The following is a 57,189-nucleotide window of genomic DNA, read 5'->3' on the forward strand; positions in this document are numbered from 1 at the left end:
CTACGACAAACGCGCCCTCCACTACAAAGCCATGGTCACCATCGCCTGCCTACGACTCTGGCTGCCATGACTTTGCGGACACGACCTAGGGCCTGCCGTTCGGATCAGGCCCTAACGCCCCGCCCGCCCCGTGCTCTCCCGCAGCACGAGCCGCGTCGGCACGAGCGTCGTCCCGTGCTCCGTCTCGCTCTCGCGCACCTGGCGCAGTGCGCTCTCCACACAGCGGCGGCCGACCTCGGCGAAGTCCTGGTGGACCGTGGTGAGCGGGGGCTGGAAGGAGCCCGAGTCGGGGATGTCGTCGAAGCCGATGACCGAGACGTCGTCCGGGACCTTGCGGCCTCGCTCGTCCAGGGCCCGCAGCAGCCCGAGCGCCATCTGGTCGTTCGCCGCGAACACCGCGGTGCAGTCGGCCTGTTCGGCCAGGCGCAGGCCCGCCCGGTAGCCGGACTCCGCCGACCAGTCGCCCCGTACGAGCGGCGGGACCGTGCGGCCCGCGTCCTCAAGTGTCGTGCGCCACGCGTCCGTTCGGCGCTGCGCCGCGAACGACTCGGAGGGCCCGGCCAGGTGCCACACCGTGCGGTGGCCCAGGTCGAGGAGGTGGTGCACCGCGTCGCGGGTGCCGCCCGCCTGGTCCGTGTCCACCACCGCGTACCGGTCGCCGGCGTCGGAGTCGGCGACCACCACCTTCACGTGCGGCGGCAGCGAGAGCCGCGCCGAGTCGAGCAGGTGGACCTCCATGATGACGATGACCGCATCGACGGCCAGCTCACCGAGGCGGGAGAACGCGCCGCGCACCTCGTCCTGCGTGGGCACCGCGACCGGGAGCAGCGTCACCGCGTAGCCCTCCTGTGCGGCCGAGGTGGCGATGGCCTCCAGTGTGCGCATGTTGCCCGTCGTGGACAGCGTGAACGTGATGACGCCGATGGTGCGGAAGTCGCCCCGCTTGAGGGCCCGCGCCGCGCTGTTGGGCCGGTAGCCGAGCTCCTTCATCGCGGCGCGGACCCGCTCGCGGGTCTCCTCGTTGACGCCGGGGAAGCCGTTCGAGACGCGGGAGACCGTCTGGGACGAGACGCCCGCGACCCGGGCGACATCGGCCATCGACGCGTTCTGTGTACGACGCCTGCCGCGCTGCGGGGCGCTCTCCTGGGTTGTCACCGTGTCCCTCACCGACTCTTGACCGTCCTCCTCGGGGCAGTGTAGACATGCCGCCACCGAATGTTTACGCAAACATAACAGCTGTGGGGTCCTTGGCACCCAAGGATGTTTACGCAAACATCTCGACCTGTGACGCACGGACGAGTGAGGGACGCGAGATGACCACGCTGCAACCGCCGGTCGCCGTGAGGCGGCGCCGCTCGTGGACGGGGTGGGGATTCATCGGCCCCTTCGTGCTCGTCTTCGCCCTGGTCTTCCTGGCGCCGCTCGCCTACTCGGTCTACCTGAGCCTGTTCCGTACACAACTCATCGGCGGCACCACCTTCGTGGGCCTCGACAACTATCAACAGGCGCTCCAGGACGGCCAGTTCTGGGCCGGCGTCGGCCGCGTCGGCCTGTTCCTGCTGATCCAGGTGCCGTTCATGCTGGGCATCGCCCTGCTCGTCGCCCTCGCGATCGACAGCGGCCGCCTCTACGGCAAGGACTTCTTCCGGATCACGGTCTTCCTGCCGTACGCGGTCCCCGCCGTCGTCGCGACCCTCATGTGGGGCTTCATGTACGGCACCCGCTACGGCCTGGTCGGCGACCTCGGCGACGCGTTCGGCGCGAAACTGCCCGACCCGCTCTCCGCCGACCTGGTGCTCGCCTCCCTCGGCAACATCGTGACGTGGGAGTTCGTCGGCTACAACATGCTGATCTTCTTCGCCGCGCTGCGCGTCGTACCGCACTCCCTGTACGAGGCTGCCGAGATCGACGGCGCCGGACAGTGGCGCGTCATCGGCGCCATCAAGCTCCCGGCGATCCGCGGCGCCCTCGTCATCGCCACGATCTTCTCGATCATCGGCAGCTTCCAGCTCTTCAACGAGCCGGCCATCCTCCAGAAGCTCGCGCCGAACACGATCACCACGGACTACACCCCGAACTTCTACACGTACTCGCTGTCCTTCGCGGGCCAGCAGCAGAACTACTCCGCGACGGTCGCCATCGTCATGGGCGTGCTCACGATGGTCGTGGCCTACGTGGTCCAGCTGCGCGGCATGCGCAAGGGAGCCTGAGCGCGATGACCACCACCACCTCTGTGCCCTCCGCGACGTCGCTGAAGTCCACGGCCCCGCGCCTGCGTTCGCCCCGCCGCCCATCGACAGCACGCCGCCCGCGACGCAGCGTCCTGCTGACCGTGCTCACCGGCGTCGTCCTCGTCTACAGCCTGCTGCCGCTGGTGTGGCTCCTGATCAGCGCGACCAAGTCGCCGCAGGGGCTTGCCCGTTCGTTCGGCCTCTGGTTCGACTCGGACTTCGACCTCTGGCACAACATCGCCGAGACCTTCACGTACCAGGACGGCGTCTTCGGCCGCTGGCTGCTCAACACCCTGCTGTACGTGGTGGTGGGCGCGGGCGGTGCCACCTTCCTGGCCGTCCTCGGCGGGTACGCGCTCGCCAAGTTCGCCTTTCCGGGCAAGCGCGCCGTGTTCGCCGTCGTCATCGGAGCGGTCGCGGTGCCGGGCACGGCGCTCGCCGTCCCCACCTTCCTGATGTTCAGCAAGATGGGGCTCACCGACACTCCGTGGGCCGTCATCGTCCCGTCGCTGATCTCGCCGTTCGGGCTCTATCTCATGTGGGTGTTCGCCACCGAGGCGATCCCCACCGAACTGATGGAGGCCGCCCGCATCGACGGCGCGAGCGAACTGCGCACCTTCTTCCAGGTCGCGCTGCCGCTGCTCGCCCCCGGCACCGTCACCGTCCTGCTCTTCACCACGGTCGCGACGTGGAACAACTACTTCTTGCCGCTGATCATGCTGAAGGACCCCGACTGGTACCCGCTCACGCTCGGCCTCGACTCCTGGAACAAGCAGGCGCAGACCGCCGGCGGCGAGGCCATTCCCCATCTCGTGCTCACCGGTTCGCTGCTCACCATCGTGCCGCTGATCGCAGCCTTCCTGCTGCTCCAGAAGTACTGGCAGTCGGGTCTCTCCGCCGGAAGCGTCAAGGAGTAGACCCCGCCCCGCCCCACCCTCCGTAGGACCACGAAGAAGTGGAAGCATGCCCATGCCCAAGAACTCCCGCCGTGCGCTGCGCGGCCTCGGTCTCCTCTGCGCCCTCGCCCTCGGCGCCACCGCCTGCGGCGGCTCCGGCGACGACTCCGCCGACAAGAAGGTCGGCTCGTCCGACATCACGTCGGCCCTGAAGAAGGGCGGCTCCGTCACGGTCTGGGCGTGGGAGCCCACTCTGAAGCAGGTCGCCGCCGACTTCGAGAAGAAGTACCCGAAGGTCGATGTCAAGCTGGTCAACGCGGGCACCAACAACGACCAGTACAAGGCCCTCTCGAACGCGATCTCCGCGAAGAAGGGCGTCCCGGACGTCGCCCAGATCGAGTACTACGCCCTCGGCCAGTACGCCCTGACCAAGCAGATCACCGACCTCAAGGCGTACGGCGCCGAGAAGCTGGCGGACTCGTACTCGCCCGGTCCGTGGAACTCCGTGAAGTCCGGCGACGGCGTCTACGGCCTGCCCATGGACTCGGGGCCGATGGCGCTCTTCTACAACAAGAAGGTCTTCGACAAGTACAAGATCGCCGTCCCGACGACCTGGGACGAGTACGTCGAGGCCGCCCGCAAGCTGCACAAGGCGAGCCCGAAGGCGTACATCACGAGCGACGTCGGCGACGCGGGCCTGACCACCAGCCTCCTGTGGCAGGCCGGTTCGCACCCGTACAAGGTCGACGGCACCAAGGTCGGCATCGACTTCACCGACGCGGGCGCCAAGAAGTACACCGACACCTGGCAGAAGTTGATCGACGACAAGCTCGTCTCGCCCGTCACCGGCTGGACCGACGACTGGTACAAGGGCCTCGGCGACGGCACCATCGCCACGCTGCCCATCGGCGCCTGGATGCCCGCCAACTTCGTCTCCGGTGTGAAGGGCGCCTCCGGTGACTGGCGCGTCGCCCCCATGCCGCAGTGGGAGAAGGGCGCGAACACCAGCTCCGAGAACGGCGGCAGCTCGCTCGCGCTGCCCGCGCTCGGCAAGAACAAGGAACTCGCCTACGCCTTCGTCGAGTACGCCAACTCCGGAGCGGGCGTGCAGACCCGCATCAAGAACGGCGCGTTCCCCGCGACGACGAAGGACCTGAACTCCTCGTCGTTCCAGAACACCGCGTTCCCGTACTTCGGCGGCCAGAAGGCCAACAAGATCTTCGCCGAGTCCGCGAAGAGCGTGCCCACCGACTGGAAGTACCTGCCGTTCCAGGTGTACGCCAACTCGGTCTTCAACGACACCGTCGGCAAGGCCTACGTCTCCTCGACGAAGCTGACCGCCGGCCTCAAGTCGTGGCAGGACGCGTCCGTCAAGTACGGCACCGACCAGGGCTTCACCGTCGACAAGTAGCCCGCCCCCGCTCTGTGACCGCATCCCCGGAAGGACGTGCATGACCGCCCCCCTCACCTCCCGTTTCCCGTACGCGAAGGGCTCGGACGGTACCCGGCGCCTCGGCTACGGAGCCGACTACAACCCCGAGCAGTGGTCACGGGAGGTGTGGGCGGACGACATCCGGCTGATGCGCGAGGCCGGGGTGAACGTCGTATCCCTCGCCATCTTCTCCTGGGCGCGGCTCCAACCCACCTCCGACACCTGGGACTTCGGCTGGCTCGATGAGATCATGGACCTGCTGCACGCGGGCGGCATCGGTGTCGACCTGGCCACGGCCACCGCGTCGCCGCCGCCCTGGCTGACCGCCGCGCACCCGGAGATCCTGCCGGTGACCGCGAGCGGCGAGACGCTGTGGCCGGGCGCCCGCCAGCACTGGCGGCCCACCTCGCCCGTCTTCCGTGAGCACGCCCTCACCCTGGTCCGCCGGCTCGCGTCCCGGTACGCCGACCATCCGGCCCTGGTCGCCTGGCACGTCAACAACGAGCTGGGCTGCCACAACGTCTACGACCACTCCGACGACGCGGCCCGCGCCTTCCGCCACTGGCTGCGCCGCCGCTACACGACGCTCGACGCCCTCAACGACGCCTGGGGAACGGCCTTTTGGTCGCAGCGCTACAGCGACTGGGAGCAGCTCCTTCCGCCGCGGCTCGCGGCCTCGCACCCCAACCCGACGCAGCAGCTCGACTTCAAGCGGTTCTCCTCGGACGCGCTCAAGGACCATCTGCTGGCCGAGCGGGAGATCCTGCGCGAGCTGACCCCGGACACGCCCGTCACCACCAACTTCATGGTGATGCCCGGCACCAAGGGCATGGACTACGCGGACTGGGCCGACGAGGTGGACTTCGTCGCCAACGACCACTACGTCATCCCCGGCCCGCAGGACCGCGACGAGCTGTCCTTCTCCGCCAACCTCACCAGCGGCATCGCGGGCCATCGGCCCTGGTTCCTGATGGAGCACTCCACCAGCGCGGTGAACTGGCAGCCCGTCAACCTGCCCAAGAAGCCGGGGGAGTTGGCGCGCGACTCGCTGCTGCACGTCGCGCACGGCGCCGACGCCGTCTGCTTCTTCCAGTGGCGGCAGTCGGCCGCGGGCGCCGAGAAGTACCACTCCGCGATGCTCCCGCACGCCGGGGCGGGCAGTGAACTCTTCCGTTCCGTCGTCGAGTTGGGCGCGACCCTCGACGCTCTCGCCCCCATCGCGGGCAGTGGGCGCGAGCCCGCCCGCGTGGCGATCCTCTTCGACTGGGACTCGTGGTGGACCAGCGAGCAGGACTCCCACCCGACCTCACGCCTCGACTACCACCGCGAGGCCCTCGACTGGTACTCGGCGCTCCTGCGCCTCGGCGTCCGCGCCGACGTGGTGCCCGCGCACGGCACCGACCTGTCCGCGTACGACGTCGTCATCGCGTCCGTCCTGCACGTCGTGCCGCAGCCGCTCGCCAAGGAGCTCACGCGGTACGTCGAGGGCGGCGGCCACCTCGTCACCACGTACTTCTCCGCGATCGTCGACGAGAACGACCACGTGTGGCTCGGCGGCTACCCGGGCGCGCTGCGCGACGTCCTCGGCATCCGCATCGAGGAGTTCGGGCCGCTCCTCGCCGGCGACACCGTCGACCTGGACAACGGCGCCACCGGCAGCCTGTGGACGGACCGGATCTCCGTCACCAACACGGACGTCGAGGTCCTCGCGGGCTACCGCACGGGCACGTACGCCTCCCGCCCGGCCGTCACCCGGCGCGGTACAGGGCGGGGCTCGGCCGCGTACGTCTCCACCCGCCTCGGTGTCGACGGCCTGACCGTGCTGCTGCCCGAACTGCTCGCCCCCGCCGGGGTGCGCAGTGAACTCCCGCAGCAGGCACGGGGGTTGGTCGAGCAGGTCGTCCGGCGCGACGACGAACACCGCTATGTCTTCCTGGTCAACCGGAGCGAGGAGCAGGTGGCGCTGCCGGGGATCACCGGGGAGGCCCTCGTCGGCCCGTCCGGAGGCGACCTCGTCCTGGCGCCCCGTCAGGTCGCCGTCCTGAAACAGCCGCTCGCCTCCTAGAGCCCCTCCGTCCCAGCACCACCGACACCCCACTCACACCGGGAGCACACGATGGCGCGCTTGACCCGCAGACGGTTCATCGGCATCGCCGCTGCCACGGCCGCGGCGGCCGGAACCCAGATCTCCGCCGCACAGCTCGTCGCCGCGGCAGGCACCGCGGCGACGGTCACGGTCACCCCCGACCCCTCGTACCGGCACGACCGGTTCGAGGGATGGGGCACCAGCCTGGTCTGGTTCGCGAACGCCACGGGGCGCTACCCGGACGAGATCCGGGAGCGGATCGCCGACCTCGTCTTCGGCCGGGACGGTCTCGCCCTGAACATCGCCCGCTACAACATCGGCGGCGGCAACGCCCCCGACGTGCCCGACCACCTGCGGGCGGGCGGCGCCGTCGAGGGCTGGTGGCAGGCCCCCGAGGGCATCACCCGAACCGACACCGACTGGTGGGACCCGCAGGACGCGGACCACTGGAACGAGGACGCCGACGCGACCCAGCGCTGGTGGGTGGACCGGATCAAGAAGGACATCACGCACTGGGAGACGTTCTCCAACTCACCGCCCTGGTTCATGACGGTCAGCGGCTATGTCTCCGGAGGCTTCGACGCGTCGAAGGAGCAGCTCAAGGAGGCGTCCGTCGACGACTTCGCCGCCTATCTGGCCGGTGCGACCCGGCGCCTGGAACGGGCGCACGGCATCAGGGTGAAGACCGTCGACCCGTGCAACGAGCCCAACACCGACTACTGGGGTACGAAGTTGGGCGCCGACGGCAATCCGACCGGTGGCCGTCAGGAGGGCTGTCACATCGGGCCCGCGCTCCAGCAGAAGATCGTGACCGCGCTCGACTCCGCGCTGAAGAAGGCCCGGACGACGGCCGTCGTCTCGGCGATGGACGAGACGAACCCGACGACCTTCGTCACGAACTGGACGAGCTACCCGTCCGCCGTGAAGAGCCGCGTCGCCCAGATGAACGTCCACACGTACGGCACCGGCGGCCGCACCTCCGTCCGCGACCTCGCCAAGGCGGCGGGCAAGCCGCTGTGGATGAGTGAGGTCGAGGGCGACTGGGGCGACGGCCAGTCCTTCACCGACATGCGGCCCGGTCTCGGGCTCGCCCAGCACATCGTCGACGACCTGCGCGAACTGGAGCCCAGCGCCTGGGTGTTCTGGCAGCCCGTCGAGGACTGGGACAACATGAAGCCCGGCGGCGAGTCGGCCAAGGGCGGCAACTGGGGCGAGGTCCAGGTCTCCTTCAGCGCGGGTCCCGACGACACCCTGGAGACCTGCCCGGTGTACACGAACACCAAGTTCGACACCGCCCGGAACTTCACGCACTACATCCGGCCCGGCGACCATCTCGTCAGGACCGACGACACGAACAGCACCGCAGCCGTCACCCGCGGCGGCAACGGCGCCACCGTCGTACACGTCAACAGCGCCACGAGCGCGCGCACGGTGACACTCGACCTGTCGAAGTTCGCGACCGTACGCCGGGGCGCGACCGTCACCCCCGTGGTGACCAGCACGGACGGCAAGCTGGACGAGCGGGCGCCGGTCCCGGCGACGGGCCGTACGGCGACCTTCACGGTGCCCGCGCAGTCGGTGACCACGTTCGTGATCAAGGGCGTGTCCGGGGTGGCGAAGGACGCCGCCGAGCTGCGCCAGGGTCGCACCTACGAACTGACGGGTGTGCAGAGCGGCAAGGACCTCACGGTCGCCGACGGCGGCGGCACGCTCGTCATCAGGTCGGGCACGGGGGCGGCCGGCCAGCGGTGGCGGCTGGCGCGGATCGGCGGGGACGGCCCGGCGAACCGCAGGCGGCACGTGTTCACCAGCGCCGCCGACGGGAAGCGGCTCGCCGTCCGCGACGGTGTGCCGGTCGTCGAGGCCGACACGGGCGAGCGGGACGCGGCCGCCCAGTGGCTGCTGTCGACGACGGGGGACGGCACGTACACCCTCGTCAACGCGGGCACGGGCCGCCTCCTGGAGGTCGGCGGGCAGGCCACGGACGAGGGCGCCGCCGTCGGTACCTGGCAGCCCAACTCCGGCTCGAACCAACGGTGGAGGGTCTCCGACGTGACCGCCTGACCGGCGTCCCGCGCGCACCACGCACGCGTAACGGCCGGCCGGTCAGACGTGCTGCGCCCTGCGCTCCCGCAGCAGGAGCCACGCGAGGAACAGGCCGCCGGCCACGCCCGTCACCACGCCCACCGGCATCAGCGCCGAGCCGGTCACCCGCTGGGTCACCAGGTCGGCCGCCGTCACCAGAAGGGCGCCCATCCATGCGGCGGGCAGCACGTTCGGTCCCGGCGCGCGGGTGACGCGGCGGGCCAGCTGGGGGGAGGCCATGGCCAGGAACGGGATCGGCCCGGCCGCGGCGACCGCCATCGCGGTCAGTCCCGTGCCCGCGCACAGCAGGACGAGCCGGCTGCGCTCCGGCGGCACACCGAGGGCGCCCGCCGTGTCGTCGCCCATCTCCAGCATCGTCAGCCGGCGGCCGAACACCATCACCACAGGGACGCAGACGATCAGTCCGAGCGCGGCCGTCCTGGCCTCGGTCCAGCCGCGGTCGTTGAGCGAGCCGATCGTCCAGCTCGCGGCCTGCGCGGCCTTGCCGATGTCGGCGCGGACGTACAGGAAGCTGGTCGCCGCCCCGAGCACGGCGGAGGCGCCGATGCCGACGAGCACGAGCCGGTAGCCGTGCACGCCCCGGCGCCAGGCGAGCAGATACACGGCGGCGGCCGTGGCGAAGCCGCCGACGAGCGCGCCGAGCGCGGTCTGCGCGGCGCCCGCGTCGAGGAAGATGATGGCGACGAGGGCCCCCGCCGACGCGCCGTTGCCGAACCCGATGATGTCCGGGCTGCCCAGCGGATTACGGGTGAGCGACTGGAAGACGGCGCCCGCCATGCCCGTCCCGAAGCCGACGAGCACAGCCACGACGGCGCGCGGAAGACGCAGGTCGAGCACGATGAACCCGGCGCCGGGCGGCCCGTCCCCGGCGATGGTCCGCAGCACCTCCAGGGGCGACAGCTCGTACGTGCCCGTGCCGACGGAGAGCACCACCAGACACGCCGTGACCGCGATCAGCGCCAGGCAGACGAGCACCGTGCGCGGGCCGAAGCGGACCGAGAGCCGGCCCGCCCGCACCCTCCCTCGGCTCAACTCGGCCTGGAAAGAGCGGGGTTCGTCCTTCACCGCGGTCACAGTTGAGCCACCTTCCGCTGCCGTACGAGATGGACGAAGATCAGCCCGCCGATGAACGACGTGACGATGTCCGCCTGGATCTCCGAAGGCGCCACCACGATCCGGCCGATCACATCGGCCACCAGGAGCAGGCCGGGCGCGAACAGCGCGCAGTAGGGCAGCAGCCAGCGCGGATCGGGTCCGGTGAACGCGCGGACCGCGTGCGGGATCATCAGGCCGACGAAGCCGATCGGACCGCACACGGCGGTGGCGCTTCCGCACAGCAGCGTGATGGCCACGATCGACAGGACCCGGGTGCGCCGCACCGAGGTGCCGAGCGCGCGGGCGTGGTCCTCGCCCAGCGAGAGCGCGCCGAGCGGCCGGGCGAGCGCGAACGCGAGCAGCGCACCGGCGATCAGCAATGGCAGCGCGGCGAGCAGGAGTTCGGGATCGCGCTTCTCCAGCGTGCCGACGGACCAGAAGCGCATCGAGTCGAGCGTGCTCAGGTCCCACTGCTGCAACCCGTTGACGTAGCCGAACAGTGCCGCGTTGACGGCCGTACCGGCGAGCGCGAGGCGCACCGGCGTCGCCGTCCGGGTGCCGCCCAGGGCGTTGACGACGACGGCGGCGACGGCGGCGCCGAGCAGCGCGAACCACAGATATCCGGTGAACGACGTGATGCCGAACACGCTGATCGCGGTGACGACGGCTGCCGACGAGCCCGCGTTCACGCCGAGCAGCCCCGGGTCGGCGAGGGGGTTGCGGGTCAGCACCTGCATCACGCCGCCCGCGAGCCCGAGCGCCGCGCCCACCGCGATGCCGATGAGCGTTCGCGGCAGCCGCAGTTCCCGCACGATGTTGTCGCTCGCGGAGCCGGACGGCGAGAAGAGCCCGCTCCAGACCTGGTCCGGCGCGAGATGTTCCGTGCCCACCGCGAGCGAGAGGGCGGCCGCGGCGACGAGCAGTGCCAGGCCGATCAGGAGTCCCGCGGTGCGGGGTGGGCGGCTGCGCGGCTCGGTGGCCGGGAGTTGCTGTGTTCCGACGGGGCGGAGTCGTAGTCCTGCGGGCATGTGGTTAGCTTAGGCTAACCTAACTGCGTCTGCTAACAATTACGTCGACAGAAGAGCCCGAGTACGGGTCGTTTCCGGAGGAAGAGGAGACATGAGCGTCCAGTCCGTTGCCGCCCTGCCGGACCACCGGCCGGACCGCGTCACCGGTGCCCGCATCGCGTGCCTCAAGGAGCGCATCGCCGTGGCCGACGATGCTCAACGCACGCGCATCGCCGAGGAATTCTGGCGGGAGGCCGCCGCCCGCGGCACGCCCTTCGTCGAAGAGCTGGACGGCGCACCCGACCACCGTGCGGTCACTTTCCTCTGGCGCGGCCACCGCGCCACCCGGCAGGTGCTGCTCATGGTCAGCCACCTCGGCGACCGCGCCCACCTCGCGGGCTCCCTCATGGAGCGGATTCCCGGCACCGACATCTGGCACTTCGGTCTGCGGCTGCGCGCCGACCACCGCGCCTCGTACCGGATCGCCGCCGACGTCTCGGCCAAGGAGCCGCCCGAGGACGCCGAGGTGTTGCAGGCGCGGCTGCGTTCGCTCGCGGTGCACGCGGCGCACGACCCGCTCAACTCCCGCCGCCAGTCCACCCGGTGGGGCGCGGGCGACAGCTCCGTCTTCGCCCTGCCCGAGGCCCCCGCCCCGGCATGGACCGAGCGGCGCGGCACCGTGCCCGCCGGGCGGGTCGAACGGCACCGGGTCCGCGCCGCGGCGCTGAGCGCGGAGCGCGACGCGGGCCACGAACGCGAGGTGTGGGTGTACGTGCCCCCGGGCCCTCGTGGTGACACGGAGCGGCTGCCCGTCCTCGTGCTCTGCGACGGTGACATGTGGTTCGGCCGCCTCGGCCTCCAGTACACCCTCGACTCGCTGATCGCCGACGGACTGCTGCCGCCGCTGGCCGTGCTCGCGCCGGACGCCGTCGACCGGCACACCCGTAACCGTGAACTCGGTGCGCGGGACGCCTTCGTGGAGTTCCTCGCGGACGAGCTGCTGCCGTGGGCGGCGGGCCGCTGGCCCCTCGCCACGGAGCCGGCGCGCACCGTCGTCGCGGGGCAGAGCCTGGGCGGCCTGGCGGCCCTGCACGCGGGGCGGCTTCGACCGGATCGTTTCGGCCATGTCGTCGCCCAGTCGCCGTCGTTGTGGTGGCGGCCGAGCCTGCCGCCGGGCGTCGTGCAGAAACACATCTTCGGTGTGCCGTGGCTCGTCGCCCGGTACGCGGAGACCGACCCCGTGCCGATCACCGTCCACCTCGACGCCGGTCTGCACGAGGGCACGATGGTCGACCACTGCCGCACGCTCTACGACACGCTGCACTCGGCCCGCTACCAGGTCACCCGCAACGAGTTCAACGGCGGGCACGACTACGCCTGTTGGCATGTGGCACTGGCGGACGCGCTGGTTCGTGTCCTGGGCGCCGACGCCGCTTCCGCCTAGCGCGGTCCCGCCGGCTCCCTCGACTTCCCCCCTCGGATCTCTCCCCCCCGCTCTATCTCTCTCATCTCATTGCACTAAGGAGCCCTACGCACATGTCCTCCCCGAGAATCCGCCGCGCCGCCCTCATACCGGCCGCCGCCGTCACGGGCGCCCTGCTCCTGAGCGCCTGCGGCAGCGACAGCGACAGCGGTGGCGCCGGCGGCGCCGAAAAGGCCGGGTCCGCCTCGAAGACGCGGCAGCTCACCGACGCCCAGGGCCGCAAGGTCGAGGTGCCCGGTGCCCCCAAGAAGGTCGTCGCGCTCAGCGAGCCGACCCTCGACGCGGCGCTCGCCCTGGGCGTCGAGCCGGTCGGCACCACCGCGGGCCGGGGCCAGAAGGGGGTCTCCGCGTACCTCGCCGACAAGGCCGCCTCGTCCCAGGTCGTCGCCACCGTCGCCGAGGCCGACATGGAGAAACTGGCCGCCCTCCAGCCCGACCTCATCCTTCTCGACGAGACGACCGGCGCGAAGAAGACCGTCGACAAGCTCCAGGAGATCGCGCCGACCGTCGTCACCGCGAAGCTCAACGAGGACTGGAAGACCGCCTTCACCGACACGGCGGACGCCCTCAACAAGAAGTCCGACGCCGAGAAGTGGCTCGCCGACTTCGACACGCAGGTCGCCGACACGAAGAAGAAGCTCGGCGACAACGCGGGCGACTCCGTCTCCGTCGTCCGCTGGCAGGACGGCGCGCCCTCCGTCGTCGGCAAGGGCGCGGGCCACGTCGGCTCCACGCTCAAGGCGCTCGGCATGGACCGGCCCAAGGACCAGCAGGGCGCGAGCACCGGGCACAGCGAGCCGGTCTCCCTGGAGAAGCTCGCGAGCATCGACGGCGACTGGCTGTTCCTCGGCGCCCTCGGCAGCAAGGACGACAGCCGAAAGGCCTACGCCCAGGCCCAGGACGTGACCAACTTCGGCAAGTTGAAGGCCGAGAAGGAGGACCACGTCGTCGTCATCGACGGCTCCGCCTGGAACAGCGCGGGCGGCCCGCTCGCCGCCCGGACCGTCCTCGACGACATCAAGGGGGCGCTCACCAAGTGATGTCTCCCAGCACTGGCCTCGACCTGGCCGGCCGGCTCGCCCTCGTCACGGGGGCGGGCCGGGGGATCGGCGCGGCGGTCGTCGCCGCGCTCGCCGGGCGCGGTGCCCGCGTCCTCGCCACCGACCTGGACGCCGAAGCCGTCGCGAAGACCGCGGCCCCGTACTCCGAAGGGCACGTCGTCGCCCGCCCCCTCGACGTCACCGACGCGGCCGCCGTCGAAGCGGCCTTCGCCGACGCCGAGGACGCCCTCGGGCCGCTCGACATCGCCGTCAACGTCGCCGGGATCCTGCGCGGTTCACCCGTCGTGGACCTCACCGACGAGGACTGGGCCGCCTGCTTCGCCGTCAACACCAACGGCGCGATGCACGTCTCCCGCGCCGCCGCCCGCCGCATGACACGGCGCGGCGCCGGCAGCATCGTCACCGTCGCCTCCAACGCCGCCGGCATCCCCCGCCAGGGCATGGCCGCGTACGCCGCGTCGAAGGCGGCCACCGCGATGTTCACCAAATGCCTGGGCCTGGAGGTCGCCGCGCACGGCGTGCGCTGCAACACCGTCTGCCCCGGCTCCACCCTCACCGACATGCAGCGCGGCATGTGGGAGGCGGCTCCCGGCGGCGACGCGGAGGCCGGGGCCCGGTCCGTCATCGAGGGGGACCTCGCCGCGTTCCGCACCGGGATCCCGCTCGGGCGGATCGCCGATCCGGAGGATGTCGCGGAGGCGGTGGCGTTCCTCGCCGGTGACCGGGCCCGGCACATCACGATGCAGGACCTGTACGTGGACGGCGGCGCGACCCTCCGGGGGTGACCGGGAGCCGTTCCCACCTCGCGGGGCGCTGCCCCGGACCCCGCGCCTCAATCGCCGGCGGGGCTTGATGCGCCCGCACCGTCCTCAGGACGCGGGGCTCCGCCCCGGGCCCCGCTGCTCAATCGCCGCAGGGGCTTGACTTGCCCACACTTTGGAGACGCCCATGACCACGGTTGCGAGTACCCGCGCGCCCGAGCTCGTTCTGCCCGGATCAGCCACCGCCCTGCTGGAGGAGTACGCGCCCCCCACCGACCGCTTCCTCGCCACCCCTCACCGCACCCTTCTCGGGCACGGCACGATTGCTGAACTCCCGCACAGAAGTGGCCCGTTGAGTCCGCGGGTTCGGGCGCTCCTCGATGCCCGGCGCAGCGCCGGTGACCCGGATCCCGTCGTGATGGGCGCCCTGCCCTTCGATCCGGGCGCCGCGCCCGCCCTCGCCGTGCCGCAGTCCGTGCGCTGGGCGCCGCCGTTGCGGGAGGATCCGCTCATCGCGCTGGCCGTGCCGGCCGCCGACACCCGGTGGTCCGTGCGCGAGGTCCCGGAACCCGAGGTGTACGGCGCCGCCGTCGCCGCGGCCGTCGAGCGGATGAAGGCCGGGGAGTTCGACAAGGTCGTCCTCGCCCGCACCCTCGAACTGACCGCCCGCGAGACCCCGGACCTCCCCGCGATGCTGCGCCGCCTGGCCCGCCGCGACCCGGCCGGATACACGTTCGCGGTGCCCAGCGCCCCCGGCCGTACGCTCATCGGCGCGAGCCCCGAACTCCTCGTGTCCCGCTGCGGATCCACCCTCACCGCGAACCCGCTGGCCGGATCCGCGCCGCGCTCCGCCGATCTCGCCGAGGACGTGCGCCGTGCAGCCGCGCTCCTCGAGTCGGCGAAGGATCTGCACGAGCACGCCGTCGTGGTGGACGCCGTCCGCGCGGCCCTCGCTCCCTTCTGCCGGACCATCGACGTCCCCGTCCGACCCACCCTCGTACGCACGGCCGCGATGTGGCACCTGTCCACCACCGTGACCGGCGAACTCGCGGACCCCGGGCGCACGACCGCCCTCGACCTCGCCTCCGCCCTGCACCCCACCCCGGCGGTGTGCGGCACCCCGACCGGCCTCGCGCGGCAGGTCATCGCCGAATCGGAGCCGTTCGACCGTGGCGCCTACACCGGCATGGTCGGCTGGCAGAACGCGGACGGTGACGGCGAGTGGGTCGTCACCATCCGCTGCGCCGAGGCCGAGGGCCGGCTGCTGCGCCTGTTCGCGGGCGCGGGCGTTGTCGCCGAATCCTCGCCCGAGGCCGAGACCGCCGAGACCGGCGCCAAGTTCCGTACCTTCCTGAACGCCGTGGGAGCCGCCCTGTGAGCACCAGCCCCCTCGCTCCCGGCCTCGACGCGCCCACCTGGCCCGCCGAGTACGCCGAGCGGTACCGCGCCGCCGGGTACTGGCGCGGCGAGACCTTCGGCGGGGTGCTGCGCGAGCGCGCCGCCTCCCACCCCGACCGGATCGCCCTCGTGGACCCGGCCCCGTCCAGACGCACCTGGTCCTACCGTCAACTCGACCATTCAGTCGACCGGTTGGCCGCCGGGTTCGTGGCGCGCGGCATCCGCAAGGGCGACCGCGTCGTCGTCCAGCTCCCGAACGTCGGCGAGTTCGTCGAGGTCGTCTTCGCCCTGTTCCGCATCGGCGCGCTGCCCGTGTACGCGCTGCCCGCGCACCGCGAGAGCGAGATCGCGTACTTCTGCTCCTTCACCGAGGCCGTCGCCTACGTGATCCCCGACCGGCACGCGGGCTTCGACCACCGGGCGCTCGCGAGCAAGGTCCGGGCCGAGAACCCGGGGCTCAAGCATGTGTTCGTGGTCGGGGGCGATCCCGGCGAGCACACCTCGTTGGCCGAAGTGCCCTCTGAGTGTGTCGAGTTGGACGGGCCCGAACCGCACCAACTCGCCTTCCTTCAGCTCTCCGGTGGCACCACCGGACGGCCCAAGCTCATCCCGCGCACCCACGACGACTACCTGTACTCGCTGTGGGGATCGAACGAGATCTGCGGTGTCGACGCCGACACCCGGTTCCTCGTCGTGCTGCCCGCCGCCCACAACTACCCGATGAGCAGTCCGGGTTGGCTCGGTGTGCTGTACGCCGGTGGCACCGTCGTGCTCGCGCCGGCGCCCGATCCGGAGACCGCGTTCCCGCTCGTCGCGAGCGAGCGGATCACCATGACCGGGCTCGTCCCGCCGCTCGCCCTCGTCTGGACCGACTCGGCGCCCGGTACCGCGCACGACCTGTCGAGCCTGCAACTGGTCCTGGTCGGCGGAGCCAAGTACAGCGAACAGGCCGCACGCCGCCTCGAACCCGCCCTCGGCTGCCGCCTCATGCAGGTCTTCGGCATGGCGGAGGGGCTCGTCAACTACACGCGGCTCGACGACGATCCCGAGACGGTCGTCGCCACCCAGGGCCGCCCCATCTCCCCGGACGACGAGGTGCGCGTCGTCGACGACGCCGACCAGGACGTCCCCGACGGCGACTTCGGGCATCTCCTTACCCGCGGCCCGTACACCATCCGCGGCTACTGGCGCGCCCCCGAGCACAACGCCCGCTCCTTCACCGCCGACGGCTTCTACCGCACCGGCGACATCGTGCGCCGCACCCCGACCGGGCACCTCGTCGTCGAGGGCCGGGCCAAGGACCAGATCAACCGGGGCGGCGAGAAGATCGCGCCGGAGGAGGTCGAGAACATCCTCCTCGCCCATCCCGACGTGCACGACGTCTCCGTCGTCGGGGTCCCCGACGAGTACCTCGGCGAACGCTCCCTCGCCTACGTCGTCCTGCGCGCGGACGCCGCGCCCCTGAGGTCCGTCGCCGTGAAGCGGTTCGTGCGGGAGCGGGGCGTGGCCGCGTACAAGGTGCCCGACCTCGTCGAATTCGTCGACACCTTCCCGCAGACCGGCATCGGCAAGATCAGCAAGAAGCATCAGCGGTCCGCCGCCGAGCGGCACTGAGCGCCGCCCCCACCGCATCCTCCGAAAGGCCCCCACCGTGGCACTCCCCGCCATCGCCGCCTACCCGCTCCCGGCCCCCGATGAGCTCCCCGCGAACCGTGTCGCCTGGACCGTCGACCCGGCCCGCGCCGTGCTGCTCGTGCACGACCTCCAGCACCACTTCCTCGCCAAGTACCCGCAGAACGAACAGCCGTTGACCGGCATGCTCGACAACACCGCCCGGCTGCTCAAGGAGAGCCGCGGCCTCGGCATCCCCGTGTACTACTCCGCGCAGCGCGGCGGCCAGACCCCCGAGGAGCGCGGGCTCCAGCTCGACTTCTGGGGGCCCGGCGTCGCCGACGACCCCGCCGTCCTCGCCGTGCCGGAGGCCGTGGCACCCGAGGAGGGTGACACCGTCCTCACCAAGTGGAAGTACAGCGCGTTCGTCCGCACCCAACTCGAGAAGCTGATGCGGGAGTCGGGGCGCGACCAGATCGTCGTCGTCGGCGTGTACGCGCACATCGGGGTGATGGTCAGCGCCGCCGACGCGTGGATGCGGGACATCCAGGCGTTCGTCGTCGCCGACGCCGTCGCCGACTTCACCCGCGAGGACCACGACATGGCGCTGCGCTGGGCCGCGGGCCGCTGCGCCGTCGTCACCACCACCGACACGCTCATCGAGGAGGTACGGGCCGCATGACCACGCTCACCGTTCAGAAGATCCGCGAGGACGTCGCCGACTGCCTGGGCGAGGACGACCCCGCCGAGATACCCCTCGACGAGAACCTCGTCGACTACGGGCTCGACTCCGTGCGCGTCATGACCCTGCTCGAACGCTGGCGCAGGGACCACGGCGCGGACGCCTCGTTCGTCGACCTCGCCGAGCGGCCGGCCGTCGAGGCCTGGGCGAAGATCCTGGGGGTGGCCGCCTCATGACCGCACTGATCAGCGAGACCGCCGGGGCCCGTGACCTCGTGCTGCCGCTCACCTCCGCCCAGTCCGGCATGTGGTTCGCGCAGGCCCTCGACCCGCTCAGCCCCGCGCAGAACACCGCCGAGTACCTGGAGATCGACGGCGACATCGACCCGGCGCTCTTCGCCGATGCGCTGCGCCGGGTCGTCGCCGAGGCCGACGCGCTGCGCGTCCGTGTCGAGGACACCCCCGACGGGCCGCGTCAACGGGTGCGCGGGCGCGTCGAGTTGCCGCTCACCGTGCGCGAGGACCTGAGCGAGGCGGAAGCGCTGGAGTGGATGCGCACCGACCTCGCCGAACCCTGCGACCTGGCCGAGGGGCCGCTGTTCGGGCACGCCCTGTTCCGCGTGGGGGAGCGGCGCTGGCTCTGGTACCAGCGCATCCACCACATCGTCATCGACGGCTTCGGCTATGCCCTCCTCGTCGGCAGGACCGCCGCGATCTACACGGCCCTCGTGCGCGGCGAGGATCCGGGATCCCGCGCCTTCGAGACGCTCGCCGACCTACTGGCCGTCGACGCCGAGTACCGCGCGTCCGACGCCTTCGCCGCCGACCGCGCGCACTGGGGCGAGGCCTTCGCCGACCGTCCGGAGGCGCCCCGGCTCGCGGGACGCGGCGCGCTCCCGTCGCGCACATTCCGCCGCCGTACGGCACGGATCGCGCCGGAGACGACCGAGCGGCTCAAGGCACTCGCCGCGAGCACGCGCGCCACCTGGCCCGACGTCCTCATCGCCGCGCAGGCCCTCTACACCTCCCGCGCCACCGGCCGCGCGGACGTCGTCCTCGGCCTGCCGATGATGGGCCGCATGGGCTCGGTCGCGCTGCGCGTGCCCGGCATGGTGATGAACGTGCTGCCGCTGCGCCTGACCGTCACCCCGGAGGCGACCTTCGCGGACCTCGTACGCCAAGTGGTCCTGGGCGTCCGGGACGTGCGCCGCCACCAGCGCTACCGCTACGAGGACATCCGCCGCGACCTCGGTCTGCTCGGCGAGAGCCGCGGCCTGGTCGGGCCGCTCGTCAACGTCATGCCGTTCGACTACGGAGCCGAGTTCGCCGGCGCCCCGGCCCGCGCCCACAACCTGTCGGCGGGCCCCGTCGACGACCTCACCGTCAACATCTACGACCGCGCCGACGGCCGCGGCCTGCGCATCGACCACGACGGCAACCCGGCCCTCTACGAGGACGCGGACCTGGCCGCGCACCAGACCCGGTTCCTCGACCTCCTCGGCCGGCTCGCCGACACCGACCCGCGGGCCCCGCTCGCCACGCACACCATCGCCACGCCCGCCGAACTCACCCTCGTTCTTGACGAGTTCAACCGCACCGAACGGGCTCTGCCGCCCACCACCCTCATCGGCCCCATCGAGGCACAGACCGCCCGCACCCCCGACGCGACGGCACTCGTGTACGACGGCACGGTGCTCACCTACGCGCAACTCAACGCGCGGGCGAACCAGTTGGCACGCCACCTGCAAGCACTGGGAGCCGCCCCCGGGCGCATCGTCGCGGTCTCCGTCCCGCGCTCGGCCGAGCTGATCGTGACGCTCCTCGCCGTCCTCAAGTCCGGCGCCGCGTATCTGCCGCTCGACCCCGACTACCCGGAGCAGCGCCTCACGTACATGCTCGGGGACGCCGAGCCCGTCTGCGCCGTCACCGACGTCGCGGACCGCCTCCCCGCCGACGCGGGCACACCCCTGGTCGTCCTCGAAGGGCTCGACCTCTTCGCGTACGCCACCGTCGACCCGGCCCGTGCGCTCACCCCCGCCCACCCCGCGTACGTCATCTACACCTCCGGCTCGACCGGCCGGCCCAAGGGGGTCGTCGTCCCGCACTCCGCGATCGACAACCGGCTGCGCTGGATGCAGCACGAGTACCGCATCGGGGCCGCCGACGTCGTCCTGCAGAAGACGCCGTCCTCGTTCGACGTGTCGGTGTGGGAGTTCTTCTGGCCGCTGCGCGAGGGCGCGACGCTCGTCGTCGCCGAGCCGGGCGGCCACAAGGACCCGGCCTACTTGGCCCGGATCATCCGCCAACAGGCTGTCACCACCTGCCACTTCGTGCCGTCGATGCTCCAGGTGTTCCTCGCCGAACCGGACGCCGCCTCCTGTGCGGGCGCGCTGCGCCGCGTCTTCTGCAGCGGCGAGGCCCTGCCCCGCGAGACGGCGAACGCCTTCGCGCGGGCGCTCCCCGGCGTGGCCCTGCACAACCTGTACGGCCCGACGGAGGCCGCCGTCGACGTCACGTACCACGCGTGCGAACCGTCCGGGAGCGGACCCGTGCCCATCGGCCGCCCGGTCTGGAACACCCGCCTGTACGTCCTCGACCCGGCCGGACAGCCGTGCCCTCCGGGCGTGACCGGCGAACTGTTCCTGGCGGGACGCCAGCTGGCGGACAGCTACCTGAACCGTCCCGAGCTGACGGGCGAGCGCTTCGTGCCGGACCCGTTCACGCCGTACGAGGGTCTGCGCATGTACCGCACCGGAGACCTCGCGCGCTGGACCGAACGCGGCGAGGTCGAGTACTTCGGCCGCACCGACCACCAGGTCAAACTGCGCGGCCAGCGCATCGAACTCGGCGAGATCGAGGCAGAGTTGGGGGCGTTGAGCGGCGTCGACGGCGCGTGCGCCCTGGTCCTCGACGACCGTCTCGTCGGCTACGTGACCGGGGACTCGCCCGACCCCGCCGAGATCCGCGCCGCACTCGCCCGCACCCTGCCCGAGCACATGGTGCCCTCCGCGATCGTGCCGCTCGACGTGTTCCCGCTCAGTCCCAACGGCAAGCTGGACCGCCGCGAACTCCCGGCACCCGTGTTCGAGGGAAGCGGAACGGGCCGCCGCCCGTCGTCCCCGCGCGAGGAGACGCTCACCCGCCTCTTCGCCGAGGTCCTCGGCGCCGAGGGCGCGGGCCCCGACGATGCCTTCTTCGACCTGGGCGGCACCTCACTGCTCGCGGTGCGCCTGGTCAACCGGGTCCGCGAGGAACTGGGCGCTGAGCTGACCATCGGCTCCCTCTTCGCATCGCCCACACCGGCGGCGCTCGCGGCCCGCATCGACGACGCGTCACCGGTCTCCGCGGACGCCCTCGGCGTCGTCCTGCCGCTGCGCCGCGAGGGCGCCCGCCCGCCGCTCTTCGCGATCCACCCGGCGGGCGGCATCTCCTGGTGCTACGCGGGCCTGACCGCGCGCCTCGACCGGGACCAGCCGGTGCACGGACTCCAGGCGCGCGGATTGACCTCGGACGACGCACTGCCGGGCACCCTGTGGGAGCAGGCGGCGGACTACGTCGACGAGATCCGCCGGATCCGCCCGCACGGCCCCTACCGGCTCATCGGCTGGTCCGTCGGCGGCATCCTCGCGCACACCGTCGCCGTACTGCTCCAGGAGGCCGGCGAACGGGTCGAACTCCTCGCCCTGCTCGACGCGTTCCCCGCCGAGCAGTGGCGCGAGCGCCCCGCCCGCGAGGAGGGCGACGCCCTCACGGCCGTCCTGCGCATGGCAGGCTTCGAGCGCACCGACGAGGAGACCCGCGAGGACGTCCTGGCCACCCTGCGCAAGGCGGGCAGCCCGCTCGCCGGACTCAAGGACAGCACGCTGTCGCGGATCGTCGACATCGTCCCGAACCACGCCCGCATGATGCGCGCGCACGAGCACCGACGCTTCGAGGGCGACGTCCTGTTCTTCACGGCGGCCGCCCCGCGCCCCGAGGACTGGCTGACCCGGGAGGCCTGGCGCCCGCACATCACGGGCCGGATCACCAACCACGATCTGCCGTGCACCCACCCGGAGTTGCTCAAGGAGGAGCACGTGGAACGGATCGCCGAGGCCCTCGCGGCCCAATTGAAGGAGCTGGACGCCTGACGGAGGCGTACCGTGCGGCGGGTGACCGACACCGACCGCGAACGCCTGCGCGGCACCTTCACCCAGGACGTCGAACGCTACGACCGCGCCCGCCCCGGCTACCCGCCCCCCATGTTCGACGACCTCGCCGAGCATGCAGGGGCGGGGCCGGGGTGCCGTGTCCTGGAGATCGGGTGCGGCACGGGGAAGGCGACCGTGCCGCTCGCCGAGCGGGGCTGCCGGGTCGTGGGTGTGGAGCTGGGCGCGGAGATGGCGTCGGTGGCCCGCCGCAAGCTCCCCGGCACGACCGTCGACGTGGCGGCCTTCGAGGACTGGCCGCTGCCGACCGAGCCCTTCGACCTCGTCCTCGCCGCGACCTCCTTCCACTGGATCGACCCCGCCGTCCGCATCGCCAAGAGCGCGGACGCGCTGCGCCCCGGCGGAACGCTCGCCACCGTCTCGACCCACCATGTCGCGGGCGGCACCGAGGACTTCTTCGTCGAGGTGCAGCGCTGCTACGAGCGCTTCGATCCGACGACCCCGCCGGGCCTGCGCCTCACCCCGGCCGCCAACATCCCGCACGACAGCCAGGAGTCGCCGAACCGGAACGTCGAACAGGGCAACACGGCGCTCCCCGGCGCGGACCGCTTCGAGTCACCTGTCTTCCATCGCTACGAACGCGACATCACCTACGGGACCGCGGACTACCTCGACCTGCTCGGCACGTTCTCGGGCACCCTCGCCCTCGACCCGACCGCCCGCGCGGGCCTGCTCGACTGCATCGGCACGCTCATCGACACGCGATACGGCGGCCGGATCATCAAGCGCTACCTGACGGAACTCCGCCTCGCCGTCCGCCGATAGGGCCCCCTACTCGAACGCCGCTGCCGCCTCGCGCTGTGCCCGTGCCACGGCCTGCCCGGAGTCCGGACCCGGCGCGCCCGGCTCGTACGTGACCGAGCGGAGAGCGCCGGTGCAGCGGAAGACACCGTGGCGTTCGTGCAGCGGCCAGGACACCGGTGACTTGCGGTCCCTTGTCGAAAGGAGGGGGCTCGGTCACGCGGCCGGAACGCGCGGCGCCGCCATCTGGACGGGCTCCGGCGCCGCCGCCAACAGGGCCTGCGTGTAAGGGTCCTGGGGCCGCTCGCACACTTCGTCCGCGAGCCCGGTCTCGACGATCCGGCCCCGGTGCACGACCGCGATCCGGTGGCTGACCTGCCGGACGACCGCCAGGTCATGGGCGATGAACAGCAGGGCGAGGCCGAGGTCCCGCTGGAGGTCGGACAACAGGTTGACGATCTGCGCCTGCACCGACACGTCGAGCGCGGACACCGGCTCGTCGCAGATCAGTACGGACGGCTCGGGGGCCAGGGCGCGGGCGATGCCGATGCGCTGGCGCTGGCCGCCGGAGAACGCGCGCGGCAGCCGGTCGGCGGTCGCTGTGTCGAGTCCGACCAGCTCCAGGAGTTCGACGACGCGGGCCCGGCGGGCCGCCCGCTCCGGCTGGAGCCCGTGCACGAGCAGCGGCTCGCCGATGATGTCGCCGACCGTCATGCGGGGGGTTGAGGGAGGCGTACGGGTCCTGGAACACCAGCTGCACATCGCGGGAGGGCCGGGTGACGTCCTCGCCGCGCGGGGCGATGGTGCCGGCGTCGGCCGGCTGGGCGTGGGCGAGCAGCCGCGCGAGCGTGGACTTCCCGGAACCGGACTCACCGACGACGCCGAGGGTCTCACCCGCGTGCAAACGGAGCGAGACGTCATCGACGGCAACGATCGGCTGCCGCCGCCCGACCCGCCCACGCCCCCGGAACTCCTTGCGGAGACCGGTGGCGGCGAGGAGCGGAACCCTGTCCGGGGTATCGTCGGGCCCCTTCGAACTCTCAGCGGTGGGTGGGTAATTCAGGCCCCCGGCGGTGGATGCGTAGTTCACGTCCTCAGCGACGGATGAGTAATTCACGCCCTCAGCGGCGGATGAGCAATTCGAGCCGTCGGCGGCGGATGAGTATGTCAAGCCCCTGCGGCGATTGAGCAGCGGGGTCCGGGGCGGAGCCCCGAGGCGTGAGGGAACATCCGCCTCCACCTCACCCCCGGCCACCACCTCGTCCGGATGCCGGCACGCCACGCGATGCCGGCCCTCCGACCCCGCCTCCAGCACCGGCCGCCCCACCTCGCACCCCGGATCCGCGAACCCGCACCGCGCAGCGAACGCGCACCCCGCAGGCGGAAGCGAAAGGTCGGGCGGCGCGCCCGGAATCCCGGCGAGCCGGGTACCGGACGGCGCGGAAAGACGCGGCACGGCGGCGAGCAGCCCGCCGGTGTACGGATGCCGGGCCCGGGTGAGAACCCGGTCCGTGGGCCCGTCCTCGACGACCGACCCCCCGTACATCACCAGAACCCGCTCGCACGTGCGCGCGACGACCCCCATGTTGTGGGTGATAGGACCAGGGCCGTGCCGGTCTCCTCGTTGAGCCGGGTCACCAGGGCCAGGATCTGTTCCTGCACGGTCGCGTCGAGCGCCGTGGTCGGCTCGTCGGCGAGGAGTACGTCCGGCTCGTTGGCCAGCGCCATCGCGATGAGGACACGCTGGCTCTGCCCGCCGGAGAACTGGTGCGGGTGGTCGTCGAGACGGCGCCGCGGGTCCGGAATGCCGACGAGGCCGAGGAGTTCCTCCGCGCGGGCCCGGCGTGCGGCGCGGTCCCCGCCGCCGTGCGCCCGCAGCACGTCGTCGAGCTGGGCGCGCACGGACAGCACCGGATTGAGCGAGGTCATCGGGTCCTGGAAGACCATCCCGATCCGGGCGCCGCGCACCGCCCGCAGCTCGTCCTCGCCCGCGGTGGTCAGCTCGGTGCCGTCGAGGCGTACGGAACCGGCCGTGATCCGCCCCGTGCCGGGCGGCATCCGGGTCAGCGCGAGCGCGGTCGTCGACTTGCCCGAGCCGGACTCGCCGACCACGGCGAGGGTCTCGCCGCGCCCCAGGGCGAAGGACACGTCCCGTACGGCGTGCACGGTCCTGCCGTCCGGGGCGGGGAAGTCGACACTGAGGCCGCGTACGTCGAGCAGCGGCGGCGGCTGCGAGGAGGTCGACGGGGATGTCATCGGCGGATCTCCCGGTTCAGGGCCTCGGCCAGCAGGGAGAGGCCGAGGACGAGGAAGGTGACGGCGAGCAGCGGCCCGGCCGCGAAGGAGGGGACTGGGCGAGATAGGGCAGCGCCTGGTTGAGGATGCCGCCGAGCGTCGGCGCGGGCGGGCGGACGCCGACCCCGAGGTAGCTCCGCGAGGATCAGCCCCGGAAAGGCGAGCGCCAGGTCGAAGGCCCGCTGCACCACCGTGTCGAGCACCGGGTGCGCCGCCGCGAGCAGGGCGACGGCACAGCCGAGGAGCGCGCCCAGCGGCACCGCGAGCGCGATCACCCCGAGGTCGGTCCGGATGCCGTACAGCACCCGGCTCAGCAGGTCGCGCCCCAGGTCGTCGGTGCCCAGCGGATGCCCCGGGGAGCCGGGGCCCGCGAGCGCCTGGCCGCTCTGCGCGGTCGGGCCGTGCGAGGCGAGCAGCGGCGCCAGCAGCCCGGCGAGGACGACCAGGCCGATCAGCGTCAGACCGATCCGGGCGCGGGTGGAGGCGAGCGCGGCGACGTACGGATGCGGGGAGACCCGTCTGCGTACGCGCGGCTTCTTCTCAAGGACGGGGGACAGTGTGGTCATGGCAGCGGCCACTCCCACCGGATGCGCGGGTCGAGCAGGGCGTACAGCAGGTCGGTGAGGAGTTGCACGACGACGAAGACCGCCACGAGGAACAGCAGCAGGTCCTGGACGACGGGGTGGTCGCGACGGGTCAGCGCCTGTTCGGCGAGCTGGCCGAGCCCCGGCCACGCGAAGATCGCCTCCACCAGGACGGCGCCGCCGAGGAGATGGCCGATCTGCATGCCGAGCAGGGTGACGACGGGCGACAGGGCGTTGGGCAGCGCGTGCCGCCACAGCAGTCTGCGCGGCGCCACACCGGCCGCGGTGGCGGTGCGGACGTAGTCCTCGGCGAGCGCCCGCTCCAGGCCGTCCCCGAGGTAGCGGCCGAGTACGGCGGAGCTGGGCAGGGCGAGGCACAGGGCGGGCAGCAGAAGATACTGCACCTCCAGGTCGGGCGCGTCGAAGAGGCCGATGCGGCCGCCGGCGGGCAGCACGCGCAGCCCCACCGCGAAGACCAGAACCAGCAGCACGCCGGTGACGAACGGCGGTACGGCGAGGGCCGCGGTGGTCACGGCCCGGACGGCCGCCCGCACCGGCCCGCGCCGCGAGGTCGCGCCGAGCACGCCGAACAGCAGGGCGAGCGCAACGGTGAGGAAGAGGGCGCCCAGGGTGAGTTCGACGGTGCCGCCGAGCCCGTCGCCGATCAGGTCGGAGACCTCGCCGCCGATGGCGTACGAGGGCCCGGGGTCGCCGCGCAGCAGGTCGCCGACCCAGGAGACGTACTGCGTGAACAGCGGGTCTTCCAGGCCGAGTTGATCGCGGATGGCGGCGACGGAGGCCGGGCTCGCGTCGGGTCCCGCAGCACCTCGGCGGGGTCGCCGGGGACGAGGCGCAGGATGGCGAAGACGAGGAAGGAGGCCAGCAGCAGCACCAGGAGTGACGAAGGCAACTTCTTGACACCTCCGGGGCCGCGGAGAGAAGCGCCGCCGGTTCAGCATGTGGGCACACGTGTCGCACGCATTGCAGGGTCGTGAAGCGATCCGGCGGGCCCTTGACCGGCTTTCGGAGGGCCGCACATTCTCCTGTTCATGGCCGGTGGCACCCGCCCGTTCCGCCGGAAACCGCACACCCACCCATCCACCCACCCACTGAAGGGGTCCCTCCATGACGTCCACCGCACCCGCCGCAGCCACCCCGCACACCGCCCCCGAGGTCACCGTCGAGAAGGTCGGCGGCCGGCTCGGCGCCGTCGTCTCCGGGGTCCGCCTCGGCGGCGACCTGGACGAGGCCACCGTGGCCGCGGTCCGCGCCGCCATCGTGGAACACAAGGTCGTCTTCTTCCGCGATCAGCACCACCTCGACGCCGCGAGCCACGAGGCGTTCGCCCGCCTCCTGGGCACCCCGGTCGCCCATCCGACCGTCCCGTCCGTCGACGGCCGCTACGCCCTCGGCATCGACAACGAGCACGGCGGGCGCGCCAACCAGTGGCACACCGACGTCACGTTCGTGCCCGCGTACCCGGCCTTCTCCATCCTGCGCGCCGAGGTCGTCCCGCCGTACGGCGGCAACACCCTGTGGTCCAACACGACGGCCGCCTACGCCGAACTCCCGGAGCCCCTGCGGGTGTTGGCCGACAGCCTGCGTGGCGTGCACACCAACGACTTCGACTACGCGGCGGCCCGCCCCGAAGCCCCCTCCAAGGCGCTGGAACAGCACCGCAAGGTGTTCACCTCGACCACGTTCCAGACGGAGCACCCCGTCGTGCGCGTGCATCCGGAGAGCGGCGAACGCACCCTGATCCTCGGCAACTTCCTGCAGAAGCTCACCGGCTTCAACGCCCGCGACTCCCGCGCGCTGATCGGCATCCTCCAGTCCCACGTCGAGCGGCCGGAGAACACGGTGCGCTGGCAGTGGCGCGCCGGCGACGTCGCCATCTGGGACAACCGGGCCACCCAGCACTACGGCGTCGACGACTCCGACGCCCACACCCGCACGCTGCGCCGCGTCACCATCGACGGCGACGTGCCGATCGGCGTGGACGGCCGCCGCTCGACCCTCCTGGCCCCCACCTCGATACCGGACCCCGCATACGGCATCGCCTCCGGCGCCTCGACGGACGGGACAGACGCGGCGGCGTGAGCGCCGCCGCGGCGGGTCAGCCGAGGCGGGGGATCTCGATGGCGGGGCACTTGTCCATGACCATGGGGATTCCGGCGGCCCGCGTCCGGTCGTACGCCGCCTCGTCGACGACGCCGAGCTGGAACCAGACCGCCTTGGCGCCGATCGCTGCGGCCTCGTCGGCGACCGGGCCCGCGAGGTCGCTGTTGACGAAGACGTCGACGACGTCGACCGGGAACGGGATGTCCGCGAGCGAGGCGTAGCCCTGCTCGTCGTGCACGGTCTCCGCCTTCGGGTGCACCGGCACGATCCGCTTGCCGAAGCGCTGCAGGACGTCGGCGACCCCGTACGCGGCGCGGGCCTGGTTCGAGGAGAGGCCGACCACCGCCCAGGTGTCCCCGGTCTCGGTGAGGATCTTGCGGACCGTGTCGTGATCGCCGTACATGGGGCCTCCTGAGGTGCGGAACCGGTATCCGTACGGAACAACTCCCCGCGCGGCGCGAGGATTCCGCGGGGCTCAGCCCACGTGCACGCGCGGGCGGCGCTCCGGGTCCGGTTCCGCGCGGCGCAGCACCTCGCGGGTGACCGGGGCGACCTCGCCGTCGCCGAACACCAGGAAACGCAGCAGGTGGCCGAGGGGATGGCCCTCGGTCCAGTTGAAGTAGGCGTGCGGGACGCCGCCGGTGCGGTCGCGCAGGTCCATCAGGATCGCGGCCGCCGTGTTGGGGACGCCGGGACCGCGCACCCGCAGGCGCCGCACCCCGTGCTTCTCGTCGCCGTGCACGAGCAGGTCCTCGGTGAAATCGGAGGAATCCTGGATGAAGACCTCCAGGAACAGCACCCGGCCGTCGTCCGGCATGGGCGTGTCCGCGCGCTGGCAGTTCTCCTTGATCCGGTACTCGTCCCGCGTCTCCTCGTGCGGCTCGTTCGCGATGATCCGCAGCGGGCCCCGGGCGGCGGCCTCGTCGATGAGCCGCAGCGCCGTCTCGTCGTACGTGACCGCGCCGGCGCGCAGTTCGAAGGCGCGGTGGACGCGGGAGGCGAAGGACGTGATGAGGATCGCCGCGATGAAGATCAGCGCGATCTTGATGCCGTCGGGGCGCTCCACCACGTTCGTGACCAGCGTGTACGCGAAGACCGCCGTGATCGCGCCGAAGCCGATCGTCGCCTTGCGGTGCCCGTGGCGGTGCACCGCGACCGTCGAGGCGAAGGAGGCGGACAGCATCAGGACCAGGACGCCGGTCGCGTACGCGCCGGACTGGTCGTCGACGTTCGCGTTGAACCAGAGCGTGATGGCGACCGCGGCCGCCATGAAGGTGAGCACGAGGGGCCGCACGGCCCGCGTCCACTCCGGCGCCATGCCGTAGCGGGGGAGATAGCGGGGGACCAGATTGAGCAGTCCCGCCATCGCGGAGGCACCGGCGAACCACAGGATGCAGATGGTCGAGACGTCGTACACGGTCCCGAAGCCCTCGCCCAGATAGGCATGCGCCAGATACGCGAGCGCGCGGCCGTTCGCCGAACCGCCCTTCTCGAACTCGTGCTGCGGGATCAGGATCGTCGTGGCGAGGCTCGACAGGAGCAGGAACCCGCTCATGATCAGCGCGGCCGTCGTGAGCAGCTTGCGGGTGTCGCGGATACGGCCCTTGGGCCGCGCGTACGTGTCCGTGGAGTCGCCCTTGACCTGCGGCATCACGGCCACGCCCGTCTCGAAGCCGGACATGCCGAGCGCCAGCTTCGGGAACACCAGGAGCGCGACGCCGATCATCATCCACGGCGAGGAGTGCTCGGCCGTCATCGCGTCCCACCAGTTGCCGATCTTGACCGGCTCGGTGAACACATGGGCGGCCGCCGTGACGAGTACGACGATGTTCAGCGCCAGATACGCGCCCACGAGCACCACCGCGACCCGGATCGCCTCCCGGAACCCCTTGAGGAAGACCGCGCCGAGCGCCGCGAGCAGCGCCAGCGTGATCCAGGTGTTCTCGCCGTGCAGACCCGCGGGGGCGAACGGGTTCTCGACGACGTGCGCCGCCGCGTCCGCCGCCGACAGCGTCATCGTGATCATGAAGTCGGTGGCGGCGAAGCCGAGCAGCACGAGGACGAACAGCTTCCCCGCCCACCAGGGCAGCAGCCGCTCCAGCATCGCGATGGAACCTTCGCCGTGCGGCGACTCCTTCGCGACCCTGCGGTACACGGGCAGGGCGCCGAGCAGGGTCAGCGCGATGAGCACGAGCGTCGCGAGCGGCGACAGCAGTCCTGCCGCGAGCGCCGCGATGCCCGGCTGGTAGCCGAGCGTGGAGAAGTAGTCCACACCCGTCAGGCACATCACGCGCCACCACTTGTGGCCCTTGTGCTCCTCGGGGGCGTGCCCGTGCGGACCCTGGTGGCGGGCCGTCTGCTCGCTGAGTCCCTCCAGTAGCCAGGACCGCCAGCGGCTCGTGGTGGCTGTGGGGGCGGCCGGGCTCTCGGCCTCGGTGCCGGTCATGTGCGGGTGCTTCCTGTCGGACGACTCGGGCGACTGTCTGGGACGACGAGCGAGTATCCATCACATCGTCACCTGTGCGTCGGGCGGGGGCGAGCCCGGTACCACCTGCGCATACGCTGGTCGGATGCAGGACGAGTACCGCACCGTGGCCCACGAGGGCGTGCACGAGACAGAGATCAGCCGCTCCCGGTTCCTGTGCGCGCTCGCGCCCGCCGCGACCGAGGAGGAGGCCCAGGCCTTCGTCGCGCGCGTCCGCAAGGAACACCCCTCGGCCAACCACAACTGCTACGCCTACGTCATCGGGGCCGACGCCTCCGTACAGAAGGCGAGCGACGACGGCGAGCCGGGCGGCACGGCGGGCGTGCCGATGCTGCAGATGCTCACGCGCCGCGACATGCGGTACGTCGTCGCCGTGGTCACCCGCTACTTCGGCGGCGTCAAGCTCGGCGCCGGCGGCCTCATCCGCGCCTACGGAGGCGCGGTGGGCGAGGCCCTCGACGCGCTCGGCACGGTGACGCGCCGCCGCTTCCGCCTCGCCACCGTGACGGTCGACCACGCGCGTGCGGGCAAGATGGAGAACGACCTGCGCTCCACGGGCTGCGAGGTACGGGACGTCCAGTACGGCGCGGCCGTCACCATCGAGATCGGCCTCCCGGAGTCGGACGTGACCCGCTTCCGCGCCTGGCTGGCGGACGCGACGGCGGGCACGGCGACGTTCGACTTGGGCGGAGAGGCGTACGGGTGACCCGCTCAAGCCCTTGCGGACGGGTGGGCATTTCAAGCCCCGCCGGCGATTGAGGCGCGGGGTCCGGGGCGGAGCCCCGAGGCGTGGGAACATTCTCGGTGGGCGTCATCCGTGGACAGCGGCGGTCGGGGTGGGCGTACGGGGCGTTCGTTCTGGACGTGTTCTCCCGGGTGATCGTCGGCCGGCAGGTCGCCCACCACATGCGGACCGAACTCCCGCTGGACGCGCTGGAGATGGCCCTGTGGAGACGGAGGATCAAGAAGGACTCCGGCCTCATTCACCACAGCGACCGCAAGTCGCAGTACGTATCCATTCGCTGTACCGACCGGCTCACCGACATCGGCGCATCAGCATCCGTCGGCTCGGTCGCGGACAGCTACGACAACGCGATGTCCGAGGCTCTGAACGGCACATTCAAGGCCGAGCTGATCGAGATGCAGGGCCCGTGGAAGGACCCCGCCCAGGTCGAACGGGCGATCTTCCAGCGGGGCACCTGGTACAACGACGAACGCCTCCACTCCGCACTCGACTACGTGCCTCCGGCCGAGTAAGAGGAAGCCTTCTGGCACAGCCAGGAGCAAACCCCGCAGTCCGCCTGACCCAAAATTCAGCGAGGACAAGGTCACCGTGCCGGCCGACGTCGGGCCGAACTGAGCAGCGGCGCAGAGACGGTGAAGCCCGCACGACGCGGGCCTGGGGCTTTGCCGTCCAGGTATACGGCATCGCACATGAGTGGGCGGAGTAGACCGTGGGGGTGAACTTGCTCCTCCCCGCCAATCCGTGTCCTGCCGGGCTGCGGATTGCGAGTGAGGAACGGGAAGTTCCTTGCTTCCGTCCGTTGGGCGGGGGCTCTGCCAGCGAGTGAGGAGAGCTTTCATGTCTCGTGTACTGAAGAGCGCGGCGGTTTTGGTGGCGGTCGGCGGTGCGGTGATCGCCGGGGCGGGTGCCGCGTCCGCGGACAGCGGTGCGCAGGGGGCTGCGGTGGGCTCGCCCGGCGTACTGTCCGGCAACGTCGTTCAGGTGCCCGTGCACGTGCCGGTCAACGCCTGCGGCAACACCGTCAGTGTCATCGGTCTGCTCAACCCGGCCTTCGGCAACAGCTGCGCCAATGGCTCGGGCAGCTGGGGGCACGGGGGCATGCACCACGGTGGCCAGTGGGCTGCATGGAAGTAGTCCTTGCGACCGGGGACAGCGCATCTGTTGATGTGTGAGTGATGTCGGACGGCCTGGTGCCGCCTAACGAGCTGTAGGGCGGCATCAGGCGTCTTCGGCCAGCGTGCTGGTGATGACCTTGCTCTGCGCCTCGCGCCTTGTGGAGTCCGCTCTTCCCCATGGACGTCTGGTTCATTGCCGTTCGCTTCGGTGAAGACCCGTCCGGTACAGGTCTGGCGTCGGATTACCAGTGACAGACATTCAGTTGCGAGGTGAGTGTCATGACGGAGTACGAGTTCAGGCGGCTGATGGAGCAGGCCCGCACGGAAGCACGCCGCGTTTCCTTGACTCGGCCGGAATCGGCCGCGCGGGATGTGTACGAAGCCCGGGGGCGGCATGCGGAGTTCGGTGCCTGCGCACACTGAAGGCCATGCCGTGCGGCGACCTGGCACTGTCCGGCGGACGTGTGGAGGCGGGCGGGAACGGCGGCCCTGCTGAGCCGGCCACCGCCTTTCCCGTCCGGTGGACACGACCTTCCGGGAAGGCACTGCAACCTCCCCGGCCCGTCTCCGCCCCTGCGTCGCCCGGGTGCCGAGGAACCACCCGGGCGAGCATGTGCGCAGTCGTGTCAGCTCTTGGGCATGAGGACGCTGTCGATGATGTAGACGTTGGCGTTGGCGGTCTTCACGTTGCCGCAGACCACGTTGGCGGTGTCGTTGACCTTGTAGTTCTCTCCGGAACCGGCGGTCGTCAACTTGGTCTTCGCCAGCGTGTCGAACGAGCCCTTCTCCAGGTCCTTCGGCGCCAGCTTCTGGCCCACCACGTGGTTCGTGAGGATCTTCGTGAGCTGCGCCTTGTCGGCCAGCACCTTGTTCAGGTCGGCCTTCGGGATCTTGGCGAAGGCGTCGTTGGTCGGGGCGAACACCGTGATGTTCTTCGCGTTGTTCAGCGTGTCCACCAGGCCGGCCTTCTTCACGGCGGTCACCAGTGTCGACAGGGCCGGGTTGTTGGAGGCGGCGGTGGCGACGGGGTCCTTGGCCATGCCGTCGAAGGAACCCGCGCCGTCCTTGGGTACGGACGAACAGGCCGGACCGAAGGGCTTGCTCATCGTGTCCATGTCGTCCGAGGGGCTGGCCGTGTCCGAGCTCTTCGACGCGGCGGGCGACGCGCTGTCGGAGGCCTTGTCCTTGGATTCGCTGTCGGAGCAGGCGGTCAGTGCCAGCGGCAGCATGGCGGCGGCAGCGGCGGCAACGGCAATGCGACGGGCTCGAGTCTGCATGAAATTCCCTCAACGAGTGCAACTGTGAAGGCCATCCGCCTCCATCGACGGGAATCCGGTGCGCTCGCGCCCATGGATTGGTCGCTTCCCCGAAAAGTGCGACGCCGAGGTCCCGCGGTTGACCGGACGCCGGAGTCAGTGCGGGTGCCGAGAGCGCCAGTAGGGATTGTCGTGAGGCAGATTTCCGCTGACTCGTCCGTACATTCCGCCGGTCATCAGCAGCAGTCCGACACCGAAGCTGAACAGGACGTTCTGCATACGGAAGTTGAGGAAGTTGAAGCGGCTGTCCAACGCGAACAGGAACGTGAAGCCGGCCACTAGGAAGGCGAGGCCGAGGACCATGTTCACGGTGGAGGCAATGTTTCCGCCGAGGACGGCGGCCGCCACGAGCACGGTGCCGACCACAAGGGACAGGACGCTGAGCGCACCGTTGGTGTTGAGGCCCAGGGCGGTGTCGGCGCCCGTGTCGAAGAATCCGATCCGGTGGACGAGGCCCAGGATGCCGAAGGCCAGCAGGAAGAGTCCCATGAGCGCGGCGCTGAGCCGGTATGTCCGGCTCAGGCGGTGATCGACGGGCAGATGCTCGTCAAGCTTCATACGGGGCCGAGGGCGGGGTTTGGCAGACAGCGTGGCCATGGCAGGAACTCCTTGCCTCCGAACGGAACGACTGCGGCGCACAGAGCCTGGTGCGGGTCTTTGAGCGATCCAAGGCCGGCCGGGCCGCGGTCCCTGCTGCCCTCGCGCCCACCGGTGCCGACAGAAACGGCGCCGCACCAACGGGGTGCACTTATACCTGTAATCCGGCACATCGCCCGCCTCGGATTGCTCATATCTCGCAAATCTGCGCATGGAGAGCAATCAGGATTGCTCGTGCAGTGGCGAACTCCTGGTGCGCGGGCGCGAAGAACCGCCGCTCCCCGGTGGCCCGCGCCCTTCCCGGTCCTCGGGCCGTTCACCAGCTTGACAGGGGGCGTTGATCATGACCGCGCATTGTGTGAGCATCCGGCCCCGGTCGGTGTGGCAGGCGCTCGCCCGGCCGATTGCCCTGGCAACGCCGGCTGGGCATCCGCGTAGGCGGCGCGGCGTGGTCTTGGTCAGGCGGGAAGCTGCATGAGCGCGAGCGGGGATGTCGTGGGCTGCTGGGACCCGCCGGCCGGTTCGACGGTGAGTCCCATGCCCGAGGCGTTTCCGACGGTTCCGGTCATGAGCACGCTCTGGTCGCTGCGTGTGGAGTCCAGGAGGCCGGCTGGGCGCATGCGGTCGCCGTCGGCGAACCAGAGTTGGTAGACCTTGCCCTGTGGCGGCTTTGCCAGGCCGGAGGCGATGAAGACGGCCTTGTCGCTGTCATGGGAGACGACCACCGAGCCGTGCGCGCCGCCTACTGTCGCCGAGGTTGCTTTGGCGTCGGGGGCAGAGAGCACCGCGGCGATCTGGCTTGCCTGCTGACGGGCATCCTGGGTTTCCTGGCGGGCTGTGGTGGCCTGCTGGTGCTGCCACAGGGTGGTGCCGCCCAGTGCCGCGGCGCCGGCCAGGCAGGCGGCGAGGGCCCAGCGCATGCCCCGGCCCCGGTGTGCCGTGTGCACTGGGGAGGCAGACGCAGGCTGATCCTGTCGGATCTCGCCGATCTGGCGCAGGACCTGCGCTTTGAGGTGGGGCGGCACGGGCGTCGTGGCCGCCAGTGCCAGCCGTCCCGCCGTGGCCGAAAGCTCCCGCACTTCCTGGGTGCAGGACTGACAGGTGGCCAGGTGCTTCTCGAACGCGGCGCGTTCGTCCTCCTCCAGCGCGTGCAGCGCGTAGGCGCCGGTCAGCGTGTGCGGGTCAGCCATGGCGGTCATGCCCTCACCCCCAAGCAGTCACGAAGACGGATGAGTCCGTCGCGCATCCGTGTCTTGATGGTGCCCAACGGTGCGGACAGTGCCGCGGCGACCTCCTTGTAGGTGAGGCCCTGGTAGTAGGCCAGCATCACGGACTGGCGCTGGATCTTACTGAGGGAACGCAGACAGCGGCGCAGCTGTTCCCGCTCGAAGTGGCCCTCCACCTGCTCGCTGACCTCGTCGTACTCCGGCATCCGCTCCAGCAGGGCCGCCCGGCGCTCGCGCGATGTTGCCGCCTCGACCGAGCGGATGCGGTCCACGGTGCGCTGGTGGGCCAGGGTGAGTACCCAGTTGAGGACGGTTCCCTTCTCCGGCCGGTAGTGGGCTGCCGTGCGCCAGAGTTCGATCAGTACTTCCTGGGCCACTTCCTCGGACTGGGCGTGATCTCGCAGCATCCTGAACACCAGCCCGAACACCGGTGCGGCCACCGCGTCGTACACCGCCGAGAAGGCCTCTTCGTCTCCTTGGACGACCTGGACCATGAGCTCTGGCAGATCAGGGCCGGGGCAGGGCGTGGAGCCGACGGGGACGGGTTCCTTCATCTGCTGCCTTCCGGATGCCGTACAACAAGCGGCCTGATTCGGTCAGAGCCACCAGTAGTGCACAGCGGGCCGTCACCGCGGCAGGCGTGCCGGTTCCACGGCCCGATTCAGTCGACGGTGACGACGACCGAATGCCAGCCGGAGGCCCCGTCGGGGACGGTCGGGGTGCGCTTCTCGGTCTGGGTCTCGCCCGTGCGGTCCGTGGCCCGGACCGTGAGCGTGTGGCTGCCCTTGGTGGCCTGCCACTCGTAGGACCACTGGCGCCAGGTGTCGCGGGTGTCCTCAGTGGCGAGGCGGGCCTCCTGCCACGGGCCGTCGTCGACGCGGACCTCGACCTTGTCGATGCCGCGGTGCTGCGCCCAGGCCACCCCGGCCACCATGACGGTTCCTGCTGCAGGGCGGGCGAAGGGCTTGGGGGTGTCGATGCGGGACTGGGTCTTGATGGGGGCTCGCCGGGCCCAGTCCCTCTTGACCCAGTAGGAGTCGTAGGCGTCGAACGTGGTGAGTTCGATGTCCTGGATCCATTTGCAGGCCGACACGTAGCCGAAGAGGCCGGGGACCACCATGCGGACGGGGAAGCCGTGCACGAAGGGCAGCGGTTGGCCGTTCATGCCGACGGCAAGCATCGCGTCCCGTCCGTCCATCACGTCCTCGACCGGGCTGCCGATCGTCATGCCGTCGACCGAGCGGGCCACTAGTTGGTCGGCCGGCCCGCCCTTCGACGGAGGCCGCACCCCGCATTCCCGGAGCAGGTCGGCCAGGCGCACACCGATCCAGCGGGCATTGCCGGCATAGGGCCCGCCGACCTCGTTGGAGACACAGGTCAGGGTGATGTTCCGCTCGATCAACGGCATCCTCAGCAAGTCATCGAAAGACAGGGTCCGTTCGCGGGCTACCCCCTCGCCATGGATGCGCAGCTTCCACGTGGTGGCGTCTACCTTCGGGACGACCAAGGCGGTGTCGACACGGTAGAAGTCGTCATTGGGCGTCATGAACGGGCTGATGCCGTTGATGCGCAGGGCGGCGCCGCGCGGTGTGGGGGCCGCCTTCGACGAGGGGGCGGGAAGCACGACATCCTTGCGGGAGGCGACAGCGCTCTGCCCCTGGGATCCGTTGAGCGCGCGCCCCGCGAGGCCGGCGCCGGTGGATGCCGCTGCCGCCGCTGTGGCGGCGATGATGAAACCGCGCCGATCCCACCCGGAGCCGTCATCGTCGACGGTGTGTGTGGCTGCATCGTCCTCCGGCTGCGTATCGGGTCCCGCCGGGTCGGGCACTGTGCTCGATGCGGTCTGCTCCTGGACCGGTCGGCCGGAGTGCCCCAGGCGTCCGATCAGCCAGTACAGCAAGCCGGCGCCCACCACGGCGCCCACGACGGAAGGCAACGCGTCGCTGACACTGGTCGAGTCGGGTCGGCCGGTGGCGGCCAAGGCACCGACAACCCCGAAGGCGAGGACCCCGAGCGAGCCGATCAGCCGCCAGCGGGCCGCGACCATCCCGAGTGCCAGGGCGAGCAGGGTCAACACGGCCAGAATGCCGAACTGCAGCACCAGCTTGTCGTTGGTGCCGAACTGCCGGATCGCCCAGTCCTTCACCGCGGTCGGGGTCCGGTCGATCGCGGCACCACCCACCGCGATGACCGGACCCGATTCGGGCCGTACCGCAGCGGAGACCAGCTCGGCGACCGCGATGGCCGCATACCCGGCGAGCAGCCCGCTCAGCGCGCCCAGCGAGAGGCGTTTGATGCCGCGCAGCGGCATGGGAGAAGCGTCGTCGTCCATGTTCGGGATCCGTCCTTGCTCCGCACGCGGATTGGTCGTTCACGCCATCGAGTGAGGAGGCGCTTCCTGCACCAGTAGCAGCCGCGCCGGCAGCGCGGCGGATGGCAGCGCCGTTGGAGGGCTGTCATTCCACGGATCAGCGGGATGCAGGACGGGGCGAACGCGTGATCCTTCCGCTGTGACCAAGCCGCAAGGAGCCGGCGCCCGGATTACCGGGGAGCACCCGGGCAACCACCTCGTGGGACACCGTCCCAACGCCCGGCATGCCCGACCAAGTGATCGTGGATCATCCAGGGGAAGAAGCCATGACGCCGTGCACCTTTCTCCAGGCACTTGTCAGGCGCACCCAGTGGTGCGGCCCGACCCCCACCCCGCTCCAGCGCACCGGTGTCCCGGTCGAGCCGGTGCCGCCGGTGCGCCTGCGCGCAGCGGTCCTGCATGCCATCCGGACGACACCGCAGGCACAAACAGGCGAGGACGGCGATGCGCACGATGTTCCGGGTGTGACCAATCCGCGGCCCGCAATGCCTCCGGAATAGAGACATCAGAGGCTCGTGAACCCCGACGCCGTTCGGGCGGAACCCCGAACGGCAAGGAATGAGGCTTGTTGTGATGGCCCGTCACACCGCACGACTCACCGCCCTTGCGGCGGTACCCGCCGCACTCGCGCTCGCCGCTGTGCCGGCCGCCGCGCACTCCGGACACAAGGCGGCCGGCTCCGGCAACACCTACCAGGTGAATCTGGACCAGCTGAACAACTCGGGGGCCAAAGGCACCGCGATGCTCAGCCTGGACGGCACCCGACTCACCGTGAAGATCGAGGCCTCCGGGCTGGTGCCTAGCCAGCCGCACGCCCAGCACCTGCACGGCTCCACCGACGGCCACGACTTCCACTGCCCCGATGCCTCCGCGGACAAGAACAAGGACGGCATCGTCACCACCGCCGAGGGACTTCCGGTCTACGGCGACATCAACATCTCCCTGACCACCAAGGGCGACACGTCCAAGAACAGCGGTCTGGCCGTCGACCGGATGCCGGCCGCGGACAAGAACGGCCACCTCTCCTACGAACGCACCATCACCGTCTCGCAGAAGGTCGCCGACCACATCAAGGACCTGCACGTCGTCCAGCACGGCATCGACCCCAACGGCAACGGCAAGTACGACTTCGGCAAGGGCAAGAGCGAACTCGACCCGAAACTGCCGCAGGAAGCCACCGCCCCCACCGACTGCGGCATGGTCCAGGGCGCCGCCGTCGGTTCGATGCCGGTCGGCGGGGTGGAGACGGGGTCGGGCAGCACCGCCGGCGTCGAAGCCCCCGGACTGCTCGCCGGCGGCAGCGCGGCACTGGCAGCCGCCGGAGCACTGTTCGTGGTACGCCGGCGCAGGGCCCACACCACCGACAGCGTCGGCTGAAACGGTGCCCGCCTCATCTCTCCTGAGGCGGCTGCTCAGTGGCCGACAGCGCACGCTGTCGGCCACCGCGGCCGTCCTACTCGCGCTCCTGGGCGCCACCGCTCTCACCCTCGGGCTGATACGCCAGCAACCCGCACCACCCGAGGCATCCACGCCCGGTGGGACGCCACGCCCGGCTTCGTCCATCTCTCCAACTCCGCCGCCCCAAGAGGACAGTTCACCGAGCCGGCCGACGTCATCGGAGGTGATGGCCGCCTCGATGCCGACGCGCGTGTCCATCCCGGCCATCGGTGTCGATGCCCCACTGGAGCGCCTGGGTCTGGACGCGCACCGGGCCATGGAGACCCCCAAGAACCCCGCGCGGGCGGGGTGGTTCACCCACGGCCCCACCCCTGGCGCCAAGGGACCCGCGGTGATCGTCGGCCACGTCACCTGGAACCAGGCCAAGGCCGTCTTCTTCCAGCTCGCCCGCCTGCATGCAGGCGATCACCTGTCCGTGGACCGGGCCGACGGCTCCACCGCACACTTCACCGTCACCCGCACCGCCCAGTACGCCAAGAAGAACTTCCCCTCCATCGACGTCTACGGCAACGTAGACCACGCGGAACTGCGGCTGATCACCTGCGCCGGCTCCTACAGCGGTCACTCCTACTCCGACAACACCGTCGTCTACGCCCGTCTCGCCCCGTCTTCCTGAAGCGGTGGTACCTGCTCCCCTGTCTTCACGGTGGAGCAGCCCAACCCGGCATGCGTCAGAGGATGCGCCACGAAAACATTCCCCGACAGGGGTACGCGGGCGAGCACGGCCGTGGGAGGCCGTGCTCGCCTTCGTGAGTGCCTGGGTCAGAGGATGACGCCGAGGCCGAGGCCGAGCCCCAGACCGATGCCACCGCCGTAGTAGTAGCCGTCGTGATGATGGTGGTGGTGCCAGGGGCCGTCGTCCCCGGCCACGGTCTGAACGGCTGCGGTGGGTTGTGCGGGTGTGGCGGCCTGGGCGGCGCCGGCGAGGGGGAGGGCTGCAGCGGCGGCCAGGAAGGCCACAGCGGCGCTGCGGGCCATGAGATTGCGCATGACGATGCTCCTTCGAGGGAGATCATTGGGCGCTTTCCACGCTAGGGCGGGTGGCAGGAACTTTCTCGTTGGATCATGACCGGCCGTCACTGGGGACTGCCCTAGGGCCTGTCGTTTGGATCAGGCCCCGCGAGCCCGGCCTGATCCAAACGACAGGCCCTAAGTGTCGAGGCCGACGGTTCCAAGGCAGTCAGTTTCCAACTGACGTACAGGCGTGTGACCTTGCCTTTCATATGTGCGGGTCGTGATGGCTTGATGTGTTTTCCGCGGGAACCAATCCAGGTGCCTGTGTGGGGCCGGATTAATGGTGAGAGGCCGCTGATGGGCGGAGGAGTTGAGGAGAGGCGGCAGCTGCCGCCGCCTCTCCCACTACACGTCTGACGTGACGGGCCCTGACGGTGGAATGCAACCTCCGTGGCGGAAGCAATGCGCGACGATCTGCGGATCGTGTTCGTGTGCGGGACCGCCGTGCCCGCTCGCGTCCGGCTGTCCCAGAGTTCGGCACGGGCCGGGCGTAGGGTCTTGGCATGGAACGACTCGACGTCACGCCGGCACGGTTGACCGGCACCTGGCACATCGTCTGCTCCTCTTTTCCCATGTGGCAGGGCGAGCGGCGTACCAGTGCGACCTTTACCTACGCCCCGTTGCCGGGCGGCAGTTCAGGCGCGCAGAAGATGAGTGATGTGGTGCGCTATCGCATCAGGAATGGGCGCCGGCGCCGCATTCGCGGCGTCGACACGCGGCTCACCGGGCGTGCGGGGTCGGTCTACCGATGGCGTGGCCGCGGCGTACTGAGGGTGCTCTCGAGTGAATGGGAGGTGCGTGAGGTCGGGGCGGATGATGCGTGGGCAGTGATCGTCTTCAGTCGGTCCCTGGTGACGCCGGCTGGGGTGGATGTCGTCGTCCGTGACGACCGACTCGGGGATGCCTCAGTGCTTAAGGAGGCGCTGGAATCTGGTCGGCGCCATGACGCGCCGCCGCTGTCGTGAGGAACAGCGTGAAATCACGGTAGCCAGTTCGTCCCCCTGAGATAACCGCTGTGCGGCCCGAGTGGTGGGGTTCCATCAAGTCGTTCACCGGGCATGAAGCGGTTGCAAAGGCCTCTTGATCGCCCCGCTGCCGGGCTCGGGACGTCTGCGCTGGTCGAAAGAACGATCGTCCCATTCGCGGACAGATTACCTCCCGACCTCGGTCGGTATGCATCAGCTGAGGCGCGATCGCCCGGCCCTGCCGCCTCATCAGCGACCCTGCCAACACCACGGATGACAGGTGTGGCGACAGGTCCGTCAGTTCGAAGTCAAGTTGGGGCCGCCGTTGGCCGCGGATCCCCGGAGATCAGGGCGCCTCACGGTGGCTGGAAGCGGCACGGGGAGAGGAGGCGCAGGCCGACGACGAAGCGGCCGTCGTCGCGGCGTTCGAGCGCGCCCACCTGCACGAGGGAGCGAGCCAGGCGCAGGGCGGTGGAGCGTGGGGTGCCACTGCGGCGTGCCAGGTCGGCGGGGGTCAGTGCGCGGTGGTCGCTGTCGAAGGCGCCGAGCAGGGCGAAGGCCCGGTCGATCACCGGCTGGCCCGAGGCGGGTCTGCCGCCGCGCCTGCGCGGGGCCGCGGGCCCGGTGGCGGAATCAGGCTCTGGCGGGCGGGGCCGCGGAGTCGCCCGTGTCCCCGTCCTCCCGCCAGGTGGCGCCGGCCGCCTCTTCTTCCGATGTTTCATTCATTGGCACAGCCCGTGCAGATGAGTGGTCACGTCACTGGGTTCGCAGAGTACGCACCGCCCGCACCGCACGGGCACTGATCGAGGAGCGAACCATGCCCCCATCCGGACCGGTCGGCCCGACCGCCGCCACCGCGCTCACGGGCGCCGGCGCGCAGGCCGGCCTCGTGGACGTCCACGCCCACTTCTTACCGACCGCTACGTCGCCGACGCGCGTGCGGCGGGTGTCGAGCACCCCGACGGGATGCCCTGCTGGCCCGAGTGGTCGCCGGAGCAGCACCTCGAACTGATGCGCCGTGGCGGGATCACCAAGTCGTACTTGTCGATCTCCTCGCCGGGCGTGCACTTCGGCGACGACGCCGCGGCCCGCCTACTGGCCCGCGAGGTCAACGCGTACGGCGCTGAGATCCGCGATGCACACCCGGACCGGTTCGGACTCTTCGCCGCGCTGCCGCTGCCCGACGTCGACGGCGCGCTGGACGAGGCCGCGCACGCGCTCGACGTGCTCGGCGCCGACGGCGTCGTCGTGTAGACAAAACACCACGGCGTGTACCCGGGCGACACGCGCCTGGAGCCGCTGTGGCGGGAACTGGACCGGCGCGGGGCGCTCGTGTTCATGCACCCCACCTCGCCGCCGCACGCCGGCGAGCCGGCGTGCGGCGGCGCCCGATGCTGGAATTCCTCTTCGACACCGCCCGCGCCGCCGGTGACCTGTTGTTCAGTGGCGTCCTGGCGCGCACCCCGAACATCCGCTGGGTCCTGACGCACGGCGGTGGCGCGCTGCCGCTGCTCGCCGACCGGATGGAGCTCTTCCGTGCGCACTTCGGCACCGGGCCCGTGGGCGCTCCGACGGCCGTAGAACAGTTGGGTGCCCTCTGGTACGACATGGCGGGCACCCCTTTTCCGCGGCAGATGCCTGCCTTCGAGGCGGCGTTCGGCACCGACCGGCTTCTGTACGGCAGCGATTACTGCTGGACGCCCACGTTCGCTGCTCTGGAGCAGATCGCGTCCGTCGACGCGGCCGTGCAGCCCTCGCCCACCGACACATGGCGCGCGCTGACGACCCGCAACGCGCAGCGCCTTCTCCGGCCGGGAAGACCGCACAAGCAGCAGGGCCAGTGACCGCGGGAAGCACACAGGGCACGGCGGCACACAGTGACAGGGAGCACAGTTGCACAGCGGACATTTACGGTCATGTGACCCCGGATGCTGGTGGCAGACTGAGGTTCGTGATGGATCAGGTGCTGTCGGGCGCTAGCGTGGTCGGTGCTGACCAGTTGGACCGTGCTGGTCCGGTGCTGACTACAGGAGTCGAGTAGGGGGAAACATGCAGGTCGGAGCGGCGTCTTGAGGATTCTCCACACATCCGACTGGCACCTGGGCCGCTCGTTCCACCGCGTGAACATGCTCGACGCCCAGGCCGACTTCGTCGCCCACCTCGTCGCCACGGCCCGCGAGCGCAGCGCGGACGCGGTGGTCGTGTCGGGTGACGTGTACGACAGGGCGGTCCCGCCCCTCGCGGCCGTGGAGCTGTACGACGACGCGCTGCACCGCCTCGCCGAGCTCGGCGTGCCCACCGTGATGATCTCCGGGAACCACGACTCGGCGCGCCGCCTCGGCGTCGGCGCGGGGCTCATCGGCCGGGCCGGCATCCACCTGCGGACGCAGCCGTCCCGCTGCGCCGAGCCGATCGTGCTGCCGGACGCCCACGGCGACGTCGCGTTCTACGGACTTCCCTACCTCGAACCGGCGCTGGTGAAGGACGAGTTCGGGGTGGCGAAGGCCGGGCACGAGCAGGTGCTCGCCGCCGCCATGGAGCGGGTCCGGGCCGACCTCGCGGAGCGCCCGGCGGGCACCAGATCGGTCGTCCTCGCGCACGCGTTCGTGACCGGCGGCGCGCCCAGCGACAGCGAGCGGGACATTACGGTCGGTGGTGTCTCGGCGGTGCCGTCCGGCGTCTTCGACGGGGTGGACTACGTGGCGCTCGGACATCTGCACGGCAGCCAGGTCATCAGCGACCGGGTCCGCTACTCGGGCTCTCCGCTGCCGTACTCCTTCTCGGAGGCCGACCACCGCAAGAGCATGTGGCTGATCGACCTCGATGCCGACGGCGCGGTCACGGCCGAGCGGCTCGACTGCCCCGTGCCGCGCCCGCTGGCCCGCCTCCGCGGCGACCTCGAAGAGCTCCTCGACGACCCGGCCCTCGCGCGGCACGAGGGGTCGTGGGTGGAGGCGACGCTCACGGACGCGATCCGGCCCGACGACCCGATGGCCCGCCTCACCGACCGCTTCCCGCACACCCTCAGCCTGCTCTTCGACCCGCGCCGCACGGACGAGGAGGAACCGGACACCAGCTACGCCGAGCGCCTCAAGGGGCGCGACGACCACGAGATCGCGGAGGACTTCGTGACCCACGTCCGGGGCGCGGGGCCCGACGAGAGCGAGCGGGCGGTGCTGCGGGCGGCGTTCGACGCCGTGCGCGCGGACGACGTGGTGCGCGAGGTGGCGCGTTGAGGCTGCACACGCTCACCATCACAGCGTTCGGTCCCTTCGGAGCCACGCAGAAGGTCGACTTCGACGACTTGTCGGCAGCCGGCCTCTTCCTCCTCCACGGACCGACCGGCGCGGGCAAGACCTCCGTCCTCGACGCGGTCTGCTACGCGCTGTACGGGTCCGTGCCCGGTGCCCGGCAGGGCAGCGGCGGCCAGGGGCAGAACCTGCGCAGCGATCATGCCGAGGCGGGCGTGCGCACGGAGGTCACGCTCGACCTGACCGTCGCGGGCCGCCGCCTGGAGCTCACCCGGCAGCCGCCGCACCTGCGCCCCAAGAAGCGCGGCACCGGCTTCACCACGGAGAAGGCGCAGAGCTGGCTGCGCGAGTACGACGCCGTGGCGGGGAAGTGGAAGGACCTCAGCCGCTCCCACCAGGAGATCGGCGAGGAGATCACGCAGCTGCTCGGCATGAGCAAGGACCAGTTCTGCCAGGTGGTCCTCCTCCCGCAGGGGGACTTCGCGCGCTTCCTGCGGGCCGACGCGGAGGCCCGCGGCAAGCTGCTCGGCCGCCTCTTCGACACGCACCGGTTCGCCGCCGTGGAGCAGCGGCTGGCGGAGGACCGCAAGGCCGCGCAGAAGCAAGTGGCCGCGGGGGACGCGGAGTTGCTGGCCGACGCGCACCGTATGCAGCAGGCGGCGGGGGCCGTCGTGGAGCTGGACCCCGTGGACGCGGCGCCGGGCGACCCCGGTACCGCGGACGCCGTCCTGACGTGGGCGGCCACCGCCCGTTCGACGGCGCGCGAGCACTTCACGCACGCCCATATCGCCCTGGACGCGGCCGAGTCGGCGCGGATCGCGGCGCAGCGCGAGCTGTCCGGGGCGACGGAGACGCACCGCCTGCAACGCCGTTTCGCGCAGGCCCGCGACCGCCAGGCGACCCTGGACGAGCGCGCCGAGGAACACCGCGCCGTCCAGACCCGCATGGACCGCGCCCGCAAGGCGGCGACGGTGGAGCCGGCGCTGGCCCTCCGGGAGGAAGCGGAGGCGGCGCACCGGGCGGCCCTGACGGAGGACCGTCGGGCCCGCCAGGAACTGAGGGCGGCATGGCCGGAGAGCACGCCCCGGCCGGGCGGCGGCTCGGCCGGGCTGGGCGACGCGGACGCGGCCGAAGACACTGACGGCCGGGTGGCGGAGTCGGACGAGGAGAGCACGGAGGCGCCCTTCCCGGCGTCGACCGACGCCGGTTCCGGTCCGGATGCCGAGTCGCCGTACGGGTCGGCCACCGACGCGGACGGCCGGTCGGCCGGGGCGCACGACGCCGGTTCCGGTCCCGGTGCCGAGTCGTCATACGCGGACGACGCCGACGCCGGTATCCCGACCTCACCCGAGGCGCTCACCGAGGCCGCTCGGCGTGTCGCTCATGAGCTTGGGGGGCTCGACGCGGCGCGCCGGGCCGAGCGGCGGCTCGCAGAGCTGACGCGGGAGCGTGCCGAACTCGACCGTGAGGAGCGCTCCGACGGTGACCTGCTCGCCGACACCGAAGGCTGGCTCGACGGCTGGGACGGCCGGCGCGCCGACCTCCAGGCCCGGGTCGACGCGGCGCAGGAGGCCACGGCCCGCGCCGAACACCTCGCGGGCCAGCTCGAACCGGCCCGCAAGCAGGCCCGCGCCGCCGTCGAGCGCGACCGGCTCGCCGAGCGGGCGGACTCCGCCGACGCCGACGCGCTGCGCGCCCGCGAGCGCTCGGCCGCCGCGCACGAGCACTGGCTCGGCCTGAAGGAGCAGCGACTGCGCGACGTCGCCGCCGAACTCGCCGAGGCCCTCGTCGACGGCGAACCCTGCACCGTCTGTGGCGCCAGCGAACACCCCGCGCCCATGCGCAAGTCCGAGGGGCACGTCGACCGGGCGGCCGAGGAGGCCGCGCTCGCCGCCTACCGCGCCGCCGACACCCGCCGCACCGAGGCGGAGCGCGCCCTGGGCGGCGTACGGGAGGAGTTGGCGGCGGCGAAGGCCGCGGCAGGGGAGGAGCCCGCCGCGCAGCTCGCCGAGGTGGCCCGGGATTGGGCGGAGCGACACGCCGAGGCACACGCCCTCGCGGCCACCGCACACCCCGCGCGTGAGGCCCTCGACCGCGCTGAGAGCGAGCACGATCGTCGCCTCGCCGCCCGCCAGGAGGCGGCGCAGCGGACGGCGGTCCGGACCTCCCTGCGTGAGGCCCTGGATCGTGAACAGGTCGGTCTGGACCGGGAGTTGGCGCAGGCGCGCGGCGGCGCGGAGAGCGTCGAGGCGCGCGCGGGACAGCTGGAGCGCCGCGCCGAGCTGCTCAACGGCGCCGCCGACGCGGCCCGTGCCGTCGAGGACACGGCGCGGCGGCTCAAGGACGCGGACGCGCGACTCGCCGACGCCGCGTTCCGGGCCGGGTTCGACACACCGCAGGCGGCGGCCGCCGCCCTGCTCGACGACGACCGGCACCGAGAGCTCCAGCACCGCCTGGACGCACGGCAGTCGGAGGAGGCGGCCGTCCGCGCGGTGCTCGCCGAGGAGGACACCGCCGAGGCTGCCCGCAGACCGGCGGCCGACGTCGCCGCCGCCCAGACGGCCGCGCAGGCCGCCGACGCGCGCGTGCGCACGGCCGGATCCGCGCGCGACGCGGCACAGCGCCGCTGCGCCGAACTCGACCGGCTCTCGAACCGCGCCGCCACCGAGGCCCGCCGCCTCGGCCCGCTGCGCGAGACGTACGACCGGGTGGCCCGCCTCGCCTCCCTCGCGGCCGGCACCGCCGCGGACAACGAGCGCAAGATGCGCCTGGAGTCGTACGTGCTGGCCGCCCGACTGGAACAAGTGGCGGCAGCGGCGACCGCCCGTCTGCGCCGCATGTCGTCGGGCCGCTACACCCTGGTGCACTCCGACTCCCTCGCGGGACGCGGCCGTTCGGGTCTCGGACTGCACGTGGTGGACGCGTGGACGGGCCGCGAGCGCGACACGGCGACGCTCTCCGGCGGCGAGACCTTCTTCGCCTCGCTCGCCCTGGCGCTCGGCCTCGCCGACGTCGTCACGGACGAGGCGGGCGGCGTCCGCCTCGACACTCTCTTCATCGACGAGGGCTTCGGCAGCCTGGACGACCAGACCCTCGACGAGGTCCTCGACGTCCTCGACTCCCTGCGCGAGCGGGACCGCAGCGTGGGCATCGTCAGCCACGTCGGCGACCTGCGCCGCCGCGTGCACGCGCAGTTGGAGGTCGTGAAGGGGCGGGACGGCTCGATGGTGCGCCAGCGTGGGGTCCCCGGGGCGTAAAAAGACCCGCGCCGTTCCCGGGCGAAGAGGCCGGGAACGGCGCGGGGTGTCACCGCACGGGGGCAGGTGTCACTTGTTGATGCAGGCGTTGCCGAAGGCCGGGTTGAGCAGGCCGACGACGTCGACGCTGTTGCCGCAGGCGTTGACCGGGACGTGGACCGGGACCTGGAACACGTTGCCGGAGACCACACCGGGCGAATTCTGAGCCACGCCAAACGGGTCGGTGTCCGCGGCGGCCAGACCTGCGGTTCCGAGGACGACGATGCCGGCCGCAGCTGCCGTGAGACCCAGCTTGATCATGGACGTCATGAAGACTCCTTGAGTGAGACGGAGGGAAGACGGATATGCGTTCCGTCACCACCCAGGCACTCACAGTTTTCGCCGGCCCGCCTCTCGGGAGGTCCGATCGCGGGGCGCCCGGCAGGTCAGCCCGGCACATCAGCCCACCCATCGGCCCGCCCGCTCGGCGCGCCTGCCCACCGCGGCAAGGCGGCGGACCATCAGCGCGCGGTGCCCGCCCGAGCCGATCACCAGGAGCCGGTAGCCGCGGCCGAGCGGTCCGGGAAATGCCGCGTACGTACGGGCGCGCACCACGGTGCCGCCGGGGAGCTCGGACAGGTCGAGGGTCAGCTCGTAGCGCGAGTAGAAGTGACGTCCGGCGAGGCGGACCGAGCGGCCGGGGACCGCCTCGGCCACCGCGAAGCCCGGCACCGTCGAGCCCTCGGTGAACGGCGCCCCGCGGGAGCGCGACGGCTTCGCGCCGATGAACCGCGCGTACGCCTCGAAGATCCGGCCGCCGGTGCCGCCGAACTCGGCGGCCAGTACCGGCCACACCCGCTCGGCGGGTGCGTCGACCACGATCCGGTGCTCGTCGACGAAGGGCGGGCGGGGCGGTGCGGCGGCGCGGGCGACGGGGGCTGCGTCCATGAAATCAGCATAGGCGGACGGGAATTCGGTTCAGTGCGAAGGGGGCGATCGGGCATGATCCGGGGCATGCCCAAACTTCCCCACCCCACCCCGGCCGAACTCCGCCGCGACCCCCTCCCGCTGCGTGGCCGCACCGCGCTCGTCACCGGCGCGAGCCGGCGCGGCGGCATCGGATTCGCCGTGGCCCGCCGGCTCGCCGCGTACGGGGCGAGCGTGTATCTGCACCACCACGTGGCGCACGACGAGGCGATGCCGTGGGGCGCGGACGGGCCCGCCGACGTGGCCCACGCCGTGCGCGCCGTGTGCGGCGATCCGGACGCCGTCGTGGCGCACGGCCCGGCCGACCTCACCGACCGCGATGCCCCGGCGCGTCTGATCCGGGACGCCGCCGACGCCCTGGGCGGGCGGCTCGACATCGTCGTCGCCAACCACGCCCTCAGCGGCGGGGACGGCACGCTCGACACCATCGACGCCGCGATGCTGGACGCCCATTGGGCCGTCGACGCCCGCTCCGTGGTGCTGCTCGTCCAGGCCTACGCCCGCCACCGGGCCGCCGCCACGAACGAGGCGGGGACCGGTGGCCGCGTCGTCATGATGACCTCCGGTCAGGACATCGCCGACGGCATGCCGGGCGAGATCGCGTACGCCCTCCAGAAGGGCGCGCTCGCGTCGATCACACGCTCCCTCGCCACGACCCTCGCCCCGCGGTTCGTGACCGTGAACACCGTCAACCCCGGCCCTGTGGACACCGATTACCTCGACGGGGAGGCGTACGAGTCCATCGCCGAGCTGTTTCCCGCCAAGCGGTGGGGCATGCCCGACGATCCGGCGCGGCTCATCGCGTGGCTGGCCACGGACGAGGCAATGGGGTCTCCCCTGCTCGAACGTAGTTGAGAGCTTGGGGAAGGATCACCGGGCAGGTCATCGGCTCCGAGGGCGGCTTCCGCCGAACTGCCTTCTAGCCACTACAACTTGGAGAGCTCGTCCACCAGGTCGTCGAGCCCCAGCGACCCCTGCGACAGCGCCGCCATGTGCCACGCCTTCGCGTCGAAGGCGTCCCCGTGCGCGGCCTGCGCGCCCGCGCGGCCGAGGAGCCAGGCCCGCTCGCCCAGCTTGTAGCCGATCGCCTGGCCCGGGATCGACAGATACCGGGTCAGCTCGCTCTCCACGAAGTCCGCGGGGCGGCTGCTGTGCGCGCCGAAGAACTCCTGGGCGAGTTCGGGCGTCCAGCGCTCGCCGGGGTGGAACGGCGAGTCCGCCGGGATCTCGAGCTCCAGGTGCATGCCGATGTCGACGATGACCCGGCAGGCCCGCATCATCTGGGCGTCGAGGTAGCCGATGCGGGTCTCCGCGTCGGTGAGGAAGCCCAGTTCGTCCATCAGCCGCTCCGCGTACAGGGCCCAGCCCTCCGCGTTCGCGGAGACGATGCCGAGCGTGGCCTGGTAGCGCGAGAGGTCACCGGCGACATGGGCCCACTGGGCGAGCTGGAGGTGGTGGCCCGGCACGCCCTCGTGGTACCAGGTGGACACCAGGTCGTAGACGGGGAACCGGGTCTGACCCATCGTCGGCAGCCACGTGCGGCCCGGGCGCGAGAAGTCCTCCGAGGGCGGGGTGTAGTACGGCGCCGCCGCGCTGCCTGCCGGGGCGATGCAGGACTCCACCCGCCTTACCCGGTCCGCGAGTTCGAAGTGGGTGCCGTCGAGCGCGCCGATGGCCCCGTCCATCAGCTTCTGGAGCCACCGCCGCACCTCGTCGACGCCCTCGATGTGCCGACCGTGCTCGTCGAGGTGCGCGAGCGCCACCCACGGAGTCGCGGCGCCGGGCAGGATCTTCTCGGCCTCCGTACGCATCTCGGCGAGCAGCCGGTGGAACTCGCTCCAGCCGTACGCGTACGCCTCGTCCAGGTCGAGGTCCGTGCCGTTGTAGTAGCGCGACCAGCGCGCGTAGCGCTCGCGGCCCACCACGTTCGACGCGCCCTCGACGGCGGGCGCGTACACGTCCCGCATCCAGTCGCGCAGCTCGACGGTCGCGGCGTCCGCGGTGCGTGCCGCCTCCGTCAGCTCGGCGCGCAGCGCCTCGGGGCCCGCGGCCGCGAACTCCTCGAACCAGCCCTGCCACTCGTCGAGTTGGCCGACGAACGTCTCGGTCGGCCGCGGCGCCGCGTGCAGCTTGCGGTCCAGGCCGAGCGCGAGCGTCTCCCGGTAGCCGGCGAACGCCGCAGGCACCGCGCGCAGCCGCTGGGCGATCGCCGCCCAGTCCTCGTCGGCGTCGGTCGGGGTGACCGTGAACACCTCGCGCACATTGTGGATCGGGGAGCCGAGGTTGGAGACCTCGCGCAGGTGCTCGTCCGCCTCGTGCACCGCGAGCGTGGCGGTCAGGCGCTCGCGCAGCAGCCGCGCGCAGCGCCGCTCGACGTCGCTGTCGGCGCCGGGCGCGCGCTCCGCCTCGTCGAGCCGGGCGAGCGTCGCGCGCGCGAGGTCCGCGGCGGCGGCGAGACCGCTGGGGGAGAGGTCGGGCAGCTTGCTGTGGGACTCCCGGACGCCCAGGAAGGTGCCTTCGACGGGATCGAGGGCGACCATGGCGTCGACGAAGGCGTCGGCGACCTGTCGGGGCAGTCGGACGGTGGGGGGCTGGGAGCTCGCGGTGTGTGGCATGCGACACATCCTCGTACGAGTCAGGGGGCCGCGTCACCAAGATTCGCCGCGGGCGGAAGCAGCGGCCCGCACTCCCACTGCTGGAAGATCAACCGGGTCTCGACGCGCGCCACTTCGGGGCGCGACGTGAACGCGTCGAGCACCAGTCGCTGCAGGTCGGCCATGTCGTGCACGGCGACCTGCACCAGGTAGTCGTCGGGCCCCGTCAGATGGAACACGGTGCGGGCCTCGGGCAGCGCGCGGACCCGCTCCACGAACGGCCCGACGAGCTCCCTGCGGTGCGGGCGCACCTGCACCGAGAGCAGCGCCTCCAGGCCGCGGCCCAGCTTGGCCGGGTCGAGCCGCAGCACATGCCCGAGGATCACGCCGCCGCGCCGCAGCCGGTTCACCCGGTCCAGACACGTGGAGGGCGCGACGCCCACCTGCGCCGCCAGGTCCCGGTACGTGGTGCGGGCGTCGTTCTGCAACAGCCGCAGTATGTCCAGGTCGACCGGATCGAGTACGACGGAGTCGGTCATTCGCCGAACGTAGCACGGGAGTTGAACCACGGGTCCCGCCCGTTGTTCAGGATGCCGACCATGGATACGCACTGGGACATGAGCGGTGCCCGCACCCGGGCCTTCGCCACCGAAGCCGTGCACGCGGGCCGCGACGACCTCGCCGCCCTCGGCCTGCACGCCCCGCCCCTCGACCTGTCCACCACCTACCCGTCGTACGACACCCGCGGCGAGGCCGCCCGCGTCGACGCGTTCGCCGCCGACGGCGCCCTCGACGACGGGCCGCCCGTCTACGGCCGCCTCGGCAACCCGACCGTCGCCCGCTTCGAGACCGCCCTCGCCCGCCTCGAAGGCACGGACAGCGCGGTCGCGTTCGCCAGCGGCATGGCCGCGCTGACGGCCGTCCTGCTGGTACGTCTCGGGGCGGGTCTGCGCCATGTCGTCGCGGTCCGCCCGCTGTACGGGTGCAGCGACCACCTGCTGACGGCGGGCGCGCTCGGCTCCGAGGTGACGTGGGTCGACCCGGCGGGGATCGCGGAGGCGATACGTGCCGACACCGGCCTCGTCGTGGTGGAGTCACCCGCCAACCCGACGCTCGCCGAGGTCGATCTGGCGGCCGTCGCGCACGCCTGCGGCTCGGTCCCGCTGCTCGTCGACAACACGTTCGCGACACCCGTGCTGCAACGCCCCGCCCAGAGCGGCGCCCGGCTCGTCCTGCACAGCGCCACGAAGTACATCGGCGGACACGGGGACGTCCTCGGCGGCGTCGTGGCCTGCGACGAGGTGCTCGCGCGCGAGCTGCGCAAGGTGCGGTTCGCGACCGGCGGCGTGCTGCACCCGCTGGCCGGCTATCTGCTGCTGCGCGGCCTTTCGACCCTGCCGGTACGCGTGCGTGCCGCGTCCGCGACGGCCGCGGAGCTCGTCCGGCGGCTCGCTGCCGACCCGCGCGTCACCCGCGTCCACTACCCGCGGATCGGCGGCGCCATGGTCGCCTTCGAGGTCGCGGGCGACCCGCACGCGGTGACCGCCGGGGTCGAACTGATCACCCCGGCGGTCAGCCTCGGCAGCGTCGACTCACTGATCCAGCACCCGGCCTCGATCAGCCACCGCGTGGTCGCCGCCGACGACCGCAGGGCCGCGGGCGTGAGCGACCGGCTGCTGCGGCTCTCGGTCGGCCTGGAGGACGTCGAGGACCTGTGGGCGGACCTGGACCGGGCGCTGGGCGCGGGGGCGGCCGGGTCCGGCGCCGGGGCCGCCCGCACGGTCAGCGGTGCTGCTCGGCCCGCTCGTACGCGTCCTCGTTCGCGGACGGGCGCGGGGACGCCACCGGCGCCGCATCGAGCCGGGCGGTGATCACCAGCGTGCCCTCCTCGATCTGGTAGTCGAGGGGTAGACCGAGGCCGCGCATCGCCGCGACCATGCCCGTGTTGGCCGACCGCGTCACCGCGTACACGCTGGCGCAGCCCGCCTCGACCGCCATGGAGACCAGGCGGTCGAGGAGTTCGGCGCCGATGCCGCGGCGCTGCCAGTCGTCCTCCACGAGCAGCGCGACCTCGGTCTCGTCGCCGTCCCACAGCAGATGCCCGAGGGCCACGATCCGCCCCGAGGCGGTCTGCGCGGCCAGGGTGCGGCCGAAGCGCGGGCTCAGGAGGTGGTTGAGATAGCGGTCCGCGTCGGCGACCGGACCGTGGTAGCGACTGCCCAACGTGGCCTGCGAGCACCGTTCGTGCATCGCCTTCGACAGGGTGAGGTCGCCGATGGCGGCGCGCCGCACCGTGATGTCGTTGCCCTCGGGCAGCGTCAGGACGTCCTGGGCACCCGGCACCCGCGGGCCGAGCCGGCTGTCCAGCTCCACCAGGGCGCGGGCACGCGCGAACTCGGTGGGGGTGAAGGGCAGTTGTGGCCGCTCCACCACGATGACCCCGCCCTCCGGGGTACGCAGCCGCAGCACCGTGTCGTCGAAGCCGCCCTCGACCGGCGCGCCGGACGGGGCGGCGGCCTTCGCGGGCAGCTGTTTGATGGTGCAGCGGCCCAGCAACTGGCGCAGCGCGAGCGGGAGTTCGGCCGCGTCCAGGGCCGTGCGGGTGGCGAGGCCGAGGATGCGGGTGGGGGCGTCCACCAGGTCGTGGGCGTCCGCCCGCTCGACCCAGGTGTCGGCGCCGCCCGCGCCCGCGACGGCCCCGGCCAGCTCGCCCGAGGTCAGCTCCTCGGGTGCGCGCAGCAGGAACTCGTCCACGGTGCCCTCGGCCAGCGGGTGCGTTTGCAGGCTCAGGATGTCGACCCGTTCGCGGGCGAGCACCGTGCACAGCGCCGCCAGCGAACCGGGCTGGTCCCGCACGGTCGTCCGCATCCGCCACAGCGCGCTGCTCGCCGGGTCGAGCGGCCCGGCCGCGGCCTCGGGGGAGGCGGGCGGCCGGGCGCCGGTATCCGCCGTCGGTGGCGCGTGCTCCTTGCGTTCTGTCCGCAGCACGCGGATCCCGGCGACGGCAACGGCGAGCAGGGCCGCCGCGCAGCAGAGGACAACAGTGACAACTTGCGTATCATTACTCATGAGTCCACTGTGCAGGACCGGTGTTGCGTGATCACAAACGCTTTGTGACCGACGGGTTAAGCGTGCCTATGTCTGTTTTTGGCTGCTGGGCCTCGGCGGGGTCACTGCCCCACATCACTGCCCCACCCGCCCCGGCTGCAACGTCTGGGCGAACAGCACGTCGCCGCCCTCCTGCCGCAGCCGTACGGTGAGTTCCCCGCTGCCGCCGTCGATCTCGACCTCGCCGAAGTACGGCGGGGTCTCGGCCGGCGAGGTGTTGTTCCGGTCCGGCGCTTTGATGAAGACCTGCCGCGGGCCGAGCGTCCCGTCCAGTTTCAGCGCCTTGAACCCGCCCGCTGCCAGCGGCCCGGACACGAACTCCCAGAACGGCTCGAAGTCCTTGAACGCCGCGTTCGACGGCTCGTAGTGCTGCGCCGACGTGTAGTGCACATCGGTCGTCAGCCACAGGGTGCCGGTGATCCGCTCGTGCTTGATGTGCCGTAGCAGCTCGGCCAGTTGCAGCTCACGCCCGAGCGGCGCGCCCGGGTCGCCCTGCGCCACCGCCTCGAAGTTCGTGCCGTCCGGGACGACGAGCCCCAGCGGCATGTCGGAGGCGATCACCTTCCACACGGCGCGCGAGCGCGACAGCTCCCGCTTCAGCCACGCGAGCTGCTCGGCGCCGAGGATGCCGGTGGCGTCCTCGGTCTGCCGCCCCGGCGAGTTGGCGTTGCGGTACGTCCGCATGTCGAGCACGAACACGTCGAGCAGCGGCCCCTGCCGCAGCACGCGGTACACGCGCCCCTCGGAGTCGCCCGGCGGCAGCGTGGAGATCGGGAAGTACTCGCTGAACGCGCGCAGCGAGCGGGCCGACAGCACGTCGACGTTCTTCTCGGTGTAGCGCTCGTCGGTCAGGATCTGGCCCGGGTACCAGTTGTTGTGCACCTCGTGGTCGTCCCACTGCGTGATCGTGGGGATCTGCGCGTTGAAGCGGCGCAGGTTCTCGTCGAGCAGGTTGTAGCGGAACGCGCCGCGGAACTCGTCCAGCGTCTCGGCGACCTTGGACTTCTCCTCGGTGGTCACATTGCGCCACACCCGCCCGTCCGGCAGCGTCACGCTGGGCAGGATCGGGCCGTCGGCGTAGATGTTGTCGCCGCTGCACAGGAAGAAGTCCGGGTCGAGGGCGCGCATGTCCTCGTACACGCGGTAGCCGCCGCGGTCCGGGTTGATGCCCCAGCCCTGCCCGGCGATGTCACCGGACCACAGGAATCGCACCCCGTCCCGGCGCGACACGGACGCCGTGCGGAAGGTCCCCTCGACGGGCTCGCCGGTGCGCCGCGGGTCGTCCGGGTCGGCGAGCCGCACCCGGTAATGGATCTGCTCGCCGGGCGGCAGGCCGCGCAACCGGGTCGTCCCGGTGAAGTCGGTGTCGGGACCGATCAGCGGCCCCCGCCATCTGGTGAGGTTCTTGAACGACTCGGTGGCCGAGGTCTCCACGACCATCCGCGCCGGCCGGTCCGAGCGCACCCACACGAGGCCGGAGTGCGCGCCCACATCGCCCGCCTGGACGCCCCAGCCGGCCTTCGGCCGCCCGGACAGCGCGAACGCGGGCGCGGCGGCCCCGCCGACGGCCGGCAGGGCCAGGGCCGCGGACGTGGCGAGCGCGCCGCGCAGCACTCCGCGGCGGCCGGGCCGGGAACTCTGTGGACGGTCTGACATGGACGCCTCCAGTGACGGTCTCGACGACAGCACGGTGCCATGGCCTGCGCGCGGCGCCGCGCTGCCACTCCTACTGCGGCGCCACGGCGCACACGCGAACCCCAAGTGAACAACTGTCCCCACCGTCAAGGGAACCGGGCGCACGTGACGGCCTGTGCCAACAGGCGTACCCCTTCGGTGATGCGGGGCGGGGGCAGGTGTGCGTAGCCGATCACCAGGGACAGGCCGTCGCCCGAGTCGCCGCCGTAGTGCTCCAGCGGACGCACGGACACCCCGGCGGACGCGCAGCGGTCCAGGAGTTCGCGCCGCGGGCCGAAGCCGTCGGGGAGCGTGGCGATGGTCTGCAGGCCCGCCGCGATGCCGGAGACCTCGGTGCCGGGCAGGTGGTCGTGCAGTGCCGTCACGAGGGCGTCGCGGTGTTCCTTGTACGCGCGTTGGCAGCGGCGCAGGTGGCGGTCGTAATCGCCGCGTTCGACGAAGCGGGCGAGCACCGCCTGGTCGAGGGCCGGGTTGCCGAGGTCCATGTAGCGTTTGCGCGCGACGACGTCGCCGGTCAGCGCGTCCGGCACGATCAGCCAACCGAGCCGAAGGCCCGGCGCCAGCGACTTGCTGACCGACCCGGTGTACGCGACGTGTTCGGGGTCGAGCCCCTGGAGCGCGCCCACGGGGGCGCGGTCGTAGCGGAAGTTGCCGTCGTAATCGTCCTCCACGACCAGACCATCCAACTGTCGTGCCCAGGTGAGAAGTTGGGCCCGGCGGGGCGCCGAGCAGGCGATGCCGGACGGGAAGTGGTGCGACGGTGTCGTGATCACCGTGCGGACCCCCGACTCCCGCAGCGGCCCCATGGCGAGCCCCTCGTCGTCCATCGGCAGGCGCACCGCCCGTGCGCCCACGGTCGCGAACAGGTCCTCGTACTGCGGGCTGCCGGGGCTCTCCACACCGATGCCGTGCTGCCCGCGCGCGCGGAGCACGATGCCGAGCAGCGTCACCGCCTGCGTCACCTCTGAGCACACGATGATGCGTTCCGGGTCCGCCACCACGCCGCGCCGTCGGGTGAGCAGTTCGGCGAGGGCCGTCCGCAGGCGGGGGAGGCCGCGCGGGTCCGGGTAGCCGAGGGCGGTGCTCGCCGTGCCGGTGCTGCGCCCGCTCGGCCCCCGGCTGCTGTCCTGCGCGGTGTGCGGGAGCGCCGCGGTGGAGGCGGCCGTCGCCGGGATCGTCGTGGACGGCGGCTCCTGGCTGCGCAGGCCGGACGGCGCCGAGTTCGCGGC

43 protein-coding genes and 6 pseudogenes are annotated in these 57,189 nt (G+C 71.6%); 26 read left to right on the forward strand and 23 right to left on the reverse strand.

The annotated features are described in order from the left end of the window. Positions 1-111: 111 nt before the first annotated feature. Positions 112-1,098 (reverse strand): LacI family DNA-binding transcriptional regulator, encoded by a 987-nt coding sequence (locus ACIA8D_RS34575; RefSeq protein WP_399238255.1) that lies wholly within the window; start codon positions 1,096-1,098, stop codon positions 112-114. A 215-nt stretch (positions 1,099-1,313) separates the two neighbouring features. Here ACIA8D_RS34575 and ACIA8D_RS34580 point away from each other — a divergent pair, with 215 nt between their 5' ends. Genes ACIA8D_RS34580 through ACIA8D_RS34600 form a run of 5 tightly spaced genes read left to right on the forward strand, consistent with a single transcriptional unit; the run spans position 1,314 to position 8,709 of the window. Then, positions 1,314-2,210 (forward strand): carbohydrate ABC transporter permease, encoded by an 897-nt coding sequence (locus ACIA8D_RS34580; RefSeq protein ID WP_399238202.1) that lies wholly within the window; start codon positions 1,314-1,316, stop codon positions 2,208-2,210. Positions 2,211-2,215: 5 nt separating this feature from the next. Continuing rightward, the gene (locus ACIA8D_RS34585) at positions 2,216-3,148 is read left to right on the forward strand and encodes a carbohydrate ABC transporter permease (RefSeq protein WP_399238203.1); all 933 of its coding nucleotides are present in this window, start codon (positions 2,216-2,218) and stop codon (positions 3,146-3,148) included. 52 nt (positions 3,149-3,200) lie between these two features. Continuing rightward, on the forward strand, positions 3,201-4,538 hold the full coding sequence (locus ACIA8D_RS34590) for an ABC transporter substrate-binding protein (protein ID WP_399238257.1): 1,338 nt from the start codon (positions 3,201-3,203) through the stop codon (positions 4,536-4,538). A 40-nt stretch (positions 4,539-4,578) separates the two neighbouring features. Continuing rightward, positions 4,579-6,624: a beta-galactosidase gene (locus tag ACIA8D_RS34595; RefSeq protein ID WP_399238204.1), complete on the forward strand. Its 2,046-nt coding sequence runs from the start codon at positions 4,579-4,581 to the stop codon at positions 6,622-6,624. Between the two features lie 51 nt (positions 6,625-6,675). After that, a complete protein-coding gene (locus ACIA8D_RS34600; RefSeq protein WP_399238205.1) occupies positions 6,676-8,709 on the forward strand; it encodes an RICIN domain-containing protein in 2,034 nt (677 codons plus the stop codon). A 42-nt stretch (positions 8,710-8,751) separates the two neighbouring features. Here the strand turns inward: ACIA8D_RS34600 and ACIA8D_RS34605 are convergent, their stop codons facing one another. Further along, positions 8,752-9,816, reverse strand: a complete 1,065-nt coding sequence (locus ACIA8D_RS34605) for a FecCD family ABC transporter permease (protein WP_399238258.1) — start codon at positions 9,814-9,816, stop codon at positions 8,752-8,754. Between the two features lie 5 nt (positions 9,817-9,821). Beyond that, positions 9,822-10,874: a FecCD family ABC transporter permease gene (locus ACIA8D_RS34610; RefSeq protein ID WP_399238206.1), complete on the reverse strand. Its 1,053-nt coding sequence runs from the start codon at positions 10,872-10,874 to the stop codon at positions 9,822-9,824. A gap of 91 nt (positions 10,875-10,965) precedes the next feature. On the opposite strand from ACIA8D_RS34610, the gene fes reads away from it, so the two are divergent. From fes to ACIA8D_RS34655, 9 genes are all read left to right on the forward strand, one after another. Then, positions 10,966-12,297 carry an enterochelin esterase gene (fes, locus tag ACIA8D_RS34615; RefSeq protein WP_399238207.1) on the forward strand — a complete coding sequence of 444 codons (1,332 nt, stop codon included), beginning with the start codon at positions 10,966-10,968 and terminating at the stop codon, positions 12,295-12,297. Positions 12,298-12,389: 92 nt separating this feature from the next. After that, positions 12,390-13,376, forward strand: a complete 987-nt coding sequence (locus ACIA8D_RS34620; protein ID WP_399238209.1) for an ABC transporter substrate-binding protein — start codon at positions 12,390-12,392, stop codon at positions 13,374-13,376. Further along, complete coding sequence (locus ACIA8D_RS34625) at positions 13,376-14,182, forward strand: 2,3-dihydro-2,3-dihydroxybenzoate dehydrogenase (RefSeq protein WP_399238210.1); 807 nt, start codon at positions 13,376-13,378, stop codon at positions 14,180-14,182. Before ACIA8D_RS34620 ends, ACIA8D_RS34625 begins: the two co-directional genes overlap by 1 nt. 163 nt (positions 14,183-14,345) lie before the next feature. Further along, positions 14,346-15,536 (forward strand): isochorismate synthase, encoded by a 1,191-nt coding sequence (locus tag ACIA8D_RS34630; protein ID WP_399238211.1) that lies wholly within the window; start codon positions 14,346-14,348, stop codon positions 15,534-15,536. After that, positions 15,533-17,170: a (2,3-dihydroxybenzoyl)adenylate synthase gene (locus ACIA8D_RS34635; RefSeq protein WP_399238212.1), complete on the forward strand. Its 1,638-nt coding sequence runs from the start codon at positions 15,533-15,535 to the stop codon at positions 17,168-17,170. Before ACIA8D_RS34630 ends, ACIA8D_RS34635 begins: the two co-directional genes overlap by 4 nt. 37 nt (positions 17,171-17,207) lie before the next feature. Then, positions 17,208-17,849, forward strand: coding sequence for an isochorismatase family protein (locus ACIA8D_RS34640; protein WP_399238213.1), 642 nt, complete (start codon positions 17,208-17,210; stop codon positions 17,847-17,849). Continuing rightward, on the forward strand, positions 17,846-18,085 hold the full coding sequence (locus ACIA8D_RS34645) for a phosphopantetheine-binding protein (protein ID WP_399238215.1): 240 nt from the start codon (positions 17,846-17,848) through the stop codon (positions 18,083-18,085). The genes ACIA8D_RS34640 and ACIA8D_RS34645 overlap by 4 nt, the downstream gene beginning before the upstream one ends. Further along, positions 18,082-21,978 (forward strand): amino acid adenylation domain-containing protein, encoded by a 3,897-nt coding sequence (locus ACIA8D_RS34650; protein WP_399238216.1) that lies wholly within the window; start codon positions 18,082-18,084, stop codon positions 21,976-21,978. The genes ACIA8D_RS34645 and ACIA8D_RS34650 overlap by 4 nt, the downstream gene beginning before the upstream one ends. A gap of 21 nt (positions 21,979-21,999) precedes the next feature. Beyond that, positions 22,000-22,821, forward strand: coding sequence for a class I SAM-dependent methyltransferase (locus ACIA8D_RS34655; RefSeq protein WP_399238217.1), 822 nt, complete (start codon positions 22,000-22,002; stop codon positions 22,819-22,821). 6 nt (positions 22,822-22,827) lie between these two features. On the opposite strand, the gene ACIA8D_RS34660 is transcribed toward ACIA8D_RS34655, so the two are convergent. The 4 genes and pseudogenes from ACIA8D_RS34660 to ACIA8D_RS34675 all read right to left on the reverse strand — a co-directional run bounded on the left by ACIA8D_RS34660 (position 22,828) and on the right by ACIA8D_RS34675 (position 26,586). After that, a complete protein-coding gene (locus ACIA8D_RS34660) occupies positions 22,828-22,974 on the reverse strand; it encodes a hypothetical protein (protein WP_399238218.1) in 147 nt (48 codons plus the stop codon). A gap of 39 nt (positions 22,975-23,013) precedes the next feature. Continuing rightward, positions 23,014-25,053: pseudogene (locus tag ACIA8D_RS34665) on the reverse strand (dipeptide ABC transporter ATP-binding protein). Next, positions 25,050-25,658, reverse strand: a pseudogene (locus tag ACIA8D_RS34670) (hypothetical protein). The pseudogenes ACIA8D_RS34665 and ACIA8D_RS34670 overlap by 4 nt, the downstream one beginning before the upstream one ends. Then, positions 25,655-26,586: pseudogene (locus ACIA8D_RS34675) on the reverse strand (ABC transporter permease). The pseudogenes ACIA8D_RS34670 and ACIA8D_RS34675 overlap by 4 nt, the downstream one beginning before the upstream one ends. 215 nt (positions 26,587-26,801) lie before the next feature. Here ACIA8D_RS34675 and ACIA8D_RS34680 point away from each other — a divergent pair. Continuing rightward, entirely contained in the window at positions 26,802-27,776 is a 975-nt protein-coding gene (locus tag ACIA8D_RS34680; protein WP_399238220.1) for a TauD/TfdA dioxygenase family protein, read from the forward strand. Positions 27,777-27,792: 16 nt separating this feature from the next. On the opposite strand, the gene ACIA8D_RS34685 is transcribed toward ACIA8D_RS34680, so the two are convergent. Both ACIA8D_RS34685 and ACIA8D_RS34690 read right to left on the reverse strand, forming a co-directional pair. Next, positions 27,793-28,200 carry a CoA-binding protein gene (locus tag ACIA8D_RS34685; RefSeq protein WP_399238221.1) on the reverse strand — a complete coding sequence of 136 codons (408 nt, stop codon included), beginning with the start codon at positions 28,198-28,200 and terminating at the stop codon, positions 27,793-27,795. Between the two features lie 72 nt (positions 28,201-28,272). Continuing rightward, the gene (locus tag ACIA8D_RS34690) at positions 28,273-30,243 is read right to left on the reverse strand and encodes an amino acid transporter (RefSeq protein ID WP_399238222.1); all 1,971 of its coding nucleotides are present in this window, start codon (positions 30,241-30,243) and stop codon (positions 28,273-28,275) included. 124 nt (positions 30,244-30,367) lie between these two features. Here ACIA8D_RS34690 and ACIA8D_RS34695 point away from each other — a divergent pair, with 124 nt between their 5' ends. The 3 genes from ACIA8D_RS34695 (at position 30,368) to ACIA8D_RS34705 (ending at position 32,161) form a co-directional block, all read left to right on the forward strand. Next, positions 30,368-30,988: a YigZ family protein gene (locus ACIA8D_RS34695; protein WP_399238223.1), complete on the forward strand. Its 621-nt coding sequence runs from the start codon at positions 30,368-30,370 to the stop codon at positions 30,986-30,988. Positions 30,989-31,071: 83 nt separating this feature from the next. Further along, the gene (locus ACIA8D_RS34700) at positions 31,072-31,539 is read left to right on the forward strand and encodes a DDE-type integrase/transposase/recombinase (protein WP_399238224.1); all 468 of its coding nucleotides are present in this window, start codon (positions 31,072-31,074) and stop codon (positions 31,537-31,539) included. A gap of 325 nt (positions 31,540-31,864) precedes the next feature. Continuing rightward, a complete protein-coding gene (locus ACIA8D_RS34705; protein WP_399238225.1) occupies positions 31,865-32,161 on the forward strand; it encodes a chaplin in 297 nt (98 codons plus the stop codon). A 607-nt stretch (positions 32,162-32,768) separates the two neighbouring features. Here ACIA8D_RS34705 and ACIA8D_RS34710 read toward each other — a convergent pair. From ACIA8D_RS34710 to ACIA8D_RS34730, 5 genes are all read right to left on the reverse strand, one after another. Then, positions 32,769-33,419 carry a fasciclin domain-containing protein gene (locus ACIA8D_RS34710; protein WP_399238226.1) on the reverse strand — a complete coding sequence of 217 codons (651 nt, stop codon included), beginning with the start codon at positions 33,417-33,419 and terminating at the stop codon, positions 32,769-32,771. A 135-nt stretch (positions 33,420-33,554) separates the two neighbouring features. After that, positions 33,555-34,055 (reverse strand): DUF4383 domain-containing protein, encoded by a 501-nt coding sequence (locus ACIA8D_RS34715; protein WP_399238227.1) that lies wholly within the window; start codon positions 34,053-34,055, stop codon positions 33,555-33,557. Positions 34,056-34,513: 458 nt separating this feature from the next. After that, positions 34,514-35,254 (reverse strand): anti-sigma factor domain-containing protein, encoded by a 741-nt coding sequence (locus ACIA8D_RS34720; protein WP_399238228.1) that lies wholly within the window; start codon positions 35,252-35,254, stop codon positions 34,514-34,516. Beyond that, positions 35,251-35,835: a sigma-70 family RNA polymerase sigma factor gene (locus ACIA8D_RS34725; RefSeq protein ID WP_399238230.1), complete on the reverse strand. Its 585-nt coding sequence runs from the start codon at positions 35,833-35,835 to the stop codon at positions 35,251-35,253. Before ACIA8D_RS34725 ends, ACIA8D_RS34720 begins: the two co-directional genes overlap by 4 nt. A 107-nt stretch (positions 35,836-35,942) precedes the next feature. Continuing rightward, on the reverse strand, positions 35,943-37,613 hold the full coding sequence (locus ACIA8D_RS34730) for a sulfite oxidase (protein WP_399238231.1): 1,671 nt from the start codon (positions 37,611-37,613) through the stop codon (positions 35,943-35,945). A 609-nt stretch (positions 37,614-38,222) separates the two neighbouring features. Between ACIA8D_RS34730 and ACIA8D_RS34735 the strand changes: the two genes are divergently transcribed. Together ACIA8D_RS34735 and ACIA8D_RS34740 are read left to right on the forward strand one after the other, a co-directional pair. Continuing rightward, positions 38,223-39,029 (forward strand): hypothetical protein, encoded by an 807-nt coding sequence (locus ACIA8D_RS34735; RefSeq protein WP_399238232.1) that lies wholly within the window; start codon positions 38,223-38,225, stop codon positions 39,027-39,029. Between the two features lie 247 nt (positions 39,030-39,276). Then, entirely contained in the window at positions 39,277-39,726 is a 450-nt protein-coding gene (locus ACIA8D_RS34740) for a class F sortase (RefSeq protein ID WP_399238233.1), read from the forward strand. A 146-nt stretch (positions 39,727-39,872) separates the two neighbouring features. Here the strand turns inward: ACIA8D_RS34740 and ACIA8D_RS34745 are convergent, their stop codons facing one another. Further along, entirely contained in the window at positions 39,873-40,100 is a 228-nt protein-coding gene (locus ACIA8D_RS34745; RefSeq protein WP_399238234.1) for a hypothetical protein, read from the reverse strand. Between the two features lie 527 nt (positions 40,101-40,627). Between ACIA8D_RS34745 and ACIA8D_RS34750 the strand changes: the two genes are divergently transcribed. Continuing rightward, a complete protein-coding gene (locus ACIA8D_RS34750) occupies positions 40,628-41,089 on the forward strand; it encodes a hypothetical protein (protein WP_399238236.1) in 462 nt (153 codons plus the stop codon). Between the two features lie 356 nt (positions 41,090-41,445). Here ACIA8D_RS34750 and ACIA8D_RS34755 read toward each other — a convergent pair whose 3' ends face one another. Further along, positions 41,446-41,661 (reverse strand): helix-turn-helix domain-containing protein, encoded by a 216-nt coding sequence (locus ACIA8D_RS34755; protein ID WP_399238237.1) that lies wholly within the window; start codon positions 41,659-41,661, stop codon positions 41,446-41,448. 245 nt (positions 41,662-41,906) lie between these two features. Here ACIA8D_RS34755 and ACIA8D_RS34760 point away from each other — a divergent pair. The 3 genes and pseudogenes from ACIA8D_RS34760 to ACIA8D_RS34770 all read left to right on the forward strand — a co-directional run bounded on the left by ACIA8D_RS34760 (position 41,907) and on the right by ACIA8D_RS34770 (position 47,597). Then, positions 41,907-42,933, forward strand: a pseudogene (locus tag ACIA8D_RS34760) (amidohydrolase family protein). A gap of 225 nt (positions 42,934-43,158) precedes the next feature. Continuing rightward, complete coding sequence (locus tag ACIA8D_RS34765) at positions 43,159-44,325, forward strand: exonuclease SbcCD subunit D (protein ID WP_399238239.1); 1,167 nt, start codon at positions 43,159-43,161, stop codon at positions 44,323-44,325. Continuing rightward, positions 44,322-47,597: an AAA family ATPase gene (locus tag ACIA8D_RS34770; RefSeq protein WP_399238240.1), complete on the forward strand. Its 3,276-nt coding sequence runs from the start codon at positions 44,322-44,324 to the stop codon at positions 47,595-47,597. The genes ACIA8D_RS34765 and ACIA8D_RS34770 overlap by 4 nt, the downstream gene beginning before the upstream one ends. Before the next feature lie 69 nt (positions 47,598-47,666). On the opposite strand, the gene ACIA8D_RS34775 is transcribed toward ACIA8D_RS34770, so the two are convergent. Both ACIA8D_RS34775 and ACIA8D_RS34780 read right to left on the reverse strand, forming a co-directional pair. Further along, positions 47,667-47,897, reverse strand: coding sequence for a chaplin (locus tag ACIA8D_RS34775; RefSeq protein WP_399238259.1), 231 nt, complete (start codon positions 47,895-47,897; stop codon positions 47,667-47,669). A 138-nt stretch (positions 47,898-48,035) separates the two neighbouring features. After that, the gene (locus ACIA8D_RS34780; protein ID WP_399238241.1) at positions 48,036-48,524 is read right to left on the reverse strand and encodes a hypothetical protein; all 489 of its coding nucleotides are present in this window, start codon (positions 48,522-48,524) and stop codon (positions 48,036-48,038) included. Between the two features lie 66 nt (positions 48,525-48,590). Between ACIA8D_RS34780 and ACIA8D_RS34785 the strand changes: the two are divergent. Further along, a pseudogene (locus ACIA8D_RS34785) lies at positions 48,591-49,486 on the forward strand (SDR family oxidoreductase). 3 nt (positions 49,487-49,489) lie between these two features. Here ACIA8D_RS34785 and ACIA8D_RS34790 read toward each other — a convergent pair. Together ACIA8D_RS34790 and ACIA8D_RS34795 are read right to left on the reverse strand one after the other, a co-directional pair. Further along, a complete protein-coding gene (locus ACIA8D_RS34790) occupies positions 49,490-51,187 on the reverse strand; it encodes a DUF885 domain-containing protein (RefSeq protein ID WP_399238242.1) in 1,698 nt (565 codons plus the stop codon). Between the two features lie 11 nt (positions 51,188-51,198). After that, entirely contained in the window at positions 51,199-51,696 is a 498-nt protein-coding gene (locus tag ACIA8D_RS34795; protein ID WP_399238243.1) for an Lrp/AsnC family transcriptional regulator, read from the reverse strand. Positions 51,697-51,747: 51 nt separating this feature from the next. Between ACIA8D_RS34795 and ACIA8D_RS34800 the strand changes: the two genes are divergently transcribed. Further along, complete coding sequence (locus ACIA8D_RS34800) at positions 51,748-53,028, forward strand: trans-sulfuration enzyme family protein (RefSeq protein ID WP_399238244.1); 1,281 nt, start codon at positions 51,748-51,750, stop codon at positions 53,026-53,028. Here the strand turns inward: ACIA8D_RS34800 and ACIA8D_RS34805 are convergent. From ACIA8D_RS34805 to ACIA8D_RS34815, 3 genes and pseudogenes are all read right to left on the reverse strand, one after another. Continuing rightward, positions 52,940-54,226 (reverse strand): GNAT family N-acetyltransferase, encoded by a 1,287-nt coding sequence (locus ACIA8D_RS34805; protein WP_399238245.1) that lies wholly within the window; start codon positions 54,224-54,226, stop codon positions 52,940-52,942. The two genes, ACIA8D_RS34800 and ACIA8D_RS34805, sit on opposite strands and share 89 nt — an antisense overlap. 114 nt (positions 54,227-54,340) lie before the next feature. After that, complete coding sequence (locus ACIA8D_RS34810) at positions 54,341-55,921, reverse strand: alkaline phosphatase D family protein (protein WP_399238246.1); 1,581 nt, start codon at positions 55,919-55,921, stop codon at positions 54,341-54,343. A 125-nt stretch (positions 55,922-56,046) separates the two neighbouring features. Next, positions 56,047-57,036: pseudogene (locus ACIA8D_RS34815) on the reverse strand (PLP-dependent aminotransferase family protein); the annotation flags it as partial. Positions 57,037-57,189: the final 153 nt, after the last annotated feature.

This window comes from Streptomyces sp. NPDC051684 (assembly GCF_044453445.1).
GTDB lineage: Bacteria > Actinomycetota > Actinomycetes > Streptomycetales > Streptomycetaceae > Streptomyces.

Excerpts from the sequence above, each read along its gene's own strand:
- ACIA8D_RS34810 (WP_399238246.1), bottom strand. The coding sequence starts at position 55,921 with ATGTCAGACCGTCCACAGAGTTCCCGGCCCGGCCGCCGCGGAGTGCTG.
- ACIA8D_RS34650 (WP_399238216.1), top strand. The coding sequence starts at position 18,082 with ATGACCGCACTGATCAGCGAGACCGCCGGGGCCCGTGACCTCGTGCTG.
- ACIA8D_RS34630 (WP_399238211.1), top strand. The coding sequence starts at position 14,346 with ATGACCACGGTTGCGAGTACCCGCGCGCCCGAGCTCGTTCTGCCCGGA.
- ACIA8D_RS34790 (WP_399238242.1), bottom strand. The coding sequence starts at position 51,187 with ATGTGTCGCATGCCACACACCGCGAGCTCCCAGCCCCCCACCGTCCGA.
- ACIA8D_RS34745 (WP_399238234.1), bottom strand. The coding sequence starts at position 40,100 with ATGCGCAATCTCATGGCCCGCAGCGCCGCTGTGGCCTTCCTGGCCGCC.
- ACIA8D_RS34695 (WP_399238223.1), top strand. The coding sequence starts at position 30,368 with ATGCAGGACGAGTACCGCACCGTGGCCCACGAGGGCGTGCACGAGACA.
- ACIA8D_RS34730 (WP_399238231.1), bottom strand. The coding sequence starts at position 37,613 with ATGGACGACGACGCTTCTCCCATGCCGCTGCGCGGCATCAAACGCCTC.
- ACIA8D_RS34805 (WP_399238245.1), bottom strand. The coding sequence starts at position 54,226 with ATGAGTAATGATACGCAAGTTGTCACTGTTGTCCTCTGCTGCGCGGCG.
- ACIA8D_RS34610 (WP_399238206.1), bottom strand. The coding sequence starts at position 10,874 with ATGCCCGCAGGACTACGACTCCGCCCCGTCGGAACACAGCAACTCCCG.
- ACIA8D_RS34690 (WP_399238222.1), bottom strand. The coding sequence starts at position 30,243 with ATGACCGGCACCGAGGCCGAGAGCCCGGCCGCCCCCACAGCCACCACG.
- ACIA8D_RS34595 (WP_399238204.1), top strand. The coding sequence starts at position 4,579 with ATGACCGCCCCCCTCACCTCCCGTTTCCCGTACGCGAAGGGCTCGGAC.
- ACIA8D_RS34580 (WP_399238202.1), top strand. The coding sequence starts at position 1,314 with ATGACCACGCTGCAACCGCCGGTCGCCGTGAGGCGGCGCCGCTCGTGG.
- ACIA8D_RS34600 (WP_399238205.1), top strand. The coding sequence starts at position 6,676 with ATGGCGCGCTTGACCCGCAGACGGTTCATCGGCATCGCCGCTGCCACG.
- ACIA8D_RS34725 (WP_399238230.1), bottom strand. The coding sequence starts at position 35,835 with ATGAAGGAACCCGTCCCCGTCGGCTCCACGCCCTGCCCCGGCCCTGAT.
- ACIA8D_RS34685 (WP_399238221.1), bottom strand. The coding sequence starts at position 28,200 with ATGTACGGCGATCACGACACGGTCCGCAAGATCCTCACCGAGACCGGG.
- ACIA8D_RS34680 (WP_399238220.1), top strand. The coding sequence starts at position 26,802 with ATGACGTCCACCGCACCCGCCGCAGCCACCCCGCACACCGCCCCCGAG.
- ACIA8D_RS34645 (WP_399238215.1), top strand. The coding sequence starts at position 17,846 with ATGACCACGCTCACCGTTCAGAAGATCCGCGAGGACGTCGCCGACTGC.
- ACIA8D_RS34575 (WP_399238255.1), bottom strand. The coding sequence starts at position 1,098 with ATGGCCGATGTCGCCCGGGTCGCGGGCGTCTCGTCCCAGACGGTCTCC.
- fes (WP_399238207.1), top strand. The coding sequence starts at position 10,966 with ATGAGCGTCCAGTCCGTTGCCGCCCTGCCGGACCACCGGCCGGACCGC.
- ACIA8D_RS34750 (WP_399238236.1), top strand. The coding sequence starts at position 40,628 with ATGGAACGACTCGACGTCACGCCGGCACGGTTGACCGGCACCTGGCAC.
- ACIA8D_RS34740 (WP_399238233.1), top strand. The coding sequence starts at position 39,277 with ATGGCCGCCTCGATGCCGACGCGCGTGTCCATCCCGGCCATCGGTGTC.
- ACIA8D_RS34775 (WP_399238259.1), bottom strand. The coding sequence starts at position 47,897 with ATGATCAAGCTGGGTCTCACGGCAGCTGCGGCCGGCATCGTCGTCCTC.
- ACIA8D_RS34710 (WP_399238226.1), bottom strand. The coding sequence starts at position 33,419 with ATGCAGACTCGAGCCCGTCGCATTGCCGTTGCCGCCGCTGCCGCCGCC.
- ACIA8D_RS34590 (WP_399238257.1), top strand. The coding sequence starts at position 3,201 with ATGCCCAAGAACTCCCGCCGTGCGCTGCGCGGCCTCGGTCTCCTCTGC.
- ACIA8D_RS34800 (WP_399238244.1), top strand. The coding sequence starts at position 51,748 with ATGCCGACCATGGATACGCACTGGGACATGAGCGGTGCCCGCACCCGG.
- ACIA8D_RS34620 (WP_399238209.1), top strand. The coding sequence starts at position 12,390 with ATGTCCTCCCCGAGAATCCGCCGCGCCGCCCTCATACCGGCCGCCGCC.
- ACIA8D_RS34625 (WP_399238210.1), top strand. The coding sequence starts at position 13,376 with ATGTCTCCCAGCACTGGCCTCGACCTGGCCGGCCGGCTCGCCCTCGTC.
- ACIA8D_RS34715 (WP_399238227.1), bottom strand. The coding sequence starts at position 34,055 with ATGGCCACGCTGTCTGCCAAACCCCGCCCTCGGCCCCGTATGAAGCTT.
- ACIA8D_RS34720 (WP_399238228.1), bottom strand. The coding sequence starts at position 35,254 with ATGACCGCCATGGCTGACCCGCACACGCTGACCGGCGCCTACGCGCTG.
- ACIA8D_RS34585 (WP_399238203.1), top strand. The coding sequence starts at position 2,216 with ATGACCACCACCACCTCTGTGCCCTCCGCGACGTCGCTGAAGTCCACG.
- ACIA8D_RS34705 (WP_399238225.1), top strand. The coding sequence starts at position 31,865 with ATGTCTCGTGTACTGAAGAGCGCGGCGGTTTTGGTGGCGGTCGGCGGT.
- ACIA8D_RS34780 (WP_399238241.1), bottom strand. The coding sequence starts at position 48,524 with ATGGACGCAGCCCCCGTCGCCCGCGCCGCCGCACCGCCCCGCCCGCCC.
- ACIA8D_RS34795 (WP_399238243.1), bottom strand. The coding sequence starts at position 51,696 with ATGACCGACTCCGTCGTACTCGATCCGGTCGACCTGGACATACTGCGG.